Source organism: Cellvibrio sp., from assembly GCF_039207905.1.
Lineage (GTDB): Bacteria > Pseudomonadota > Gammaproteobacteria > Pseudomonadales > Cellvibrionaceae > Cellvibrio.
The window spans coordinates 1-57,671 of record NZ_JBCECX010000025.1; the positions used below are offsets into that span (position 1 = coordinate 1).

The 57,671-nt window shown below is 47.4% G+C and carries 54 protein-coding genes, 1 tRNA gene and 1 pseudogene (1 of these 56 running past the window's edge); 49 read left to right on the forward strand and 7 right to left on the reverse strand.

What is annotated here, in order from left to right; genetic code table 11:
- The 6 genes and pseudogenes from AAGC78_RS14970 to AAGC78_RS14995 all read left to right on the forward strand — a co-directional run.
- Nucleotides 1–469, forward strand: a pseudogene (locus AAGC78_RS14970) (hypothetical protein); the annotation flags it as partial.
- Entirely contained in the window at nucleotides 466–1,761 is a 1,296-nt protein-coding gene (locus AAGC78_RS14975; protein ID WP_435784903.1) for a glycoside hydrolase family 26 protein, read from the forward strand. The pseudogene AAGC78_RS14970 and the gene AAGC78_RS14975, both read left to right, overlap by 4 nt.
- A 97-nt stretch (nucleotides 1,762–1,858) precedes the next feature.
- On the forward strand, nucleotides 1,859–2,428 hold the full coding sequence (locus AAGC78_RS14980) for a helix-turn-helix domain-containing protein (protein ID WP_435784904.1): 570 nt from the start codon (nucleotides 1,859–1,861) through the stop codon (nucleotides 2,426–2,428).
- A gap of 109 nt (nucleotides 2,429–2,537) precedes the next feature.
- A complete protein-coding gene (locus AAGC78_RS14985; protein WP_435784905.1) occupies nucleotides 2,538–4,520 on the forward strand; it encodes a family 31 carbohydrate-binding protein in 1,983 nt (660 codons plus the stop codon).
- A 199-nt stretch (nucleotides 4,521–4,719) separates the two neighbouring features.
- Complete coding sequence (locus tag AAGC78_RS14990) at nucleotides 4,720–7,164, forward strand: di-heme oxidoredictase family protein (RefSeq protein WP_435784906.1); 2,445 nt, start codon at nucleotides 4,720–4,722, stop codon at nucleotides 7,162–7,164.
- Between the two features lie 219 nt (nucleotides 7,165–7,383).
- Nucleotides 7,384–8,562, forward strand: a complete 1,179-nt coding sequence (locus AAGC78_RS14995) for a glycoside hydrolase family 88/105 protein (protein ID WP_435784907.1) — start codon at nucleotides 7,384–7,386, stop codon at nucleotides 8,560–8,562.
- 106 nt (nucleotides 8,563–8,668) lie between these two features.
- Here the strand turns inward: AAGC78_RS14995 and AAGC78_RS15000 are convergent, their stop codons facing one another.
- Both AAGC78_RS15000 and AAGC78_RS15005 read right to left on the reverse strand, forming a co-directional pair.
- Nucleotides 8,669–9,163 carry a hypothetical protein gene (locus tag AAGC78_RS15000; protein ID WP_435784908.1) on the reverse strand — a complete coding sequence of 165 codons (495 nt, stop codon included), beginning with the start codon at nucleotides 9,161–9,163 and terminating at the stop codon, nucleotides 8,669–8,671.
- 51 nt (nucleotides 9,164–9,214) lie between these two features.
- The gene (locus AAGC78_RS15005) at nucleotides 9,215–9,796 is read right to left on the reverse strand and encodes a TetR/AcrR family transcriptional regulator (protein WP_435784909.1); all 582 of its coding nucleotides are present in this window, start codon (nucleotides 9,794–9,796) and stop codon (nucleotides 9,215–9,217) included.
- A gap of 214 nt (nucleotides 9,797–10,010) precedes the next feature.
- On the opposite strand from AAGC78_RS15005, the gene AAGC78_RS15010 reads away from it, so the two are divergent.
- The 7 genes from AAGC78_RS15010 (at nucleotide 10,011) to AAGC78_RS15040 (ending at nucleotide 15,370) form a co-directional block, all read left to right on the forward strand.
- Nucleotides 10,011–10,508: a GNAT family N-acetyltransferase gene (locus AAGC78_RS15010; RefSeq protein ID WP_435784910.1), complete on the forward strand. Its 498-nt coding sequence runs from the start codon at nucleotides 10,011–10,013 to the stop codon at nucleotides 10,506–10,508.
- A gap of 472 nt (nucleotides 10,509–10,980) precedes the next feature.
- On the forward strand, nucleotides 10,981–11,535 hold the full coding sequence (locus tag AAGC78_RS15015; protein ID WP_435784911.1) for a hypothetical protein: 555 nt from the start codon (nucleotides 10,981–10,983) through the stop codon (nucleotides 11,533–11,535).
- Nucleotides 11,536–11,655: 120 nt separating this feature from the next.
- The gene (locus AAGC78_RS15020) at nucleotides 11,656–13,242 is read left to right on the forward strand and encodes an IS1182 family transposase (protein ID WP_435784912.1); all 1,587 of its coding nucleotides are present in this window, start codon (nucleotides 11,656–11,658) and stop codon (nucleotides 13,240–13,242) included.
- Nucleotides 13,243–13,430: 188 nt separating this feature from the next.
- Nucleotides 13,431–13,763 carry a hypothetical protein gene (locus AAGC78_RS15025; protein ID WP_435784913.1) on the forward strand — a complete coding sequence of 111 codons (333 nt, stop codon included), beginning with the start codon at nucleotides 13,431–13,433 and terminating at the stop codon, nucleotides 13,761–13,763.
- A gap of 167 nt (nucleotides 13,764–13,930) precedes the next feature.
- A complete protein-coding gene (locus AAGC78_RS15030; protein WP_435784914.1) occupies nucleotides 13,931–14,248 on the forward strand; it encodes a ClpX C4-type zinc finger protein in 318 nt (105 codons plus the stop codon).
- A 139-nt stretch (nucleotides 14,249–14,387) separates the two neighbouring features.
- Nucleotides 14,388–14,870 (forward strand): ClpX C4-type zinc finger protein, encoded by a 483-nt coding sequence (locus AAGC78_RS15035; RefSeq protein WP_435784915.1) that lies wholly within the window; start codon nucleotides 14,388–14,390, stop codon nucleotides 14,868–14,870.
- A 122-nt stretch (nucleotides 14,871–14,992) separates the two neighbouring features.
- Entirely contained in the window at nucleotides 14,993–15,370 is a 378-nt protein-coding gene (locus AAGC78_RS15040) for a hypothetical protein (protein ID WP_435784916.1), read from the forward strand.
- Nucleotides 15,371–15,524: 154 nt separating this feature from the next.
- Here the strand turns inward: AAGC78_RS15040 and AAGC78_RS15045 are convergent, their stop codons facing one another.
- On the reverse strand, nucleotides 15,525–16,562 hold the full coding sequence (locus AAGC78_RS15045; RefSeq protein ID WP_435784917.1) for a LacI family DNA-binding transcriptional regulator: 1,038 nt from the start codon (nucleotides 16,560–16,562) through the stop codon (nucleotides 15,525–15,527).
- 136 nt (nucleotides 16,563–16,698) lie between these two features.
- On the opposite strand from AAGC78_RS15045, the gene nrdR reads away from it, so the two are divergent.
- From nrdR to greA, 15 genes are all read left to right on the forward strand, one after another.
- The gene (nrdR, locus tag AAGC78_RS15050; RefSeq protein ID WP_435784965.1) at nucleotides 16,699–17,166 is read left to right on the forward strand and encodes a transcriptional regulator NrdR; all 468 of its coding nucleotides are present in this window, start codon (nucleotides 16,699–16,701) and stop codon (nucleotides 17,164–17,166) included.
- Nucleotides 17,167–17,187: 21 nt separating this feature from the next.
- A complete protein-coding gene (ribD, locus tag AAGC78_RS15055) occupies nucleotides 17,188–18,312 on the forward strand; it encodes a bifunctional diaminohydroxyphosphoribosylaminopyrimidine deaminase/5-amino-6-(5-phosphoribosylamino)uracil reductase RibD (protein WP_435784918.1) in 1,125 nt (374 codons plus the stop codon).
- Nucleotides 18,313–18,326: 14 nt separating this feature from the next.
- Nucleotides 18,327–18,908, forward strand: a complete 582-nt coding sequence (locus tag AAGC78_RS15060) for an RDD family protein (protein WP_435784919.1) — start codon at nucleotides 18,327–18,329, stop codon at nucleotides 18,906–18,908.
- A 25-nt stretch (nucleotides 18,909–18,933) separates the two neighbouring features.
- A complete protein-coding gene (locus tag AAGC78_RS15065; protein WP_435784920.1) occupies nucleotides 18,934–19,590 on the forward strand; it encodes a riboflavin synthase in 657 nt (218 codons plus the stop codon).
- Between the two features lie 31 nt (nucleotides 19,591–19,621).
- A complete protein-coding gene (gene ribBA / locus AAGC78_RS15070; RefSeq protein WP_435784921.1) occupies nucleotides 19,622–20,734 on the forward strand; it encodes a bifunctional 3,4-dihydroxy-2-butanone-4-phosphate synthase/GTP cyclohydrolase II in 1,113 nt (370 codons plus the stop codon).
- Between the two features lie 150 nt (nucleotides 20,735–20,884).
- A complete protein-coding gene (gene ribH / locus AAGC78_RS15075) occupies nucleotides 20,885–21,355 on the forward strand; it encodes a 6,7-dimethyl-8-ribityllumazine synthase (RefSeq protein WP_435784922.1) in 471 nt (156 codons plus the stop codon).
- A 96-nt stretch (nucleotides 21,356–21,451) separates the two neighbouring features.
- Nucleotides 21,452–21,949 carry a transcription antitermination factor NusB gene (nusB, locus tag AAGC78_RS15080; RefSeq protein ID WP_435784923.1) on the forward strand — a complete coding sequence of 166 codons (498 nt, stop codon included), beginning with the start codon at nucleotides 21,452–21,454 and terminating at the stop codon, nucleotides 21,947–21,949.
- Between the two features lie 117 nt (nucleotides 21,950–22,066).
- Nucleotides 22,067–23,038 (forward strand): thiamine-phosphate kinase, encoded by a 972-nt coding sequence (thiL, locus tag AAGC78_RS15085; RefSeq protein WP_435784924.1) that lies wholly within the window; start codon nucleotides 22,067–22,069, stop codon nucleotides 23,036–23,038.
- On the forward strand, nucleotides 23,035–23,520 hold the full coding sequence (locus tag AAGC78_RS15090; RefSeq protein WP_435784925.1) for a phosphatidylglycerophosphatase A family protein: 486 nt from the start codon (nucleotides 23,035–23,037) through the stop codon (nucleotides 23,518–23,520). The genes thiL and AAGC78_RS15090 overlap by 4 nt, the downstream gene beginning before the upstream one ends.
- The gene (gene ribA / locus AAGC78_RS15095) at nucleotides 23,517–24,119 is read left to right on the forward strand and encodes a GTP cyclohydrolase II (protein ID WP_435784926.1); all 603 of its coding nucleotides are present in this window, start codon (nucleotides 23,517–23,519) and stop codon (nucleotides 24,117–24,119) included. Before AAGC78_RS15090 ends, ribA begins: the two co-directional genes overlap by 4 nt.
- A 28-nt stretch (nucleotides 24,120–24,147) precedes the next feature.
- Nucleotides 24,148–24,951, forward strand: coding sequence for a 4-hydroxy-tetrahydrodipicolinate reductase (dapB, locus tag AAGC78_RS15100; protein ID WP_435784927.1), 804 nt, complete (start codon nucleotides 24,148–24,150; stop codon nucleotides 24,949–24,951).
- Nucleotides 24,952–24,998: 47 nt separating this feature from the next.
- Nucleotides 24,999–25,913 carry a DUF808 domain-containing protein gene (locus AAGC78_RS15105; protein WP_435784928.1) on the forward strand — a complete coding sequence of 305 codons (915 nt, stop codon included), beginning with the start codon at nucleotides 24,999–25,001 and terminating at the stop codon, nucleotides 25,911–25,913.
- Nucleotides 25,914–26,308: 395 nt separating this feature from the next.
- Complete coding sequence (gene carA / locus AAGC78_RS15110) at nucleotides 26,309–27,463, forward strand: glutamine-hydrolyzing carbamoyl-phosphate synthase small subunit (protein WP_435784929.1); 1,155 nt, start codon at nucleotides 26,309–26,311, stop codon at nucleotides 27,461–27,463.
- 11 nt (nucleotides 27,464–27,474) lie between these two features.
- Nucleotides 27,475–30,696: a carbamoyl-phosphate synthase large subunit gene (gene carB, locus AAGC78_RS15115; protein WP_435784930.1), complete on the forward strand. Its 3,222-nt coding sequence runs from the start codon at nucleotides 27,475–27,477 to the stop codon at nucleotides 30,694–30,696.
- A 9-nt stretch (nucleotides 30,697–30,705) separates the two neighbouring features.
- Nucleotides 30,706–31,185, forward strand: coding sequence for a transcription elongation factor GreA (greA, locus tag AAGC78_RS15120; protein WP_435784931.1), 480 nt, complete (start codon nucleotides 30,706–30,708; stop codon nucleotides 31,183–31,185).
- Nucleotides 31,186–31,272: 87 nt separating this feature from the next.
- On the opposite strand, the gene AAGC78_RS15125 is transcribed toward greA, so the two are convergent.
- Nucleotides 31,273–31,575 (reverse strand): YhbY family RNA-binding protein, encoded by a 303-nt coding sequence (locus AAGC78_RS15125; protein WP_435784932.1) that lies wholly within the window; start codon nucleotides 31,573–31,575, stop codon nucleotides 31,273–31,275.
- A gap of 437 nt (nucleotides 31,576–32,012) precedes the next feature.
- Here AAGC78_RS15125 and ftsH point away from each other — a divergent pair, with 437 nt between their 5' ends.
- The 14 genes from ftsH (at nucleotide 32,013) to AAGC78_RS15195 (ending at nucleotide 48,670) form a co-directional block, all read left to right on the forward strand.
- On the forward strand, nucleotides 32,013–33,920 hold the full coding sequence (gene ftsH, locus AAGC78_RS15130; RefSeq protein WP_435784933.1) for an ATP-dependent zinc metalloprotease FtsH: 1,908 nt from the start codon (nucleotides 32,013–32,015) through the stop codon (nucleotides 33,918–33,920).
- A 95-nt stretch (nucleotides 33,921–34,015) separates the two neighbouring features.
- Nucleotides 34,016–34,876, forward strand: coding sequence for a dihydropteroate synthase (gene folP, locus AAGC78_RS15135; RefSeq protein ID WP_435784934.1), 861 nt, complete (start codon nucleotides 34,016–34,018; stop codon nucleotides 34,874–34,876).
- Between the two features lie 35 nt (nucleotides 34,877–34,911).
- Complete coding sequence (gene glmM, locus AAGC78_RS15140) at nucleotides 34,912–36,249, forward strand: phosphoglucosamine mutase (RefSeq protein WP_435784935.1); 1,338 nt, start codon at nucleotides 34,912–34,914, stop codon at nucleotides 36,247–36,249.
- Nucleotides 36,250–36,465: 216 nt separating this feature from the next.
- On the forward strand, nucleotides 36,466–37,227 hold the full coding sequence (tpiA, locus tag AAGC78_RS15145) for a triose-phosphate isomerase (RefSeq protein ID WP_435784936.1): 762 nt from the start codon (nucleotides 36,466–36,468) through the stop codon (nucleotides 37,225–37,227).
- A gap of 41 nt (nucleotides 37,228–37,268) precedes the next feature.
- Complete coding sequence (gene secG / locus AAGC78_RS15150; RefSeq protein ID WP_435784937.1) at nucleotides 37,269–37,664, forward strand: preprotein translocase subunit SecG; 396 nt, start codon at nucleotides 37,269–37,271, stop codon at nucleotides 37,662–37,664.
- 13 nt (nucleotides 37,665–37,677) lie between these two features.
- Nucleotides 37,678–37,762 (forward strand) — tRNA-Leu (locus tag AAGC78_RS15155).
- Between the two features lie 156 nt (nucleotides 37,763–37,918).
- A complete protein-coding gene (locus AAGC78_RS15160) occupies nucleotides 37,919–39,118 on the forward strand; it encodes a tyrosine-type recombinase/integrase (RefSeq protein ID WP_435784938.1) in 1,200 nt (399 codons plus the stop codon).
- Between the two features lie 46 nt (nucleotides 39,119–39,164).
- Nucleotides 39,165–44,117 carry a DEAD/DEAH box helicase gene (locus tag AAGC78_RS15165; protein WP_435784939.1) on the forward strand — a complete coding sequence of 1,651 codons (4,953 nt, stop codon included), beginning with the start codon at nucleotides 39,165–39,167 and terminating at the stop codon, nucleotides 44,115–44,117.
- An 11-nt stretch (nucleotides 44,118–44,128) separates the two neighbouring features.
- Complete coding sequence (locus tag AAGC78_RS15170; protein ID WP_435784940.1) at nucleotides 44,129–44,788, forward strand: RipA family octameric membrane protein; 660 nt, start codon at nucleotides 44,129–44,131, stop codon at nucleotides 44,786–44,788.
- Nucleotides 44,785–45,735, forward strand: a complete 951-nt coding sequence (locus AAGC78_RS15175) for a hypothetical protein (protein WP_435784941.1) — start codon at nucleotides 44,785–44,787, stop codon at nucleotides 45,733–45,735. Before AAGC78_RS15170 ends, AAGC78_RS15175 begins: the two co-directional genes overlap by 4 nt.
- Nucleotides 45,736–45,841: 106 nt before the next feature.
- Nucleotides 45,842–46,084, forward strand: a complete 243-nt coding sequence (locus AAGC78_RS15180) for a helix-turn-helix transcriptional regulator (RefSeq protein WP_435784942.1) — start codon at nucleotides 45,842–45,844, stop codon at nucleotides 46,082–46,084.
- Nucleotides 46,081–46,557 (forward strand): helix-turn-helix domain-containing protein, encoded by a 477-nt coding sequence (locus tag AAGC78_RS15185; protein ID WP_435784943.1) that lies wholly within the window; start codon nucleotides 46,081–46,083, stop codon nucleotides 46,555–46,557. The genes AAGC78_RS15180 and AAGC78_RS15185 overlap by 4 nt, the downstream gene beginning before the upstream one ends.
- 6 nt (nucleotides 46,558–46,563) lie before the next feature.
- The gene (locus tag AAGC78_RS15190) at nucleotides 46,564–47,664 is read left to right on the forward strand and encodes a tyrosine-type recombinase/integrase (protein ID WP_435784944.1); all 1,101 of its coding nucleotides are present in this window, start codon (nucleotides 46,564–46,566) and stop codon (nucleotides 47,662–47,664) included.
- Nucleotides 47,665–47,932: 268 nt separating this feature from the next.
- Nucleotides 47,933–48,670, forward strand: a complete 738-nt coding sequence (locus tag AAGC78_RS15195; protein ID WP_435784945.1) for a tRNA-uridine aminocarboxypropyltransferase — start codon at nucleotides 47,933–47,935, stop codon at nucleotides 48,668–48,670.
- Between the two features lie 327 nt (nucleotides 48,671–48,997).
- Here the strand turns inward: AAGC78_RS15195 and AAGC78_RS15200 are convergent, their stop codons facing one another.
- Nucleotides 48,998–50,098 (reverse strand): DUF3530 family protein, encoded by a 1,101-nt coding sequence (locus tag AAGC78_RS15200; protein ID WP_435784946.1) that lies wholly within the window; start codon nucleotides 50,096–50,098, stop codon nucleotides 48,998–49,000.
- 114 nt (nucleotides 50,099–50,212) lie between these two features.
- Between AAGC78_RS15200 and rpe the strand changes: the two genes are divergently transcribed.
- The 5 genes from rpe (at nucleotide 50,213) to trpC (ending at nucleotide 55,259) form a co-directional block, all read left to right on the forward strand.
- Nucleotides 50,213–50,893, forward strand: coding sequence for a ribulose-phosphate 3-epimerase (gene rpe / locus AAGC78_RS15205; RefSeq protein ID WP_435784947.1), 681 nt, complete (start codon nucleotides 50,213–50,215; stop codon nucleotides 50,891–50,893).
- Nucleotides 50,894–51,218: 325 nt separating this feature from the next.
- Nucleotides 51,219–52,730, forward strand: a complete 1,512-nt coding sequence (gene trpE / locus AAGC78_RS15210) for an anthranilate synthase component I (protein WP_435784948.1) — start codon at nucleotides 51,219–51,221, stop codon at nucleotides 52,728–52,730.
- Entirely contained in the window at nucleotides 52,727–53,308 is a 582-nt protein-coding gene (locus AAGC78_RS15215; protein WP_435784949.1) for an anthranilate synthase component II, read from the forward strand. Before trpE ends, AAGC78_RS15215 begins: the two co-directional genes overlap by 4 nt.
- Before the next feature lie 91 nt (nucleotides 53,309–53,399).
- Nucleotides 53,400–54,431: an anthranilate phosphoribosyltransferase gene (gene trpD, locus AAGC78_RS15220; RefSeq protein WP_435784950.1), complete on the forward strand. Its 1,032-nt coding sequence runs from the start codon at nucleotides 53,400–53,402 to the stop codon at nucleotides 54,429–54,431.
- 30 nt (nucleotides 54,432–54,461) lie between these two features.
- Nucleotides 54,462–55,259 (forward strand): indole-3-glycerol phosphate synthase TrpC, encoded by a 798-nt coding sequence (gene trpC / locus AAGC78_RS15225; protein WP_435784951.1) that lies wholly within the window; start codon nucleotides 54,462–54,464, stop codon nucleotides 55,257–55,259.
- A 74-nt stretch (nucleotides 55,260–55,333) separates the two neighbouring features.
- Here the strand turns inward: trpC and crp are convergent, their stop codons facing one another.
- Nucleotides 55,334–55,969 (reverse strand): cAMP-activated global transcriptional regulator CRP, encoded by a 636-nt coding sequence (crp, locus tag AAGC78_RS15230; RefSeq protein WP_435784952.1) that lies wholly within the window; start codon nucleotides 55,967–55,969, stop codon nucleotides 55,334–55,336.
- A 262-nt stretch (nucleotides 55,970–56,231) separates the two neighbouring features.
- On the opposite strand from crp, the gene AAGC78_RS15235 reads away from it, so the two are divergent.
- Nucleotides 56,232–56,651: an OsmC family protein gene (locus tag AAGC78_RS15235; RefSeq protein ID WP_435784953.1), complete on the forward strand. Its 420-nt coding sequence runs from the start codon at nucleotides 56,232–56,234 to the stop codon at nucleotides 56,649–56,651.
- Between the two features lie 78 nt (nucleotides 56,652–56,729).
- Here the strand turns inward: AAGC78_RS15235 and coq7 are convergent, their stop codons facing one another.
- Nucleotides 56,730–57,377 (reverse strand): 2-polyprenyl-3-methyl-6-methoxy-1,4-benzoquinone monooxygenase, encoded by a 648-nt coding sequence (gene coq7 / locus AAGC78_RS15240; protein ID WP_435784954.1) that lies wholly within the window; start codon nucleotides 57,375–57,377, stop codon nucleotides 56,730–56,732.
- Nucleotides 57,378–57,583: 206 nt separating this feature from the next.
- Here coq7 and AAGC78_RS15245 point away from each other — a divergent pair, with 206 nt between their 5' ends.
- Nucleotides 57,584–57,671: the 5' end (the start) of an AAA family ATPase gene (locus AAGC78_RS15245; RefSeq protein WP_435784955.1), read on the forward strand. 1,394 nt of this gene lie beyond the right edge of the window; the window shows 88 of its 1,482 coding nt (coding positions 1–88); its start codon is at nucleotides 57,584–57,586; its stop codon lies off the right edge, out of view.

The following is a 57,671-nucleotide window of genomic DNA, read 5'->3' on the forward strand; positions in this document are numbered from 1 at the left end:
GGTTTGTTACTACAACACCGCCCACTATTTGTATTTGTATATTTCCTTTGCAGAATCCACCGGGCAGCGCGAATTGCACTTGGTCAATTGCGATAATTACGTAGTTACCGAACCACTACAACAGCCGGTAGTGCTTGCTGCACAAGGCGAACTCTTATTGAAAGTCGAATGGCATGCTAGCCGAGTACAGTTTTTTTATACGGAAGCTGATCATCCTGATGGCTGGAAAAAAGTGGGGCCTGAATTGGATGGCAGCATTTTATCGGACGACCACGTGCGCGAAATGAGTGACCGCTATCGCCCGGCATTTACCGGCGCCTTTGTTGGTATTTGTTGCCAGGATTTAAGCGGTATGAAATTGCATGCCGATTTTGATTGGTTTAATTACCGCGAATTGGATAATAACAGTGATGCTGGTGCAGACAATAATAATCCAGCACGTAATTCAAGAGTGGAGCAGGGTGTATGAAAAAAAGTCGTAGTCCAAGATTGTCGTGGGAGTGGGTGTGCTTATTGGTCGCGAGTGTATCCGTTATTACCGCTTGCTCCAGCATTGCAAAACAAGATCTTGCAAGCGGCGCGGGAGCAGGTAAAGAGATAAGCGCGGCAGTTGCTTTTGAGCAAGCGCGTAACTTGCCGGTTAATAATAAAATTATGTTGTTGATGGGGCAGGACAGCGAAACATTAACTGAATATCGCGAAGATGCTTTGGAAAAGGACGCGAATTTGCCAAAGCCGGGCGGTATCACTCTGTACACCAAAATTTCCAATAGCGCCAAGCAGGGCAGTCTTGCAGGCATTACCACTGATACTGATTACGGCGCGGGTGTTATTAACTTTGCTAAATCTTTGCAAGAGTTTCCCGGTGCTGCGCTGGCAGTAGGTCTTGATATTACTGACGGTCACGCTGGCTGCAAACAAATTCCGACTCGTGCGATCGCTGGTATTGTCGGTGATGGTGTGAGCGAAAAAGATATTGCCGATTATCGCCAACAAATCGACAAACTTCTGGTGTTTCTGCAGAAATCAAATCGCCAGGTGTTTCTGCGTATTGGCTACGAATTTGATGGCCCCTGGAATTGTTACGAACCAGAGAGTTATAAAGCGGCCTATCGTTTTATTAAACAGCGTATCAATGCATTATCGGCCAATAACATCGCCACAGTATGGCAATCTGCCGCTTGGCCGCGCAATCAAGGCATTTATCAAGTGACCGCAGTGGATCATCTGGAAAAGTTTTATCCGGGCGATGATGTTGTGGACTGGGTTTCGCTTTCCACTTTTTATGGTGATACCTATCGCGATTACCAATGGACATGCGATGCATTAAATCCGGAATGGTTTACACCATTGGTTTCACCTCGCTCACAGCAAGATCGAATTTTAACTTTTGCCCGCAACCATAAAAAACCGGTAATGATCGCTGAAGCTGCACCGGTGGGTTTTAGCAATTCGCAATTATCTACTGGCTGCATATTTACTAACCGTGTAAAACCCGTAGCAGCAGAAGAGATTTGGAACAGTTGGTACGCTGATTGGTTTGATTATATCCAAGCCAATAAAGATGTTATTCGCGCAGTGGCTTATATCAATACCAACTGGCACAGTCAGGGAATGTGGTATTGCGCTCCGCAATCTACTGCTGGTGCCAAAGATTGTAATCAGGGTTACTGGGCTGACAGCCGGGTTCAGGCGAACCCTTATATTTTGAAAAAATTTAAAGAGGAAATCTCCAAACCTATTTATGTGAACGGAAAGTGAATAGTACCTAAACAAAATGTGATTTTAGTTTCATGGATGTCCAATATTGCTCTTAATAAAAATAACACCAAGAGCAATCACAGGTTGGATCAGTATCATGAGTTTTTTTGCCATTCTTACTGAGGCACGTTTTACTCCGTACGAAGTGATCCTGTTTTGGATTGCTTCGTACACGGTAATTTATATACATTTGGCAGGAATACTGCGATTTCCTACTATTTCTGTTGTCCCTCAATTTACCTGTTCGCTCCCTGCTGTGGATAAACCTGTATCTATTCACGAAAATAACAACTCTGCTAGTGATACTAATTTTGAATATCTGAAAATCAGCGTCGACGAAAAAATACGTTCAGAACAACTTTATGCCCGTCCACATTTAAACATTGAGCGTATGGCGCAATTACTGGAATTGCCCGCGAGGCAGTTATCCCTTCTCATTCGGCAGGAATTTCAACAAAACTATTTTGAGTTTATTAATCATTACCGGCTAATGGCGGCTAAAGAACGTTTGGTCAGTAAAGAGTGGGATGAGTCCAGTGTGCAGGATATTTATGAATCTGTTGGATTTTCCAGCCGCTCAACATTTTTCACCTTATTTAAAAAACGTGAAGGAATAACCCCGGCAGAATATAGATGTAAATATCGTTCCAATCAGCAATTGGAGTAGTTCTACTTTTTACTTGCAGTGAATTAGAACTGTATCTTGCGATAAAAAAGCGTTTTCCTGTATGGGTTACAAATCCCTGTGACATAAATCTAAATAACAGGAATCCAGCATGAAAAATCTACTACGGCTCTCCGGGCTGCTTTTCAGCGGCCTTTGTTTGAGCACATTAATCTCCTTACCTTCACAAGCAGCAATTGAAGCCAATGCTGTGAATCTGCCTGCAAACAACAAAGTATTATTTTTAATGGGGCAGGACACCACCACACTGCGCGCGTACAAAACTGATGTGCTCACTAATCCTGCACATTCAACGCTGCCAAAACCGGGCGGTGTGACTTTGTATGTGTCGGTATTACCCAAAGCGACCCATCCCAATTCTGCACCGGCTAATGCGACTATGTATGTGAGTGGCATTGAAGGCCCGCCAGTGGATAACAACAACGGTGAAGTCAATTTTACCGAGACACTGGGTGATTACGATTTGCTCGCCAACAACAAAGTTGCACTCGCGGTGGGTTTGTATTTATCCGACGAGTGGGCGAGCTGCGGCAATCAACCACTGCGTGCAATTGCCGGTACTGGTGATGTCGATGTGGGTAGTGCAACCAATCCTGCATCGCTGACTTATCAGTGGCGCTATGCCATGGATCGTATGATCAATTATTTCAAAGCCAGCGGTCGCCCTGTATACCTGCGTATTGGTTACGAATTCGATGGACCCTGGAATTGCTACAACCAAACATTTTATAAAAATGCCTATCGCTGGATTGCAACGCGCATTGACCAATTGGGTGCGACCAATGTCGCGACTGTGTGGCAAGCCGCGACTTATCCTGACGATGGTGATCCCGCTTACGGCTATCAAGTTTCGCCTAATCCTGCGGCACATTATGAAAGCTGGTATCCCGGCGATGCTTATGTAGATTGGATCGGCATTTCTTTTTTCGCTGGTAGTAATTATTTAACGCACCAATGGTCTTGTCAGGATGGTTCAAAGCCTTGGACTGTTCCGGACGTTGCACCGCGTGCTTTGCAAAATGCGTTGATGACTTTTGCGCGCAACCACGGCAAACCGGCAATGATTGCTGAATCGGCACCGCAAGCATTTGATTTGCGCAATTTAAATTACAGCTGTACTGCCGCACGCCAAAACACCCAAAATTTTGCGAGCGGACAAGCAGCCTGGAATGCGTTCTTCAGCGATTACTTCCAATGGATTAACGACAACCGCGATCACTTGCGTGCAGTGGCCTACATCAATACCGATTGGCAATCGCAATCGCGCTGGTATTGCGCACCGGGCGCTGCTTCTTGTGCGGCGGGTTATTGGGGAATCACCAGTATTCAAGCGAATACACAAGTGATGAGCAATTTCAAAACGGAAATGGCAAAAACATTTTATGCGCATGCCGGTAGTCCAATTGGTGGTGGAAATTCCAGCACCAGCAGTATTGCTTCATCTACCGCAACTTCTTCGGCTGCATCGTCTACTGCAGTTGCTCCTCCAAGTACTGCACCGCAACCCTCTGCGACTGCTGGTAATGCAAGTGTGAATTTAAGTTGGAGTGCAATTTCCAATGCAACCAGCTATCGCATCAATTATGGTTTTGCGACTGGCTCATTAAATTCAACGCAGCTGACCAATAGTACCAATGTCACCGTTAGCGGATTAACCAATGGCTACGCTTACGATTTCACTGTTGCTGCAATTAACAGCTCTGGTGAAAAAGTGAGTGGGCGCGTTACTGCAACTCCTGCAGGTAGTTCGTCCAGTCGCTCATCGGTTGCATCTTCTGCAGCAGCTTCATCCACAGCAGCGGCTTGCGGCGATTTTGGAATTGCTTACAGCAATAACAACACCATGGTGCTTTATCACAAAAATAATGGCTGGTCGGCAACCTGGAATTATTTGTGCCTGAATGGTGATTGCCGTGCGGGAACCTTAACCAATGGTTACTACCGTCGCAGTGTCAGTGGTGTGCTTGGTCAAAGTTATCCGATTGAATTTAAAGTTCAACAAGCTGCCGCTCCTGGTCAGTACATGACGGGAGTGCAAACCAAGACGTTCACGAATCAATGCGTTTTACCTTAATCGGAAAATTTCGATGATCTTGAAGATGAGTTGCGGTATTCCTTCATGGACCGTATGCAGCATGGATGCTGCGTTCGAGCCTACAGGGATGTATTCACGGCGAGTCCAGGAAGGGATGCCGCAGCTCATCTCGCACAATAATTTCAAACTCATTACTTACTTTAAAAAGATAGCAACCGAAAATTAGTGAGGCGAATAAATGAATAAGACACTAAAAAGACTATTCGCATATGGAAGTGTTATCAGCAGCTTTGCACTGCTGAACGTTGCGTTATTAAATCAGGCACAGGCGCAAACAACCGGAATTAGCGCGAGTAAAAATGCACAAAATAAAATTGTGCTGGACTATACGTTTAACGAACGCAAAACCGGTGGCATGTGGTTGACCGCCTATGAAAATGGTACTTACTCCTATACCACCATCACCGGAGCAACTGAAACCAGTTTGGCGAATGGTTACTGGCGTTATGTGTACACCACCAATTTGCAATGCGATGCGGGCGATCAATTTACGTTGCGTGTACAAGGTAACTACAGCACAGTCTCTTGGTTGCCCGGCCCAACCGATACCACCTTTTATAGCTACAACTGCGCAAGCAGTGGCTCATCTTCTGCTGCTTCTTCGTCTGTTGCATTGCCCGCGAATGCGCCTGTCGTAAATGCGACTGCTGGTAATGGTAGCGTTGCATTAAGTTGGGCTGCTGTAGCCAATGCTACCAGTTATCGCATTAATTACGGGTTCGCCACAGGTACATTAAATTCTGTGTTAACAACTGCAGGCATAAGTATTAACGTCGGTGGATTAAGTAATGGTTTTGCGTATGACTTTACCGTAACCGCCATCAACAGTGCGGGCGAAAAAACCAGCGCGCGCGTAACACGCACACCACAAGCACCTGCTTCATCTGCTGCACCATCATCCACACCCGTTGCAAGCTCATCCCGTTCAAGTTCCAGTGGCGCACCGGTTAGCTCAGCGGCTGTTTCCAGCTCGAACGGTTTGCCTGCTGCATCGACGCGCGTAGAAAATGGCGTACTCATTTCCAACTTTGCCGAGCGCTACCGCGTACGCCACGAACTAAGTGGTAATGATTTCAATAATTTTAATATTGAATATTGGGTCGGCCGTTTTGGTTATGTCGAGCTGCGCGATTACACCCGCGCAGAAGCAGCATCACAACGCCAAGCAGCATGTGGAACAACCGAAGCTTGTGTCGTTGTTACTTTGACTGGTGCAGTACCAGCGGCAATGACTGATTCATCGGGCGCAACAAAAAGCTGTAACCAGCAGGTGCCCAATTGGCGTTATCACAAATATTTTGGCGATGAAACCAATTTTGAATACGGTTATGTGATGGATATTGTGTTGCCAAATGGCACAGTCGTTCCTGCCTGTAATGCGACGCAAGCACAGCGTACAGCGGCAACCAAATGGCGTGCGGTGATGCAGCGCTGGCAACATATTAATCGCCCGTTTGAGCAAGGTGCGCAAATTGAATTTGAAACTACGATCAATTTTGATCGCGCGCAATTGACTGGCGATAACGTCAATTACTACGGCCAAACATTTAAATATGTATTGGGTGAAGGCTTTACTGTTAACAATCGCGACTCTGCAATTGGCCCACTCAATGTGAATGACAGTTTTGCCAAGCTTGGCGGTAATACGACTGTTCCGCAATTGTCGGCAACCGGTGGTGCACAACAACGTTTTGCTTACATGCAGCATGCTTACAATATTGGTGCAAACCATATTGCTGATTGGTTGATGGGGCGCCGTGTTTTGCACACCAATATGATTAACGGTAATCACGTTGAACAATTTATGCCGGGTCCACAAGCGCAAGGCGGTAATTTACCGATGCCGGAGCTTGCCAATTTGGCAACCAATCCTATTCAACCTTCCTGCACCGGATGTCATACATTAAATGGTTCGAGTGCTATGCAACCCGGCCAAAATGTTGTGCCGCCAAAAATGATTGGCATGGGTTTGTTGGGGGCAATTCCTGATGCAACGATTGAAGGTTGGGCTGCGCAAAATGGTGGCCGCGTAAATCGCGTAACGGTGAATGGCCAACAACAAATTGGTCGTTACGGTTGGCGCGCAGAGACTGTCAGCCTGCGTCATCAAGTTGCCAAAGCATTGAAAGAGGATATGGGTGTGGGCAGCAGTTTCCCCGGATTTGGCCCGCAAGAAATTTCAGATCAACGTCTGGATCAATTGGTTACTTATCTGAAATTGTTGTCGGTTCCTGTTCCGCGTACAAACCTTACAACTCATGCAGGCCATCAACAATTTACCAATATGGGCTGTGGTGGCTGCCATAAAATGACGGTGACTACCGGTGTTGATGCCAACTTCCCTGAGCTGAGCAACCAGACAATTCATCCCTACACCGATTTGTTATTGCACGATTTAGGTGAAGGTGAATTCCGCACTGCGCCGCTGTGGGGGATTGGTTTGAGTGGTTACGTCCGCACGGGAACTGCCAGCAGTTATTCGTTAATGCACGATGGCGCATCGACCACATTGGAAGCGGCCATTAGCCGTCACAATGGTGATGCAGCAACAGCGAAAGCAAATTACAACGCGGCCTCGGCAGCAAATCGCCAAGCGCTAATTAATTATCTACAAGCACTATAAGTGTTGGAAGGCAGTGGTCTCTTACTGGAAGAGGTCATTGTTTTTGCGTGTTAGGCAGCTTCGGCTGCCTTTTTTATATCTTATTTATTCACGCGCGGAAAAGGTAAAGCTCCGTAAAGCACTTCATTTTGCCAAAAAGCTATCCTAGGATGCTCTGCATAAGAAAAAATGACCTGACATAACAATAATACTAGTGTGCTTTGCATAGGAACTATCGACATGAATAGATTATTTTTGCTCCGCCGTTTTATGTTGGAACGAAATATTGGTCTGGTGTTATTCGCGTTATTGGTGTCGCTGACGGGCTGTGCTAATCAGCAGTCGTCAACATCAATAAAATCCTCGGCGGTAACTGATATCGCCAATCGCGCTGCCGGTTGGCAACTCGCGCACATGAACTCCTTTGATTACGTACGTACCTTTCGCGACCATACCGAAAATCCCCATGGTTGGATTCAAGGTGCATTTTATGTCGGTCTGGATCGCTGGGCGGTAAGCACAAATAATCCGCGTTATTTACAAGCCCTGGTTGCAAAGGGTGAAGCTAATAAATGGAAGCTCGGCGATAAAAGCTGGCATGCCGATGATCAAGTCATTGGTTTTAGTTATGCCGGAGTTGCCGCGCGCAAAAATGATCTCAGCCTGATAGTACCAACACAAAAAGTGTTTAAAGAGATTATGGCAAACCGCGCTACCCATAGCCTCGAATACGCATCCGACCCAACCCATCAAGGTGAAGCTACTTGCCAGCGTCGCTGGTGTTGGTGCGATGCTTTATTTATGGCTCCGCCTGTGTGGGCAGCCGTGGGCAAGCTAACCGGTGATCCTGCCTATTTGAATTATGTGGATGAAGAATATCAAGCAACGATTGATTACTTGTTTGATAAAAATGAACACCTGTTTTATCGCGATAGCCGCTTTTTTGAACGTCGCAGTAAAAACGACAAGAAAATTTTCTGGAGCCGTGGCAACGGCTGGGTGTTTGCAGGCTTGCCATTATTGATCGAACAAATTCCGGCAAATGATCCGCGTAAACAAAAATATGAGCAGCTGTTTAAAACCATGGCGGCGAGTTTAGTCAAACTACAACAACCCAACGGTTTCTGGCCTTCATCATTACTCGATAAAGACGAATTCAATGTCCCCGAAACCAGCGGCACCGGCTTTATGACCTTCGGTCTCGCATGGGGAATCAACAATGGTTTGTTATCAAAAGCAGAATATCTACAAGCAGTAAACTCCGGCTGGAATGGACTCGCCAGCGCAGTGGATAAAACGGGCAAACTCGGTTGGGTTCAACAGGTAGGTGCATCACCGGAAAAAATATTGCCGGAGGATACACAGCTCTATGGCGTAGGTGCGCTCTTGTTAGCGGCGTCTGAAGTAAGAAAGTTGTAAAAATGGAAAAAAGAAAGGCGGCAATAGCCGCCTTTTTTGATTTTTTATTCAACGTTGAATAAAAACTTAGAAAAAATTAATACACTTCCCTCGAAAATTCAGATTGTCAGGTTTGAGCTGATAAAGATCTTTTGGTTTTGCGTATACGGATGATTTGAAACGTAATGCCAAGGATAAGTGCAACAAATAAAACACCTTGTGTACCCAAAAGTATCGGTGAATTAAGATCTGCGGCAATGGGATCTCCATTGGGTACACGGCGCAACGTTTCAGAAACTGTTGGAACCACCAATAAAAATACTGTTAGCGTTAGGCATATCGTCTCGATATATACACTTGTATTTCTCAGCGTAGAAAGATACCCCACACTATAACCAATCAGAAGCAATACGATTGTTGTGATAGCTATTCCATAGCTGACGTTTTGCTGTGCGATAAAAAAGACAGTGATGCAGCCCAAAAGCATCGATATTAAATAGACAATTCCGGGCGTGGATCGGGGAGCAATTCGACCATAACGCGCAAGCATATATAGAGCCGCCGCAATAGCAGGGAGGCTGCCAAGTGTATGTAGCCAGCCGAGTGGTGAGATCCCAAACATAATGAATACCTTTCAGATGAAATTACTAAATACCTAATACATAACCACGGATTAATGGATTGCAATGCGCTCTAAAAGTGGATTGACAATAATTCCAAACATTTTGGGGTTGCCGTAGGCGCGAGCGGAGAGCATGGCGCCATGAATCATCGCCATAAACGATTCTGCTTCTACAGCCGGTTCGCTCAAGAGGCTAAAGGATTTTTGTTTCGCGCCATCTTCAAATACTGTGGTTAACCAAGTTGATAACGCTGTAAAGAACGCCTTGATTTCAATCTGTATTTCCTCCGGCAATGCGGGTAACTCGCTTGCCAAAAGTGCGCAGATACATAAAGGGGCACTTTGGTCCGAAATGCATTTTTCCCAATAGCTTGTGTATGTCCTAAGTTTGTCTAGAGGGTTAGTTACAACAAGATCAATTTTCGAAGTGCCCATTTCCATTTCTTGTCGATAAAGTCTGAGTAGCGTACGCACCAAATCCACTTTGCCTGGAAAATGGTGGTGGATGCTTGCTTTGCGTATGCCAATAGTTTCAGCGATGTCCGCATAGCTGAAGCCGTTGTAGCCCCCCGTAATAAGTAGGGCTCGTGCAGAAGCGAGAATTTTGTCTGATGTGGTTGATGTGTTGTTCATGGAAGCATCCTACCTACTGGTAGGTAGGTCGTCAAGTGTTAGATAAAACAGGGTTCGGCTGCTTGTTGTCGCGGTGCCATTCCTCTTTGCTACACTAGGCTACTTTTTAAATCGCAGTTTTAGACACATTGCTTCGCGATTTTTGCTGTGCAAAAAATATTTTGTAAAGTCTCAATTTGAAAACCACCGCTAACGGAGCGTTTTGGGAATCCAAATGTTGGAGCTGAGAAAGTTTGAACAAAAAGATGAGGCATTATTGGTTTCATATTTAAACGATGAAACTCAAACACATTTCCTCTCTGCAAGAATACCCCAGCCATATACAAATGAATCGGCGCATTGGTGGGTAACTGTGGGCAGTAATATTGGCGTTGTGTACGCTATTGTTAAGGACGGAGTCTTTGTCGGCTCAATTAGTGCTATCCCGGGTGAGTTTGAAAAGCAAAGAAATGCTGAGATTGGCTATTGGGTTGCCAAGCCTTATTGGGGGAAAGGTATTGCTTCTGAGGCGCTACAAAAGTTCACCCAATTGATATTTGAGAATACAGATATAGTTCGGCTTTACGCCTCGGTTTTTGAGGGTAATTTAGCCTCTGCCAAAACGTTACAAAAGTGTGGTTATAAATTAGAGGCGGTATTGGAAAAAGCCATTTATAAAAATGGTTCAATTTTTAATGAGCTACATTACAGTAGAGTTCGCGACACGGTTTGATTAACTGGATAACATTTAAGTGGCGAGCCGCGCAGGCCGTGCGCGGCTCTACACTACCATCTACTTCGACAACTGCCTTCTAAGGTGCCCGTCAATCCTGTCAATCACATGCGAAACGCAATTGATCGCCCGCTGCGGTAATTTAACCCGCTCTTTAATCTCATCAAGCAATATTACTGGTACGGTAATCAGTTGCAATTCATGCTGGTGCCAAATGTCGCTACGGTCTTTAGTTTATTTCCAGTTTGGCTATTCGAGATTTAACAAGTAATTATTTAAGATTATCTGTATCGTGTAATTCCATAATTAATTTAGAGGGGTGACCAAGTTGTTGATTAATGGAGAGTTAAAGTGGTTTCAGGTTTTTTTATTTTTAGAGTTATGCAGCGGAACACCAAATTAGTTGGAATAACTTTCCGTGGGTTATATAGTTGGTGCAATTTAATAGTCTGTTATGCAGTCAAGGGTAATTATGAACTTTGAAGAAGAAATGGAAAAAGCACCTTTGACGCAAGCAGAAGAAGACAGAATTTTCTCTGCTCAGGTTCCTCTATACGAAAAAGCAGTATTAGAAATGAGAAATACCTCCGGGCTAAAAGAGCGTCATTCTGCAATTCCTCAAGCAGCAAAGGCTGCGTATATGCTTGGTTTGTTTCCAGAAGCCAAAGAGTGGGCAGAAGAAATGTCGGAACTCATAAAAATTGTTCCAAAGAACTGGAACTATGGGAATGTAATTTACTATCAAAATTGGGTTTTCGGCATGCTCGCCTTTGATAGTGGAGATCTAGACAAGGCAAAATATTTTCTAAATCTGGCTGCAAGTACTGTTGGCTCACCCCAGCTAAATAGTTTTGGCCCTAATATGAAGCTCGCAAGAAACTTACTAGTGTCAGGCGAATCGGAAGCGTTTCTAGAATTTTTAAACCAAGTTGAAATATTTTGGCGCCATGGTAAACCTTGGCTTGAAGTATGGAGAAATAAGGTTGCTCAGGGGGCAATTCCAAACTGCACAATGCACATTTCGTAAATATGCATAACAAACGTAGAAACCCGCAAACTGCCGCTGAACTTGGCGTTGAAGCTGTAGAAAAATCCCGCAAATCGATTAAGTTTCATTACAATAGCGCAATCCCACAGGAGTGCGCTTATGCCAAAGTTTATTCCTTATAATCACGATCAAAATGCTATGGTCGTGATTAATTTTCGTGACCAATTGCAACCTGGCACTTTCGAACACGCCATTCATTTTCTGATTCACGAGAAGCTCGATCTTTCCATCTTTGATTACACCTATAACAATAAGGATGGTGGCAGGCCTGCTTACAATCCCGCTATTTTGTTGAGCATTGTGTTGTTCGCGTATTCAAAAGGTATTACCTCCAGCCGCGAAATTGAATGGTGCTGTACCAACAACATTATTTTCAAGGCGCTTTCCTGCGATACCGTTCCTCACTTCACCACTATTGCCAGTTTTATCAGTAGTCACCCGCAAGCCATTGAAGCACTGTTCGAACAAATCTTACTGGTATGTCATGAGCAAGGTTTACTAGGTCATGAATTATTTGCGATTGATGGCTGCAAAATCCCATCCAATGCATCAAAGGAATGGTCCGGCACGTTTAAAGAGCTGCAACAGAAACGGGCTAAATTAAAAAAACTGATTCGTCATCACATGCGCGAACATAAGCGTATTGATAAATCAGAATCTGCCGATGTAGAAAAGCAAAAGCGCACCGCGCAAGCAATTGAAACCCTGAGCAAAGCCCATGACAAGATTGATAAATTCCTAAAGACAGCAACCCCACGGATGGGGCAAGCGAAACGGCCGACCGAAGTTAAGAGCAATATCACCGATAATGAATCCGCCAAAATGCCAACCAGTAAAGGTGTGGTTCAAGGTTATAACGGCATTGCGGCAGTTGATAAAAAACACCAGATTATTATTGATGCGCAGGTGTTTGGTGCCGGACAGGAGCATCACACGTTACAACCTGTTATCGCGTCTATTAAAGAGCGATACAAAAAGCTAAAGATCGCCCGCAATATTTACCGCAAGCATGTTCTGGTTACAGCAGACACCGGCTTTGCCAACGAGGCGAATATGGAATACTTACATAACAATAAAATAAACGCTTATATTCCTGACAATAAATTCCGCAGTCGTGATCCGAAATTTGCAGAGCAGAAAACCAAATATGGAAAACGCAAGCCGATAGTGCAAATCAAAACGCGTTATAAGTCAGTGATACCGGCGAGTGAATTTAATTTTGATCCGGAAACGAAAACTTGCATCTGTCCTGCCGGTGAGGATATGTGGTTAAAGCGTGAGGGGACGGATCGTTACGGCAAGCATCAAAAGCTGTACTTTGAAGGTCGGCTCAGCAAGTGTCGGGTATGTCCATTGAAGGAAGCATGCATGCAAAACCCGGAATCAGCCAATGATCGAACAGGGCATGGACGGCAGGTATCATTTATTGTTGATAAAGAATCCAAAAACAAATATACCGAGTGGATGAAAGCACGAGTTGACAGCGATTTTGGAAAAACGGTTTATAGTCATCGGATGTCTACGGTTGAACCGGTGTTTGCTAATATAGGTACTAACAAAGGCCTAAAGCGATTCAGTTTGCGTGGCACAACCAAAGTACAAGGCCAGTGGCAGTTGTTTTGTATAATCCATAATATTGAAAAGCTGGCCAATTATGGGGATTTGGTTAGGGTCAGGAAAAAGTAACAATAAACAGAGTGCGAATGACCGCGTTTTTATAATATCGATGAGTTTGTAACTGAAAGACCTTGAAAAATAATTTTTGATCGAGCAAAGTTGGTCAATCAATTATAAATTAATTGGCAGTGGGGGAATTCAATACAGAATGGCTTTTTCTACAGCCTCGTTAGCACCGTGTTAAATGGATAATGTGCATGCTTTTAAGTAAAGATAAAAAAATGAATAAATTTTGCTTCTTTATGGCAGGTTTGCACTTGCTTATTATCTTTGTGACATTGCCTTTGGGTAGCTTTAATGAAGGCTGGAATTTTATATTTGTCTGGGGGTTTTGGTTCTTAATTGATCTTCCAGTTTCAATTCTTAATTTTGTGCTATTTGATTCGTTGCATACTTTAGAAAAGAAACACTCATCATTAAAGTGGCTTCTTTATCCACCATATTTTATTCATGGGGTTTTAGGTACTATTTGGTGGTTCTATCTACCTCGCATCTACTACGGAATAAAGGATAGGAAAAGAGCTTCTTAATTCTTATACTAGCAAAACGTACCAACTCGTGCACTTCGTGCGATGGACAGTTTGTAAGTTGACATTTTAGCTGGGCGACCTCTAGGCTTTGCTTCGCAAAATGTGTCCATAAAACGTCAACTTACAAACTGCGGATGAGCTTAGCGTTATACAAAAGGAGCAAGTAGTTGAGTTACGACAATGAAATTGAAAATGAATTGCATGTGGCTGCAACTGCCCTTGATCATGCGTTGCTACCATTGTCACCCCATCAGCTCAATGAAGATCATTTATTGAGATCGAGTATTAAAGAAGCTATTGGGCATTTAGTAGTTGGCCTAATGCACTTTGAGCAATCTAGGAAAAAATTTAAAGAGCCTTACGTAATTACATGTTGCTTTTGTCGAAAGGCAGAGCCCGCTGTAAAAATAGTAAAAGGACCAGGAGTAACTATTTGTAATGAGTGCGTGGTTATCTGTGAAAACAAACTTCGCACTCAGTCATAATGTATAGCAAGCGTAGCGACGAGCGGACTGCGTGCGCTGCATAGTTAGCGCGTCTACTTTTTAGGGTAAGATCATAAGTATATGAACCAATTTAAAAGTAAATTTTTATCGCAGCGTTAAGCAAAATAGGGAATGAGCAATGAATTATCCTCCACCAATTATCGACTCAGCAAAACTACTCTATTTTGCCATGAATGATTCAAGTGTAGCATTTACTGGAAAAATTAGACTGTATGTTGGTAGTGAGCGTTTGGGCGAAGTTCCGCTCATTGCTATTTGTAAACCCTATAATGAGGTTTCCGGTTTTTTTATATTTTTCTGCAATGAAAACTGGGAATCCTTAGGGTGTATTGGTTGTGCTTCAATTGAAGAAGCCAAGAAAAAAGTTGAGGTGGGTTATAACGGCATATCTAAAAAATGGCAGGAAGCAAATTTCTCACAATCCCAAGTAAACAAATATCTGGTTGAAATCTACGGCGTTGATCCTGAATCAAAATGGTGGGAAACAAGGTGCTCATTTTGTAATAAGGAAAGTGCCGAGGTTGAAAATATGTTTTCATCTGAAAATGCTGTTATTTGCAATGAATGCGTTATTTATCTTCACTCACAATTATATGCTTAGCTGGAGACTGTGGTGAAAGGTGCTCTAATCTGATGTCGTAACCTCCAATCTCTCTTTGTGTTCGTCGCCAATTTCTGCTAATGATCGATTAATGCCTTAAAAATTCACAATATAGCAAACCTATGAAACCTCTATTTTTCATCGTATTTTTAACAATCGTTTCCGGTTGCGCTGCAAATAATAAAGCACCGCTTGAAGTTGCCTTAGAGAAAGAGCGAGCAGTCGCGTTAGCAAAAATTGATTCTGATGCCTGCAAAAAAATAGGAGGTAAAGTTGAGCCTATTGGCCTGTACGAACTTCCTAAATGTGTTATTTACTACCCTGATGGAGGTACTAGTTGCATATCCGATGCTGATTGTCTTGGCATGTGCGTAACTAGAGAAATGCTGGATGCAAAAACACCTGCTCGCGGAATATGTGAGCGCAGTGAGCATGATCATTTTGGTTGCTATAGTGCTATTGAGGATGGCAAGGTGCTTTTTTCTATTTGTGCGGATTGAAATTAAGAGTAAACAAAATGTCGGCTCCTAATCGAAAAACGGCCTGGTTATTCTAAAATAACTATCATCGAAGCCGATCATCAAGATCAATCATCTTCTTTCATTATGAGTAAGCGTAATTGGCTATAGATATAGCAAACCTCCGTTTTTGAACTCAAACCGATTCCCGCTCAATAATCGTGTAATCCAGCGTACGATTATTCTTCACTTTAATATCAAGCAATGTTTCTGCTTTGATTTTCTCTATTAATAAATCCACAGCCGCAATCGCCATGTTTTTAATGGGTTGTTGCACGGTAGTGAGTTGCGGCCAGATGGTGGTGGCGATGTTGGTATCGTCGAAGCCGACTACCGCGAGTTGTTGTGGGATTTCTATGTGTTTGCGATGGGCGACGGCGACTACGGCGGCGGCCATGTCGTCGTTACTGGCGAAGATGGCTGTAAGTTCTGAGTGCTGCAATAATTTTTCGGCGGCAATCATGCCGGATGCGAAGCTGAAATTGCCTTCGGTGATGAAGTTTTCATTTAATTCGAGGCGATGTTTTTTAATTGCATCGCAATAACCTTTGAAGCGAACTTCGCTCACACCTTGATGCGCATCGCCTTTAATAAAGCCGATATGTTTATGGCCGCGCTGGATTAATAGTTCGGTCATTTCAAAGGTCGCGCGGTAGTCGTCAATGGTGACGTATGATGAACGATCCAATTCCAAGCCAGGGCCTACACGCACGTAGCGCAATCCGGCTTTGTCGAGTGCGTTTAATAATGGCAAGTCATCGCACAAGGGCGGCGGGATAATAATGCCGTCCAGATCGTAGCGGCTGGCGAGGTGTTTGATGTGTTCTTCGAGATTGGCTTCTTGATAGGGGCATTGCTCGATGACTAATTGATAGCCTAATTCATTGCAGCGCTTGAGCGTGCCGATCAAATATTCGCTGATAAAACTACCGACTGAGTTATCGTAAAAAAATCCCATCAAATAGGATTGTGTGCCTGAGAGGCTGCGTGCCGAAACATTCACGCGATAGTTTAATTTTTCAACGGCGGCCATCACGCGATTGCGCGTTTCTTCTGTCACTTTTGGATCTTTATTGAGCACGCGTGACACAGTCATGAGCGAGACATCGGCCAGTGCGGCGACTTCTTTCATGGTGGTATTTTTGGCTTTGCTGGCGGACGGCGGTTTGCTCATAACTCTCGTGAATCGGACAGGGATAGTATTTGGCTTTTTATCATACTCACGCCTCGCGAGCTATGGAGGATGGGGCGAAAACCCTGCATTTTGTGCTAGTATGCGCCCACTTTATCAATCGCTGGGGCCGATGATCATGCATTGTCCGTTTTGTAGTGCGGAAGATACCAAAGTTATAGATTCACGTTTGGTGGCTGAAGGCGACCAGGTGCGCCGCCGCCGCGAGTGTTTATCCTGCCATGAACGCTTCACTACGTTTGAAGTGGCCGAATTGGTGATGCCGCGCATCATCAAACAAAACGGTACCCGCGAACCCTTCGATGAAAACAAACTGCGCGCTGGTTTATTGCGTGCGCTGGAAAAGCGCCCGGTGAGCATCGAGGCGATTGAATCCTCCATCAACCATATCAAACACTTTTTACAAGCGACGGGTGAGCGCGAAGTTAAAGCCTTGCTGGTTGGTGAAAAGGTAATGGAACAGCTGAAAAAACTCGATGAAGTTGCCTACGTGCGCTTCGCATCTGTGTATCGCCGCTTTAAGGATTTGAACGAGTTCCGTCAGGAAATCGACCGCCTTGAGCAGCAGCCCGAGAACGACCAGTAATCTGAAACGACTAACACCCCCATGACTATCTCTGCGGTTGATTTTGAATTTATGGCCCACGCTTTTCGTTTGGCGGAGCGTGGCCTTTACACGACTATGCCCAATCCGCGTGTGGGTTGCGTGTTGGTGAAAGATGGGCAAGTGATCGGCGAGGGCTGGCATGTCCGCACTGGCGAAGCTCATGCCGAGATCAATGCATTGCGCGCGGCGGGCGATAATGCTCGCGGTGCGACGGCTTATGTGAGTCTCGAGCCCTGTAGCCACACCGGCAAGACCGGCCCCTGTTCGCAGGCGCTGGTGGATGCGGGTATCGCCCGTTTGGTGTTCGGGATGGAAGACCCGAATCCTCTGGTATCCGGCAATGGCATCGCTATGGTGCGCGCTGCTGGTATTGAGGTGGATGGCCCGGTGCTGGAAGACGATGCGCGCGCGCTCAATCCCGGTTTTATCCGTCGCATGGAGCGCAAGTTGCCTTATGTTCGCTGCAAAATGGCGATGAGTATTGATGGCCGCACAGCGATGGAATCTGGCGAAAGCAAATGGATTACCGGCCCGAAGGCCCGCGCAGATGTGCAGCGTTTGCGCGCCCGATCCTGCGCGATTATCGCTGGTGTTGATTCCATCCTGCAGGACAATGCCTCACTTACCGTGCGCGTAGATGAGTTGGGTTTACCCAATGCAGAGGCGGCGGCAGAGAAGCAGCCGCTGCGGGTAATCCTCGATTCCAAGCTGCGAATGCCGCGCAAGGCCTTGATGTTTAAACAGGCGACCCCGATATTGCTGGTACATAACGGCGCGGTTGAGCCGGAGCAATTGCAAGATTGGCCGGATTTTGTCGAGCTGCTGGCATTGCCGGGCAAAGACGAACGTATCGACTTAAGCGCGCTTTTGCGTGAACTCGCCCAGCGCCAATGCAATGAAGTGCTGGTGGAAGCAGGTGCGACCCTCTCGGGTAGTTTTTTACGGCGCGGTTTGCTGGATGAAATTATCATGTACGTTGCGCCCAAACTGCTCGGGAGTAATGCGCGCCCACTGTTTGAGTTGCCGCTCGATACCATGTCCGCCTCGCTCTCGCTCAAGATTAAAGACATTCGCGCGGTAGGGCGGGATTGGCGTATCACCGCCGCTCCCGACACTGAATACTAGTTATAGGTAAGCCTTTGAACGATCAAAACCAAGCTCCCGAATTCCAGCCGGGGCCATCTGGCCCGCAAGTAGATAACACTGCATCGCTCGGCAAACGCTTTTTGGCGTTTATCCTCGATGGTTTTTTTATGGTTGTAGCACTGTTGATGGTGATGCAAGCCATGGGGTTGCTTGACCCGGCTACCAGTCAGGATGTGCAGGCAGCACAAGCGGAGATGCAAAAGCGCTTGCTGGCATTGTCCGATACCCAAAAGTTCATGCTGTCCTTATCGCCATTCCCGATTTTCTTTCTGCTGCACGGTTTTCTGTTGCATCAATACGGGCAGACGCTGGGCAAGCGGATTGTGGGTATTGCGATTGTCACTATGGATAATCAGAAACCTGCGTTCGGTCAGCTGATTGTGTGGCGCTACCTGTCCCAGTGGGCTGCTGGCCAAATACCGGTGATCGGGGTGTTGCTGCGTTTTATTGATATCCTGGCGATCTTCCGCCCCGGCTACCGCTGTATCCACGATCATCTGGCCAAAACCAAAGTGATCGACCTGAAGATTCCTGTCGCTGCGGTTGAAGGCAAGCCGACCAGCATTATTATCTAAGCCGCTACTGTCCCGAGGTAAGTCTATGTTTACCGGTATTATCGAAGCCATCGGCGAAGTGGTGGCATTGCAACCTAAAAACGGCGACCTGCGCCTGCGTATCAAAACTAACAATCTGAACTTGGATGATGTTCATCTGGGCGACTCCATCGCGACCAACGGCGTGTGCCTGACAGTGGTGGATTTACCGGGCGATGGTTATTGGGCGGATGTATCTCGCGAAACCCTCGACAACACTACCTTGCCTGGCTGGAAAGTCGGCCAGCGCGTGAATCTGGAAAAAGCCCTGACGCCGCAAACCCGCTTGGGCGGCCATATCGTCAGCGGCCATGTGGATGGTGTGGGCGAAGTGGTGAGCCGTCATCCCGATGCACGCTCCGAGCGTTTCCGCATCCGCGCACCAAAATCACTGGCAAAATATATCGCCCATAAAGGGTCAATTACCGTGGATGGTACTAGTCTTACGGTTAACAAAGTGGACGGTGCCGAGTTTGAACTCAATATAGTCCCGCACACCCTGCAAATGACGGTAATGGATAGCTACAAAACTGGCAGCCAGCTCAATCTTGAGGTGGACGTGCTTGCCCGTTATCTGGAGCGCTTGATGCTCGGCGACAAAGCCGCCGAAGGCGAAGGGCAGGGTATTACCCTGGAGTTTTTGGCGAAGAATGGTTTTGCTTAACCGGAATTACTTCCTTACATAGAGATTGTCTATGCAACTCAACACAATTGAAGAACTGATTGAAGACCTGCGCCACGGCAAGATGGTCATCCTGATGGATGACGAAGACCGTGAAAACGAAGGTGATTTGATTATGGTCGCCGAGCAAGTGCGCCCGGAAGACATCAACTTTATGGCGACCTACGCGCGCGGCCTGATTTGTTTGACGCTCTCGCCCGAGCGCTGCAAGCAGCTGGATTTGCCCTTGATGGTGACTGACAACAAGTCCCAGCACACCACTAATTTCACCCTATCGATTGAAGCGGCCGAAGGCGTGAGCACTGGTATTTCGGCGGCAGATCGCGCGCTGACTGTGCGTGCGGCGGTGAAGGCCAATGCCAAGCCAGCGGATATCGTACAGCCCGGTCACATCTTCCCATTGATGGCACAACCGGGTGGTGTAATGAGTCGCGCCGGCCATACCGAAGCGGGTTGCGACTTGGCGCGCTTGGCCGGGTTTGAGCCAGCGGCAGTGATTGTCGAGGTGATGAACCCTGATGGCACTATGGCGCGCCGTGCGGATCTTGAGCAATTTGGCGAGCAACATGGGCTGAAAATCGGTACCATTGCCGACCTGATTCACTATCGCGCCACCAAAGAAAAAACCGTTGCCTGCATCAATACCCGCAAAGTGGAGACGCTTTACGGCGAATTTGAGTTGCGTACCTATCGCGACCTTGCGCGGGGTGACCTGCATTTTGTGATGGTTAAAGGTGAGATAGACGCGGAACCAACACTGGTACGCGTGCATGTAATGGACATCGCCCGCGATGTGCTCAGCCTCAAACGCTCCTCGGTTGCTGGTGGCAAAAGCTGGACTTATCAGGATGCGCTGCGCAAGGTGAGCGAAGAGGGCAAGGGTGTTGTGCTACTGATTTGCCACGACGAATCGACCGAAGAGGTTGAGGACAGCATTGATTGGCTGATCACCGGCAAACAAATGCGCCGCAGCTCGGAAGTGCTCTACAAACAAGTGGGCACCGGCTCGCAAATCCTGCGCGATTTGGGTGTGCGAAAAATGCGCGTGATGTCTGCGCCAATGCGTTACTCGGCGCTCTCGGGTTTTGATTTGGAAGTGGTTGATTACGTTTGCCCTGATGAATAGAACTCCTCCCCAGCCCTCCGGCTGCGCGCCCCGCCTAAAATGGGAGGGGGCAGAACGCGCTCCCGAATTCAGCAGGGAGTAGGCTCCTCCCCTTTTTGAAGGGGGAGGCTGGGAGGGGGTAATAAACTTGAAATTTAAAGAGAAAAAAGTATGAGCAATATCAAAGTCGTTGAAGGTGATTTTTCCGCATCAGCAGGCAAGTATGCGTTGATCGTTAGTCGCTGGAACAGTTTTGTGGTTGAGAGTTTGAAAGACGGCGCGCTTGACACTCTGCGTCGCCACGGCATCAAAGACGAAAACATCACCATCTATTACGCACCTGGCGCATTTGAATTCCCGCTGACTGCGCAAAAAATTGCAGCGAAAAAAGAATTCGACGCGATCATCGCGTTGGGTGCGGTAATTCGCGGTGGTACTCCGCACTTTGATTATGTCGCGGGCGAGTGCGTTAAAGGTTTGGCTCAGGTTTCTCTGCAATACGGCGTGCCAGTAACCTTTGGTGTGCTGACCGTTGATTCAATCGAACAAGCGATTGAGCGCTCAGGCACCAAAGCGGGCAACAAAGGTGTGGAAGCGGCATCGACTGCGCTGGAAATGGTTTCGCTGTTCGGAAAAGTTTAACGCTCGGAATCCGGTGTCCGGCAAGATTAAATGTTAGTTATTTTTATTTCATGCCCGAGCACGCGGGCATTCAAGTTCTTTATCAGGTAATTGTTCATGACTACTCCTTCAGGTCAAGCCGGAAATGGCAATTCATCCGCGCAAAAAGGCCACACCGCTGCAACCCGTCGTATGGCTCGTCATTACGCGATGCAGGCACTTTATCAGTGGCATATGACCGGCAATTCGCTCAACTCAATCGAAGCGGAATTCCGCACCGACAATGATATGAGCAAAGTGGATGTGGAATATTTCCACGATATTCTCCACGGCGTGCCTGAAAATTTAAGTGATATCGATGCGGTCTATCAGCCCTTTTTAGTGGATCGCTCACTGGAAGAGCTGGATGCAATTACGCGCGCGTTGCTGCGCCTTGCCACTTATGAATTTAAATTCCGTATCGATGTCCCATACAAAGTAGTCATTAACGAAGCTGTCGCCTTGGCGAAAAAATTTGGTGCAGAAGACAGCCACAAATTTATTAACGGTGTGCTGGATAAAACCGCTGCAGTATTGCGTGCATTGGAAGTTAACGCTGAACGCAAAAGCCGTTAATTTCTCAGGGCGATCATTGATCGCCCATAACTTCAACCACTGCTCGACTTTTACTTAGCTCTTTTAAAGTTAACTAACTCTTCTGAAGCGGCTTAACCTTTTTAAAATGATTTAAAAGTGCCCAGCGAATTTCAACTGATCCAACAATTTTTCCAACGCGAGCAAGCCGAGCAGCCTGCCGCTGGTGTGTTGCTGGGCATTGGTGACGACTGCGCACTTTTGCAAATCCCTACCGGTAAACAATTGGCAGTGACCGTGGACACACTGGTTGCCGGTGTGCATTTTCCGCTAGACGCTGATCCCCAATTAATCGCTGAGCGAGCACTGCGCACGAATTTAAGTGACCTTGCGGCTATGGGCGCTGATCCTTTGTGGTTTACGCTCGCGCTTACATTGCCCGATTCCAATGAAGATTGGTTGCGCAGTTTCAGTCGCGGTTTATTTGCCTGTGCACGCGAATACGGAATTGCTTTAGTTGGGGGTGATACCACCTCTGGGCCTTTGACGATTACGATTCAAGCAATGGGCGCGATTGCGCCGCAACAAACTATGCGTCGTGATGGCGCCAATGCCGGTGATTTTATTTTGGTCACCAATACCCTTGGTGATGGTGCCGCTGCACTGGCATCAATCCAAAACTCGCGTGTTTTTAATGATGAACACGCTGAATATTTATTGCAGCGTTTTTATCGCCCGATACCGCGTTTATCTGAATCAACATTGATCCGCGAATTTGCGAGCAGCGCGCTGGATATTTCCGATGGCTTGGTTGCCGACTTGCAACATATTTGTGATGCGAGTGATTTGGGTGCGGTGATTTATGTTGAGGATCTTCCGCTCTCTGCCGCCATCCAATCGCTAGCTGATCCGACGCAAGCTCAGCGCTGGGCACTCGCTGGTGGCGATGATTACGAACTGTGTTTTACTGTTCCGCCGGAAAATATGGCCGATATCGCCATGCTAATTGCGCAGGGGAAATTGCAGGCAACGGTGATCGGTGAAATGATTCCCGGCCATAAAGTGATTTGCGAATTAGATGGCGAACCTTTTGCGTTGACCACAACCGGATACCAACATTTTTCACCATGAAAACGCCCAGCTTCAAAGAAATGCTCGCGAACCCAAACCATTTATTTGCGTTTGGATTTGGCAGCGGGCTTGCGAAACGCGCCCCCGGCACTTTCGGCACGCTGGCCGCGATTCCCTTTTTCCTGCTGCTGCAACATTTAACCTGGCCAGTTTATTTAAGCTGGTTGTTGGTGACTTTTGCACTGGGCGTGTTCTGGTGTGATCGCTCGTCAAAAGCCTTGGGTGTGCATGACCACGGCGGTATTGTGTGGGACGAATTTGTCGGCTTTTGGATCACCATGTTTATGGCGCCCACCGGTGTTTGGTGGATTGTGCTCGGGTTTTTCCTGTTCCGCTTTTTTGACATCCTTAAACCTTGGCCTATCAGTTGGCTGGATAAAAAAGTGCACGGCGGTTTTGGCATTATGATCGATGATGCGCTCGCCGGAGTATACGCACTGATTGTGTTGCAACTAATTGCTTTTTCTGTGAGGTCCCTGTGACTGTTCGCTTTGTTGAATCATCCAAATTGCCTACGCCCTGGGGCATTTTTGTCATGCATGGTTTTTGCGATGAAGAAAATTTAAAAGAGCATGTTGTGCTCACCATGGGCGATATTAGCGGTGACGAGCCTCTGCTTGCGCGTATCCACTCCGAATGTTTAACCGGTGATGCGCTCTTCAGTATGCGCTGTGATTGCGGCCCGCAATTGCAAGCGGCGATGCATAAAATTGCGTTGGCTGGGCGCGGCGTGATTTTTTATTTGCGTCAGGAAGGTCGCGGCATCGGGCTGTTGAATAAAATCAAAGCCTATCATTTGCAAGATCAAGGCGCAGATACCGTTGAAGCAAATGAGCAATTGGGGTTTGGTGCAGATATGCGCGATTACTCTATTCTCAAGCCCATGCTGGAACATTTGAATATCAAAGCGTTGAAGTTGCTTACCAATAATCCGCGCAAAGTAAAAGCCCTGCAGGATATGGGCATTAACGTAATTGAGCGGATGCCACACCAAACCGGACGCAACCCGCACAACGCCAAATATCTGGAAACAAAAAAAGGCAAGCTTGGCCATTTGTTTAACAGCGAAGACGACGAATAATTTTTAGAACTTTCTTGAGACAACGACCATGACACGAATTGCAATCGCTGGCGCAGCAGGCCGTATGGGTAAGGCGCTGATTGAAGCCACACAAAAAAATCCACAAACTTCTTTAGGTGCAGCCAGTCTTCGTCCCGGCAGCTCATTGATTGGTGCTGATGCAGGTGAGTTGGGCAATGTAGGAAAGCTCGGCGTGTTTTTGGTGGGTGATATTGCTGATGTAGTTGATCAGTTTGATGTGTTGATTGATTTCAGCTCGCCAACCGCGACTCTGCAAAATGTGAAAATTTGCGCAGCGCACAATAAGCCTATCGTTATTGGTACTACAGGATTTAGCGCAGCGGAAAAAGCGGAGCTGCTGGCCTATCAAACACAAATTCCACTGTTGCTCTCCGCTAACTTTTCTACTGGCGTAAACCTGTGCTTTAAATTGCTCGATCTCGCTGCACGCGTGTTGGGCGATGAATATGATGTGGAAGTTTACGAAGCGCATCATCGCCATAAAGTGGATTCTCCATCCGGCACCGCAGTGCGTATGGGTGAAGTACTGGCGAATGCATTGGAGCGTGATTTGGATAAGGTTGCAGTCTATGGCCGCGAAGGGCAAATTGGCGCGCGTCCGCGCGACACTATCGGTTTCGCTACTGTGCGCGGCGGTGACGTAGTAGGTGATCACACCGTCATGTTTATGGCCGATGGTGAGCGCGTAGAAATTACCCACAAAGCATCAAGTCGTCTGGCATTTGCCAATGGTGCAGTGCGGGCAGCTGTATGGTTGCAGCAGCAAAAAACGGGTTTGTTCGATATGCAAGATGTGCTGGGCTTGCGTTAATTAGAACGGTTAGTTTTCATTCATAACGAGTCGTAAAGGAAATTATTATGGCGGGTGCCAGCTTACTGACATTGCTCGACGATATTGCAACAGTGCTTGATGATGTGGCGGTAATGACCAAAGTTGCCGCCAAAAAAACCGCTGGCGTTTTGGGTGATGATCTGGCGCTGAATGCGCAACAGGTTCATGGTGTCAGGGCTGAGCGCGAGCTGCCAGTGGTGTGGGCAGTAGCGAAAGGTTCCGCGTTGAACAAGGCGATCCTGGTTCCCGCTGCTTTATTAATCAGCGCATTTGTTCCCTGGTTAATTCTGCCGCTACTGATGATTGGTGGTGCCTATCTTTGCTTTGAAGGTTTTGAAAAGCTCGCGCACAAATTTCTGCATGCCAAGCATGAAGTAGAGCAGCAGCATCAGGAATTAATCGAAGCGGTAGCCAACCCGGAAGTGGATATGGTCGCTTTCGAAAAAGAAAAAATCAAAGGCGCGGTGCGCACCGATTTTATTCTCTCTGCGGAAATTATTGTTATCGCACTTGGCACTGTTGCCGCCGCTACCTTCGCAAAACAAGCCGCGGTGGTGGTGAGTATTGCGATATTAATGACCGTTGGTGTTTATGGTTTCGTAGCACTGATTGTGAAGTTGGATGATATGGGCGCGCATCTGTGCAAAAAGCCGGGCGCGGTAGCGAAGTTTTTCGGCAATGTCTTGCTCGCCGCAGCCCCTAAGCTGATGAAGTTTTTGTCCGTACTGGGTACTGCCGCCATGTTTATGGTGGGAGGCGGGATAGTGACTCACAGTATTCCGGTGATCCATCATTGGATCGAGCATGCTGCGGCTGCGACCGAGCCGGTAGGCTGGTTGACCTCATCAATCCTGAACGGTCTTGCTGGTGTAGTGATTGGTGCGCTGGTGCTGGCGGTTGTTAGTTTGGTCGGCAAGTTGTTCCGCAAACAGGCAATCTGACCTTAATCAGGGCAGATTCCCGTGGACATCATGGCATCACTCCCGTAGAATTCGCAGCCAGATTGCGGCCGCCTCCAACGGCTCTGCACAAAGAATACAAAACGGTTCGCACAAGAACATAAAAAAGGCGAGATGAGATTTGAGTTTCATCTCGCTTTTTTACAACCAGACGTTTTATAGCCGGATCAATTTTGCCTTTTAACTCAACGACTTATCGCGATGTTCACTTCACAAGTGTCAATGCGACTGACTTTTTGAGCCCGAAAAAACTGAACGTCTGTGCGATTTGGATGACGAACCTACAACGATTTATTAGCTTGCTTTAAGGGTATCCCGCAGGGTTAGTGACTGCTGGTGTTCTCCAAGCCAAAACCCAACCAGCTCAGGAGGTTGTTTTGACTACTCAGGAATCCCTTCCTGCCCCGACCAAGGCCATATTGGTTCTTGCTGACGGTAGTGTGTTCCGTGGTACTGCAATTGGTGCCGAAGGCTTATCCGTTGGTGAAGTGGTATTCAATACCGCAATCACCGGTTATCAGGAAATCCTTACCGATCCCTCTTACGCCCAGCAAATCGTCACCCTCACTTATCCCCATATCGGCAATACCGGCACTAATAGCGAAGACGAAGAATGTCAGCGCATTTGGGCAACTGGCCTGGTTATCCGCGATCTTCCTTTGTTAGCCAGCAATTTCCGCAATCAGGAAAGCCTCTCCGATTACCTCAAAGCGCGCAACGTAATCGGCATCGCCGATATCGATACCCGCCGCTTGACCCGTATCCTGCGTGACAAAGGTGCGCAAAACGGTTGCTTGATGGCAGGTTCTGATCTGGATGAAGCCAAAGCACTTGCAGCTGCCAAAGCCTTCGGTGGCTTGAAAGGTCTCGATCTGGCGAAAGAAGTGACCGTGAGCGAGCCCTACACCTGGAATGAAACCAGTTGGGAATTGGGTGAAGGCCACAGCACTGGCGCTGCGAAGAAATTCAAAGTAGTCGCCTACGACTACGGCGTGAAACGCAATATTTTGCGCATGCTGGTGGATCGCGGTTGCGACCTGACTGTAGTTCCGGCTAAAACGACTGCCGCCGAAGTGCTGGCGTTGAATCCGGACGGCGTATTCCTCTCCAATGGCCCTGGCGACCCTGAGCCATGCACTTACGCCATTGAAGCGATCAAAGATATTTTGGAAACCGATGTACCGGTATTCGGTATTTGCCTCGGTCACCAATTGTTGGCGCTGGCATCCGGTGCCAAAACCATCAAGATGAAATTTGGCCATCACGGCGGCAACCATCCAGTACAAAACCTCGACAACAAGCGTGTATTGATCACCGCGCAAAACCACGGTTTTGCAGTGGAAGAGAGCAGCTTGCCTGCGAATCTGCGCGCAACCCACAAGTCGCTGTTCGACGGTTCTTTGCAAGGTATCCATCGCACTGATAAGCCAGCCTTCAGCTTCCAGGGTCACCCTGAAGCGAGCCCGGGCCCGCACGAAGCCGATACCCTGTTTGACCACTTTATTGAATTGATGCAAGCCCGCAAGTCTTAATCGGAGCCGACATGCCAAAACGTACCGACATAAACAGTATTTTGATTCTCGGCGCTGGCCCGATTGTTATCGGCCAGGCCTGTGAGTTCGACTACTCTGGCGCCCAAGCCTGTAAAGCACTGCGTGAAGAGGGTTACCGCGTAATTCTGGTTAACTCCAACCCTGCAACTATCATGACTGACCCCGCGATGGCGGATGCAACCTATATCGAGCCAATCGAGTGGCAGACAGTTGCGAAGATCATTGAGAAAGAGCGCCCCGATGTAATCCTGCCCACCATGGGTGGCCAGACTGCATTGAACTGCGCGCTCGCACTTGCCAAAAATGGCGTGCTGGAAAAATACAATGTTGAATTGATCGGCGCGAAAGAAGAAGCCATCAACATGGCGGAAGACCGCAACTTGTTTGACCAAGCGATGAAACGTATTGGTCTTTCTTGTGCGCGCGCGAAAATCGTTCACAGCTTGGAAGAAGCGAAAGAAGCACCGAAAGAATTCGGCTTCCCGTGCATTATTCGTCCGTCGTTCACTATGGGTGGTTCTGGTGGCGGTATCGCTTACAACTGGGACGAGTTTGAAGAAATTTGTACCCGCGGTTTGGATCTTTCTCCAACCAACGAATTGTTGATCGACGAATCGCTACTCGGCTGGAAAGAGTACGAGATGGAAGTGGTGCGCGATAAAAACGATAACTGCATTATCGTGTGCTCCATCGAAAACTTTGATCCGATGGGCGTTCACACCGGCGACTCGATTACCGTTGCACCAGCGCAAACCCTTACCGATAAGGAATACCAAATCATGCGTAATGCATCGATTGCGGTATTGCGTGAAATCGGCGTGGAAACTGGTGGTTCCAACGTGCAATTCGCCGTTAATCCGGTTGATGGCCGTATGGTAGTAATTGAGATGAACCCGCGTGTATCGCGTTCATCCGCACTCGCATCTAAAGCGACTGGTTTCCCGATTGCAAAAATCGCGGCGAAACTCGCAGTAGGTTATACCCTCGACGAATTGAAAAATGACATCACAGGCGGTGCAACTCCAGCATCGTTTGAACCGTCAATCGATTACGTGGTTACCAAAGTGCCGCGCTTCACCTTTGAAAAATTTGGTGATGCAGATGCGCGCTTGACTACGCAAATGAAATCCGTTGGTGAAGTTATGGCGATTGGCCGTACTTTCCAGGAATCCTTGCAAAAAGCATTGCGCGGTTTGGAAGTTGGCTCAGCCGGTTTTGAATCAAAAGTGGATTACACCACTGAAGAAGGCGCGGCAAAAGTGCGTCGCGAATTGACTACCGCTGGCGCTGAGCGCATCTGGTATGTCGGTGATGCATTCCGCATGGGTTTGAGTGTTAACGATGCATTCAACCTCTCCAAAATCGATCCATGGTTTTTGGTGCAAGTAAAAGAGTTGATCGATATCGAACAATCACTGCGTGGCAAGTCATTGAATGATTTGAATGCAGAGAAAATTTTCCAACTGAAACGCAAAGGCTTCTCTGACAAGCGCTTGGCGTTGTTGTTGGGCGAAACTGAAAAAGCTGTGCGTCACTATCGCCAGGGTTTGAATATTCGCCCGGCGTACAAGCGTGTTGATACTTGCGCGGCTGAATTTTCTACTTCGACTGCTTACATGTATTCCACTTACGAAGAAGAGTGCGAAGCTAATCCAAGCGATAACAAAAAGATTCTGGTAATCGGTGGTGGTCCTAACCGTATCGGTCAAGGTATCGAATTCGATTACTGCTGTGTACACGCTGCTTTGGCTATGCGTGAAGACGGTTATGAAACCATTATGGTTAACTGTAACCCGGAAACTGTTTCTACCGATTACGATACATCTGATCGCTTGTTCTTCGAACCAGTGACTTTGGAAGATGTATTGGAAATCGTCCACAAAGAAAAACCGGTTGGTGTAATTGTGCAGTTCGGTGGACAAACTCCGCTGAAATTAGCACGCGCACTTGAAGCGGAAGGCGTACCTATTATCGGCACCAGCCCTGATGCAATCGATAAAGCAGAAGACCGCGAACGCTTCCAACAAATGATCAACAAGCTTGGTCTGTTGCAGCCGCCAAATGCGATTGTGCGCTCGCTCGAAGAAGCATTGCTTGCCGCTGATAAAGTTGGCTATCCATTAGTGGTTCGTCCGTCTTATGTTCTGGGCGGCCGCGCGATGGAAATCGTGTACAAAGAAGATGAGCTGCGCACTTACATGCGTACTGCGGTACAAGTTTCTGAAGATGCACCTGTATTGCTCGATCACTTCCTGAATAACGCGATTGAAGTGGATATAGATTCTGTATCCGACGGTCAGCAAGTGGTGATCGGCGGAATCATGCAACACATCGAACAATGTGGTGTCCACTCGGGTGACTCTGCTTGTTCGCTGCCACCTTACTCGTTGCCTGCTGATGTTCAAGATGCAATGCGCGAGCAAGTAAAACAAATGGCGATTGAATTGGGCGTGATCGGGTTGATGAACACCCAGCTCGCTTACCAGGACGGCAAGATTTACGTTATCGAAGTAAATCCACGTGCATCGCGTACCGTACCGTTCGTGTCCAAATGTATTGGTGTGTCGCTGGCTAAAGTGGCTGCACGTTGCCAGGCGGGTACATCGCTGGCCGACCAAGGTTTTACCAAAGAAATTATCCCGACCTATTTCAGCGTGAAAGAAGCGGTATTCCCGTTCAACAAATTCCCGGCCGTTGACCCGATCCTCGGGCCAGAAATGAAGTCAACCGGTGAAGTAATGGGCGTTGGTGACACTTTCGGTGAGGCTTACGGTAAATCGCAATTAGGTGCGAGCAACCGTATCCCTGCAACTGGTACTGCGTTCCTTAGTGTTCGCGATATGGATAAAGATGGTATTGTCGGCGTCGGTATTGATTTGGCCGGTCTCGGTTTCAAACTGGTGGCAACACGTGGCACTGCTGAAGTGCTGAAAGCCGCAGGCTTGGAAGTGCAGATCGTTAACAAAGTGCAGGAAGGTCGTCCGCACATTGTGGATATGATCAAGAACGACGAGATCGATTTGATCCTCAATACTGTGGAAGGTCGTCAGGCAACGCGCGATTCATCATCGATTCGTCGTAGCGCTGAAAACCATCGTGTGTATTACAACACCACTCTCGCTGCGAGCCAGGCAGTTTGCATGGCATTGAAGCAAGGCCAACATATTGAAGTTCGCCGCTTGCAAGATTTGCATGTGCGCTTAAACAAATAAGGATTGTCCATGAGTACTAAATTTCCTATGACTAATCAGGGCGCCGAGAAGCTTGCACTTGAGCTGGAAGACCTGAAAAAAGTACAGCGTCCGCGTATTGTGAACGCAATTGCGGAAGCGCGTGCGCATGGTGATCTGAAAGAAAACGCAGAGTATTCTGCGGCGCGCGAACAACAAAGTTTTTGCGAAGGACGCATTCAGGAAATTGAAGGCAAACTGAGCAATGCGCAAATTATTGATGTGACCAAAATCCCGCACAGCGGAAAAGTTATTTTTGGTACTACCGTAACCATCATCAATCTCGACACCGACCAGTCTATGACATACCAAATTGTGGGCGATGACGAGGCCGATGTTAAATCCAACAAGATCTCGGTAAATTCTCCTATCGCACGCGCGCTAGTAGGAAAAGAAGAGGGCGATGTTGTGGTTGTGCGCGCACCGGGTGGTGATGTGGATTACGAAATTGATACGGTGGAGCATATCTAAGTATAAAGCTTGGGTTTGAACCAATCTGCCCCATAAAAAAACCGCCATTTTGATGGCGGTTTTTTTATGGGCAACACTAATTGGGAGTTAGCGTTGTAGGTTTGAAAGTTTGGGATTGGCTCTTTTATTGTGGCGATAGAGTAAAACTACTTTGCCAATCTCCTGGATCAGTTCAACATTGGGCAGGGCTACCAGCTCAGCTACGACTTCTTTGCGATCCTCGCGCTCGGCGATAGCCAGTTTTACCTTAATTAATTCGTGGTCATCCAGCGCGCGGTTGAGTTCGGTGAGAACACCATCGCTCAAACCATTGCCCGCTATGGTCACAATGGGATTAAGCTTGTGGCCGATAGTACGAAATTGTTTTTTGCGCTCTGGGCTAATGGGCATAAACTTACCTTAATAGGGATGAAAGAATAATGGTGCGCATTCTACTCCATTCTTCTTTCCCGGGGTTCTGCTTCGGTTGAATTCAGGTGGGGATATTTCATCTACCACTCTGATGAAACCCTTATGGGGTGTGTAGGTCATAGGATCTTGGTGTTGGGGCTTGCAATTCGTCTATATGCCCCCAAATGTGTCCTATCGATGTTTGCGGCCGATTGGAACTGACTATATTTATGATTTCTTACGGTTGAGTCTGTGCTGTAAGTGTTTGAAAAGTCTGGATATAGGTGCCAAAAAAGACGTTAAGCTGTGAAAAATTCGACGATTTCAGCGGGTAAATATGCCAGTATCTATCGTTTACTGTGACGGTATGAATAGTTTGCCCTTAGCTGATAATACATTTGATGTAATTATTTTGATGTAACTATGAGGAATCTTCCTTGAACGATATAACCAAGAATCTTGTGCTCTGGCTGGTCATTGCCGTAGTCCTCTTCAGTGTATTTGAGGGCTTCAATAAGCAATCTGGCAGTAACACACTCAATTACTCCGAATTTATCGCCAGTGTGCGCGATGATCGGGTGCAAGAGGTCACAATTGATGGCTTGGTAATTGAGGGGTTGTATAAAGACAACTCCACGTTCAAGACCATCCGCCCGCAAGTGGCTGATCCCAAATTGATCGACGACCTTTATAACCACAATGTGACTATTAAAGGCCGTGAGGTTGAGCAACCGAGTTTGCTCAACCAGCTGCTCGTTGCAAGCTTTCCAATCCTGATTATTATCGCCGTTTTCTGGTTTTTCATGCGCCAGATGCAAGGTGGTGCTGGCGGAAAGGGCGGGCCAATGAGTTTTGGCAAGAGCAAAGCGCGCCTGCTCGGTGAAGACCAGATTAAAACTACCTTTGCCGATGTGGCCGGTGTTGATGAAGCTAAAGAAGAAGTGCAAGAGCTGGTTCAGTATCTGCGCGATCCTTCAAAGTTCCAGCGTTTGGGTGGCCAAATTCCGCGCGGCGTATTGATGGTAGGCCCACCAGGTACCGGTAAAACCCTGTTGGCGAAAGCCATCGCTGGCGAAGCCAAAGTGCCGTTCTTCTCAATTTCAGGTTCTGACTTCGTAGAGATGTTTGTTGGTGTCGGTGCGAGCCGTGTACGCGACATGTTTGAGCAAGCCAAGAAGCAGGCTCCGTGCATTATTTTTATCGACGAAATCGATGCTGTAGGTCGTCACCGTGGTGGTGGTCATGGCGGTGGTCACGATGAGCGCGAACAAACCCTTAACCAATTGTTGGTAGAGATGGATGGTTTCGAAGGTAACGACGGTGTAATTATTATCGCCGCAACCAACCGTGCCGATGTGCTCGATAAAGCTTTATTGCGCCCAGGTCGTTTTGACCGTCAGGTGTATGTCGGTTTGCCAGATATCCGTGGTCGCGAGCAGATTTTGAAAGTTCATATGCGCAAAGTGCCGCTCGAAGAGCGCGTAAGTGCGTCAGTTATTGCTCGTGGTACTCCAGGTTTCTCCGGTGCTGAGTTGGCGAACCTTGTTAACGAAGCTGCACTGATGGCCGCGCGTGGTAATAAGCGCTTGGTCACTATGGAAGATTTTGAAAAAGCTCGCGACAAAATCATGATGGGCGCTGAGCGCAAATCTATGGTGATGAACGAGAAGGAAAAAGAAAATACTGCTTATCATGAAGCTGGCCACGCCATTATTGGTTGTCTCGTTCCAGAGCATGATCCAGTACATAAAGTATCGATTATTCCTCGTGGCAGAGCTTTGGGTGTAACCCATTATTTGCCCGAAGAAGATAAATACAGCTATAGCAAGCGCGCTCTGGAATCCAGTTTGTGCAGCCTTTTTGGTGGCCGTATCGCTGAAGAAATGACGTTAGGCTTTGATGGTGTGACTACTGGTGCATCGAATGACATCGAGCGTGCAACGAATTTGGCGCGCAACATGGTGACCAAGTGGGGCTTGTCGGCCAAATTAGGTCCGCTGCACTACGGTGAAGATGAGGGTGCATATCCAGGTATGGCAACCCAGCAATATTCTGATGACACATCAAAAAATATTGATGGAGAAGTTCGTCGTATCATTGATGACTGTTACGCCCGTGCTACCAAGATCCTTGAAGATAACCGCGATATTCTTGAGGCAATGAAAGATGCGTTGATGGAATATGAAACCATCGATTCTGAACAGGTTGCCGATTTAATGGCGCGCCGTAAAGTGCGTCCACCACGTGAGTGGAATGACGATGATTTTAATGGTCATTTGCGCGATAAAGATGCATCAGGTGAAAGCCCGACTGGTCCAATTGGTGGTCCTGCAAATACCCACTAATTCGGTGTGTTGAGCACAAAAAGAACCCCGAGCTTGCTCGGGGTTCTTGTTTTATCCGTAAGTACTTTTAGCACGTTTGATTGTCAGGCCCTCAAATGCAGATTTCCTCTCGCAGTTCCCAGCTCACATGTGGCAAACATGTATTGGACCTTTCGACTCCAGTGGTGATGGGTATTCTCAATACTACTCCTGACTCGTTTTCAGACGGTGGCAGCTACTATTCAGGCAATACTTTTTCACTGGATTTGGCGCTGCGCCGCGCGGAGCAAATGTTGGCTGAGGGTGCAAAAATTATTGATGTTGGTGGTGAGTCAACCCGCCCGGGCTCAGCGACTGTGTCTGAGCAAGAGGAATTGGATAGAGTCATTCCGGTAGTGGAAGCATTGGTTAGCAAATTGGATGCACTTGTCTCGGTCGATACCAGCACTGCTTCGGTTATCACTGAGTCGGCAAAAAAAGGTGCGGGCTTAATTAATGATGTAAGGGCATTGCAGCGCGAGGGCGCTTTGGTTGCTGCCGCTGAAACTAACTTACCTATCTGTTTGATGCACATGCAAGGGCAGCCGGACACCATGCAGCAGAGTCCTGAGTATTCCGATGTGGTTGCTGAAGTGGTGGGCTTTTTACGCGCTCGTATTGATGCTTGCCTTGCGCACAATATGGCGCCCGCACGGATTGTCCTTGATCCTGGATTTGGCTTTGGTAAAACACTCGCGCATAATCTCGCGCTTTTACAGCGATTACCGGAGTTGGGCGACCTCGGTTATCCACTATTGGTGGGTATGTCGCGCAAATCCATGGTGGCGCAATTACTGAATCGCCCGGTAAACGAGCGTTTGCCCGGTAGTCTAGCGCTGGCCCTGCTTGCAGCGCAGCGCGGTGCTGCAATCATCCGGGTGCATGATGTGGCTGCCACCTCTGATGTCTTAAAAGTTCTTTCCGCTGTGACTGAATAAACACAGCGTAATTATTGTTAGCGGAGTAAGGAATTATGTCTCGCAAGTATTTTGGTACTGATGGTATTCGCGGTTTGGTTGGCGAATTCCCGATCACCCCTGACTTTATGCTTAAGTTGGGCTGGGCTGCGGGCTGTGTGCTCAAGGATCGCTTTGATGGTCAGAACATGATTTTGATCGGCAAAGACACGCGCATTTCGGGCTATATGTTTGAATCTGCCTTGCAGGCCGGATTGATTAACGCAGGTGTGGATGTTGGTTTACTTGGCCCTATGCCTACTCCAGGAGTTGCGTATCTATCGCGCACTTTTAAAGCACAGGCGGGAATTGTCATTAGTGCTTCACACAATAGCTACGTCGATAACGGGATTAAGTTCTTTGGTGGTAATGGCAGCAAACTGCCTGATGAGCTGGAAAATCTGATCGAAGCTCAGCTTGAAAAACCAATGTCGACCGGTGAGAAATTGGGTAAGGCGCGCCGCATTGCCGATGCATCAGGCCGCTACATTGAATTCTGTAAAGGCACTATGCCTTGGGGATTCAATCTCAAAGGTATGCACATAGTTCTGGATTGCGCGAATGGTGCGACTTATAACATCGCGCCAGATGTATTTACCGAGTTAGGCGCTCATGTAACCTCACTATTTGTTGAGCCCAACGGCACCAATATCAATCGCAGTTGCGGCTCTACCAAGCCAGAAGCTTTGCAGGAAAAAGTAATCGAGCTCGGTGCGGATCTGGGTATTGCGTTTGACGGCGACGGCGATCGCGTAGTGTTTGTTGATCACAAAGGCGAGTTGGTCGATGGCGATGAATTGCTTTACATCATTGCGGCTTATCAGCAGGAATACACTGGTGGTTGCGATGGTGTTGTAGGCACTTTGATGAGTAATTTTGGTTTTGAGCTAGGGCTTAAAAAACTCAATATTCCCTTCGCGCGTGCCAAAGTCGGTGACCGTTATGTGATCGAAATGATGCGCAATAATGGTTGGCGTTTGGGTGGCGAAAACTCTGGTCATATTGTTTGCAGTAATGTCACCACTACAGGCGATGGAATCATTGCTGCGTTACAAGTATTGCTGGCAATAACGACCATTGGCGACTCCCTGCATCGTATTAAAAAGGGAATGAACAAGTTGCCGCAGGTCATGATTAATGTGCATATCTCAAAGCGCGTTGACCTGGCGAGTAATGAGGCAGTTCAGTCTGCAGTGAAATTGACGGAAGAAAAACTGGCAGGAACCGGACGTGTTCTGTTGCGTCCATCCGGCACCGAACCTGTAGTGCGGGTGATGGTCGAAGGTGAGGACAAAAAGGTGGTTAAAGAGCTGGCGCAGGAATTGGCTGCAACAGTAGAGGCTGCCCTCAGCTAGAGGCAATTGCTGCATCCCGCTAAATGCTAGTTGAAAATCTGCGCCTAAAAATCGGTCAGGGCGCAGATTTTGTATCCACCTTGTCCAGTGACTATCGATATATTGCTGGCCAAAGCACAAAAAAACAGAGAAAAATCAGGGCCTAAGCTAATATTTGGTTGTATGTTCAAACCTTCTTAGCTAACATTGGCGCCCGCTTTGGGGGAGGTATTGCTGTTGAGCAAAGCAAGTAACGCCAAGCGTCGCCAACTGGTGGTTGGCAATTGGAAAATGAATGGAAATCTGCGGGAAAACGCGTCCCTGTTAGCCGAAGTTGTTGCTGGCTGGCAGGGTGAGCACAAATCAGATGTTGTGATTTGTCCTCCTTATCCTTATCTAATGCACACGCACAGTTTGTTAGCCGGTTCAGCAATTATGCTGGGGGCGCAAACGGTTAATCAGTATGATAAGGGTGCATATACCGGTGAAGTTTCAGCGTCAATGCTTGCAGATTTGGATTGCAAATTTGTAATAATTGGTCACAATGAGCGCCGCCGGATGCAGGGCGAAACGGATGAGCAAGTTGCTCACCAATTTGTCGCCGTGCAGCAAGCAGGTTTAACACCGATCCTTTGTGTAGGTGAGTCTCTTCAAGATCGCGAACAAGGCTGTCATTTGGAGACAATCGGTAGGCAGTTAAATGCAGTTTTTGCGCACACAGGCAAAGATGTATTTAAAAACGCTGTCCTCGCCTATGAGCCAGTTTGGGCAGTAGGCACAGGTAAAACCGCTACGCCAGAACAGGCAGAAGAAGTGCATCGCTTCATGCGCGCACAACTTCCAGATTTGGCAGATGAAATAAGAATTTTGTACGGTGGTAGCGTCAAGGCGCACAATGCACAGCAGTTATTTGCATTGCCTGATATAGACGGTGCCTTACTCGGCGGTGCATCTTTAGACGCTGACGAGTTTTTAGCAATCTGTAGTGCTGCAGATTAATTTTTTGTAGCTAAATATTGAACGCTCAAGAGAGCTTTGCAATGGAAAAATTGGTACTTATTATTCATTCGCTTGCAGCATTGGCCATTATTGGTTTGATTCTGTTGCAGCAAGGTAAAGGCGCAGCTGCTGGTGCATCATTCGGTGGTGGAGCTTCACAAACTGTTTTCGGTAGTGAGGGTAGTGGTAATTTCTTCACTCGCGCTACTTGGACTATCGCAACAATATTCTTTTGCACCAGCTTTGGTTTGGCTGTAATTGCAAAAAATCATTCTAAAGTAGCTACACAAGGTTTGGTTGTTCCTGCTGCACAGCAACAAGAAGTTCCCTCAGCTTCTACTGTTCCTGCCAGCGACGTTCCAGCTGCTGCTTCTGAAGTTCCCGCTGCACAAAGCGAAGCTGCTCCAGCTGCACAACCAGAAGAAAAGAAAGAGTAGTAAAAAGTTTAATGCCCCGGTGGTGAAATTGGTAGACACGCTATGTTGAGGTCGTAGTGGCGAATGCTGTGCCGGTTCGAGTCCGGCCCAGGGCACCAAAAGAAAGTTTGATGACTTTTCAAAACATCCTAAAAGCCCCGCCAGTCGGGGCTTTTTGCTATCTGGCGTTCCTATTCTGTCCTATGAGATTCTATTGCAGCCAACCCCATGTGGGGGCACAATAAGGGGCATATTTAAGAATCGCTGGGGGCACAATGGCAGGTGGCAATAAACTCACGGAAGCCGCTGTAAAACAGGCAAAGCCATTGGATAAACCCTATAAGCTGGCTGATGGCGCTGGCTTGTATCTTGAAGTCTCCCCAACAGGTTCGAAATACTGGCGACTCAAATACCGCTACGCCGGTAAAGAGAAGCGCCTAGCCTTGGGGGTGTATCCTACCGTCACACTTACCAAAGCCCGCGAAAAGATGCGCGAAGCCAAAGCACAACTGGCCGAAGGCGATGATCCGGGCGCTATCAAAAAGCAAACCAAACTGGCTAAACAATTTGCCCAAGCCAATACCTTTGAAGGTGTTGGGCGCGAATTCTTGGATAAGCGCAAGCAAGAAGGTGCCGCCGAAGTCACCCTTCGCAAAATCCAATGGATACTCGACCAAAAATTATGCCCCTTTATTGGGGGCATACCGGTTTCTGACATTACCCCTATCCAGCTACTTGCCGCCTTGCGCCAGATTGAAGGCGAAGGTCTGCACGAAACGGCAAACCGCGCCAAGCGAGTGGCCAGCCAAGTGATGCGTTATGCGGTATCGACCGGCAGGGCAGAGCGGGATATTGCACAGGATTTAAAAGGCGCGTTAGTAACCACCAAAGCAAAACACCGGGCGGCCATTATCACCCCGGCTGAACTAAGGCCATTTTTGATTGCTGTGGATGGCTATACAGGCACCTCCGAAGTAAAAGCAGCGGTGCAGCTCACCCCCATGCTATTTCAGCGCCCCGGCGAAATACGCCATATGGAATGGGCAGAAATAAACTGGGAGCAAGAACACTGGGAAATACCCGCCGAAAAAATGAAAATGCGCCAACCCCACATAGTGCCATTGCCTTGGCAGGCATTGGCGATACTGCGCCAGCTACAACCCCTTACCGGTTATGGGCAATATGTATTCCCGAGTGCAAGGCGTGGTGGTCGCCCACTATCTGAAAACGGCGTATTGGCGGCCATTCGCACCATGGGGTATACGAATGATCAAGTAACACCCCACGGCTTTAGAGCAACCGCCCGCACCTTGTTAGATGAAGTGCTAGGGTTTCGTGTGGACTATATAGAGCAGCAACTAGCCCACGCAGTAAAAGATGCTAATGGCCGCGCTTACAACCGCACAAAATACTTACCCGAGCGCAAGCAAATGATGCAAGCTTGGGCTGATTATCTGGATACGCTGAAGGCGTAAACCAAGCTTTCTTGCGAATTACACAATTAAAAAATGGATAAAGTTTATGTCTGCTTTGAAGTCTTTATTAGATAGCTACCGCCAAACCTCGCAAACCGAACGCGAAAAAGGCACCTACTTTGAAGAGTTGATTCGCACCTATTTCCGCTATGAAGCCACCTATGCAGATTTGTATAGCGATGTGTGGCTCTATAGCGATTGGGCAAAAGAGCAGGGCTTGGATGGCCGTGATACCGGCATAGACCTTGTAGCCAAAACCCAAGGCACCAACGAATACCATGCGATTCAATGCAAATGCTATGCGGAAGATTACCGCGTTAAAAAGTCAGATATAGATAGCTTCTTTACCGCGTCCGGCAAAAAGCCATTCACCCGCCGCATTATTGTGACCACTACCAATAATTGGAGCGAACACGCCGAAGATGCGCTTCAAGGCCAGCAACCACCAGTCAATAAAATTGACCTTACCGACCTTGAAAATAGCCAAATTGATTGGAGTAAATACCAGCCCGCAAAAGCCCCGGTATTAAAAGAAAAGAAAAAGCTAAGGGATCACCAAATCAACGCCCTTAATTCAGTTGAGCAAGGTTTGGCAACAGCTGAACGCGGCAAACTGATTATGGCTTGTGGTACGGGTAAAACCTTTACCAGTTTAAAAATTGCCGAAAAGCTGGCCGGTAAAAATAAGCGCGTACTTTTCTTGGTGCCCAGCTTATCGCTGCTTTCCCAAACCCTTACCGAATGGACGCAAGAAAGCCAAACCCCATTACACAGCTTCGCCGTTTGTTCAGATAGCGATGTAGGCAAAAAGCGCAATAAAGATGATGACGCGGTAAATACCTTCGCCCATGAATTGCGTTACCCCGCCACTACCGAACCCAAGCGCCTAGCCGATGAAATGACCAAACGCCATGATAGTGAACACATGAGCGTGGTGTTTTCTACCTACCATTCCATTGATGTAATCAGCAAAGCGCAAAAAGAATTCAACCTAGCCAATTTTGATTTAATTATTTGCGATGAAGCCCACCGCACCACCGGTGCCACCTTTGAAAACGACAGTGAAAGCAATTTTGTAAAAGTTCACGAAGCCGATTTTATAAAAGCTGCCAAGCGCCTTTATATGACGGCTACCCCGCGCATCTATGGTGACAGCGCCAAAGCCAAAGAAGAGCAGGGCGGCGTTAAGTTGTGCTCTATGGATGATGAAAGCCTTTATGGTAAAGAGCTATTCGTTATCAATTTCTCTGAAGCGGTAAGCCGTGGCCTGTTGTGTGATTACAAAGTGGTAGTGCTAACCGTAGATGAAGCCCACATTAGCAGCCGCTTACAAACCTTATTGGCCGATGAAAACAACCAACTCAAAGTAGATGACGCCGCAAAAATTGTGGGCTGTTGGAAGGCGTTAAGCAAACAAAGCCTTAAAGAAAATCAGGGTGATGATGGCTTTGGGGGTGATGCAGACCCCATGCGCCGCGCCGTGGCCTTTTGCCAAGTCATTGAACCCAACAGCAGTAAAACCGCTAAAACTCATAAGGTAAGCTCTAAAAACATCGCCTCTATGTTTCAAGCGGTAGTGGAGGCTTATCAGGAGCAAGAGCCGGAACACAACAGCCTAGTGTGTGAAGCCGCCCACGTAGATGGCAGCATGAATGCCAGCCAAAAAGAAGAAAAACTCAATTGGTTAAAGGCAGAAACACAAAACAATATTTGCCGCATATTAAGCAACGTGCGCTGTTTATCCGAAGGGGTAGACGTACCCGCGCTGGATGCCGTTTTGTTTTTAACCCCGCGCAATTCCCAAGTAGATGTAGTGCAATCTGTGGGGCGTGTTATGCGCAACGCACCCAATAAAAAATTGGGCTACGTGATTTTGCCGGTGGTAATCCCCTCGGGCATGTCACCGGATGAAGCGTTAAACGATAACAAAACCTACAAAGTGGTGTGGGAAGTTCTACAGGCATTGCGCTCACACGATGACCGCTTTGATGCCATGATTAACAAGCTGGATTTGATCGGCAAAACCAACGGCAAAATGGAAGTTATTTCTATTACCGACAAAATCCAACCCAAACAAGACAAGGGCAATAGCAAGAAGGACACCGGCAAAGGCCAATACGGTATTGGTGAAAAGCCAAAAAATTACGATGTTGAAGGTCAGCTAACCAACCAAGCCGGTTTAGAGTTTGAAGTAGGCGAAATAGAGCGCGCACTCTATGCCAAAGTGGTAAAAAAATGCGGCAACCGCAACCACTGGGGCGACTGGGCAAACGATATAGCCAAAATCGCCAATACCCATATCACCCGCATTACCACCATTGTGCAAAACCCTGCCAATACCAAAGAGCAGCAAGCCTTTAACGAATTCGCCAAAGAATTACGCGATGACCTTAACGACAGCATTACCGATGCCGAAGTGATAGAAATGCTCGCCCAGCATTTAATCACCAAACCGGTATTTGATGCGCTCTTTAGCACCTACAACTTTACCGACCACAACCCCATGAGCAAAGCCATGCAAGGGGTGCTGGATGTATTGCAAGAGCACAGGTTGGATAAAGAGGCAGACACACTAGAAAAATTCTATGCCAGCGTAAAATTGCGCGCCGAAGGTATAGACAACGCCCAAGGCAAACAAAAAATTGTGGTGGAGCTTTACGATAAGTTTTTCCGCAATGCATTCCCCAAAATGACGGAACGCCTAGGCATTGTTTACACCCCAGTGGAAGTGGTGGATTTTATTATCCACAGCGTTAATGACATTCTAAAACAGGAATTTAACCAAACCCTCGCCAGCGAAGGCGTGCATATTATTGACCCCTTCACTGGTACAGGCACCTTCATCACTCGCTTACTACAAAGCGGCTTAATTCCCATTGATAAACTAAAAGCCAAATACAAATCCGAAATTCACGCCAATGAAATTGTATTGCTGGCTTACTACATAGCCGCAATCAATATAGAGGCGGTTTATCACAGCTTAGTGGGCGGCGACTATGTGCCCTTTGAAGGTATTTGTTTAACCGATACCTTCCAGCTATGGGAAAAGGAAGATTTGGTAGATGAAATATTGGTACAAAACAGTGCACGCCGTAAAAAGCAAAAGAAGTTGGATATTAAGGTCATTATTGGCAACCCACCCTACTCGATTGGCCAGAAAAGTGAAAATGACAACAATGACAATGTTCCATACCCATACTTGGATGAACGTATTCGCAGTACTTATGCTGCGAAAACCAATGCAACACTAGCTAAAGGTTTGTATGACAGCTATGTCCGAGCAATACGTTGGGCAAGTGATCGTATTGGTAATAGCGGCGTAATCGGTTTTGTGACAAATGCAGGCTTTCTGGAAGCCAACACCGCAGATGGTTTGCGTAAATGCTTAGCGGATGAGTTTTCTAGCATTTATGTGTTTCATTTGCGAGGCAATCAAAGAACATCTGGCGAAACCTCTCGCAAAGAGGGAGGGAAGATATTTGGTAGCGGTAGCCGTTCACCGATTGCAATTTCACTACTGGTAAAAAATCCCAATGCAGAGCAGTTCGGAAAAATTTATTTCCACGATATTGGTGATTATTTAAGTCGTGAAGAAAAGCTGGAAATAATCAGTAAATTTTCAAGCATAGCAGGCATCGCTGAGCATAATGCGTGGTGGAGCATTACACCGGATGAGCACGGTGACTGGCTAAATCAACGAGACGATAATTTTAATAATTTCATAGTTATGGGTGACAAAAAAGGAGATGAGGAAAAGTTATTTGATAATTTTTCTCAAGGTGTTTTAACTGCTCGAGATGCTTGGTGCTATAACTCATCAAGAGAGCGAGTTAGCGGTAATATGCAAAGCATGATTGAATTCTACAATAGAGAATTACAACGTTTTGATGATGCCCACAATGGACTGAACAAAAAGGATCGTGAGAAGTTGGTGGATAGTTTTATCAATATTGATACTAAAAAGATCAGTTGGACTCACAACACAAAGCAGGAACTTATAAAAGATCGCAATTTGGATTTTTCAGAGCAGAGCATAATTTTAAGCCACTATCGCCCATTCACTAAGCAATGGCTGTATTACAATCGGAAGCTCAATGAAAGGGTTTACCAAATGCCGCGAGTTTTTCCGAATGCCGAAGTGGAAAATCGGGTGATTTGCATAGTTGGAAAAGGAGAAAATCAACCCTTTTCGGTGCTGATGTCAAATTTAATTACAGAGCTTAAGACCCTTTATAACAGTCAATGTTTCCCTCTGTATTTATATGATAGCCCCGAGAGTGATGATGCCGCCGATCTTGATGATAAAGGGCAGGATGATCTTTTTGATGCCCCTACCGGTGAGATGGCGAATGGTGCTAAAAACTACACCCGTCGCGATGCCATCACCGATGAAGGCTTGGTGCATTTCACAGCGGCTTACCCCAACGAAAAAATCAGCAAAGAAGATGTGTTCTATTACGTCTATGGACTGCTACATTCATCCGATTACCGCGAACGTTATGCCGACAACCTAAGCAAAGAGTTGCCACGTATTCCCTGTGTAAAAACCGCCAAAGACTTTTGGCACTTCTCACAGGCAGGGCGCGATTTAGCCGAATTGCACCTTAACTACGAAACCGTGGATTGCTACCCCGTCACCCTAGACACCGGCAAGAAAAAGCTGGCCGAATTGGATGATAAAGATTTTTACGTCACCAAAATGAAGTTCGCCAAAAAAGGCGAAAAGCACACGGTGATCTACAACCACCAAATCACCATCCGCGATATACCCGAAGAAGCGTTTGATTATGTGGTCAACGGCAAAGCCGCACTCGATTGGGTAATGGAACGCCAATGTGTTAAAACAGATCCCGCAAGTGGCATAGTCAACGACGCTAACGACTGGGCGATAGAAACCATGGGCAACGCCAAATACCCGCTAGAGCTATTCCAGCGGGTAATTACGGTAAGCCTAGAGACTATGAAAATAGTGAATGCGTTGCCGAAGTTGGATATTTAATTGGAGGGTGTATGACTAAGCCAGTCGAAACTGCTGAACAATATGGCGAATTATTTAAGGACAAATCATCAGAAGCGCTTAAGTGTGCTTTGGATATACGAAAGTTTGAAATTGATTTGTATTGGAAAAGAGCAAGTTATTTTTGGGTGTTGATCGGTGCTGCATTGGTTGCATTTATTGCCGTTGCGGTAGCCAAAGATGCTAGCCATAGAGAAGAGCTAAGAGTAGTCATTTCATCTTTAGGGTTGGTGTTTTCATGCGCATGGCTGGCGGTAAATAAAGGTAGTAAATTTTGGCAAGAAAATTGGGAAAAGCACGTTGATATGCTTGAAGATGGGCATATGGGGCCGCTCTATAAAACTGTATTCAACAATGATAAAGGCTTTTTTAGTTTAGGTGGCAGCGTTTTCTCTGTCTCAAGAGTTAATTTAATGATTAGCTTTTATGTTGTTTTTCTGTGGTTCGGATTATTTGTCGCTTCCTTGGTTTCCGTCTGGCACCACAGCTTATTAACTAACTACAGCGACATTTTAGTAACAGTGGGTGCTATTTTTTCGTTATTTTGTTGTTGCCTGCTACTGTTTTTCAAGGTATGCAAGACCAAAATCAATTTTGAAGGGGAAGAAAGTGAGAAGATAAAGGCCGTGCTTCGGGGAAAACCGCTTCCATGAGCAAGTTGTTCAAACTTAAAGAATGGTTAACCATTGAAGAGGCCGCCAGGCATTTATCCACGGTGCTTGGTGAGGATGTAGCTCTTGCCGATATTTATAGGTTAGCGTTGGACGGGCATTTGGTTTTATCAATGAGCTTTCCCAATCATGCCTATGGCAATCTTGGTGAAATAGTTGGAATTAATAAGGCTAAGCGATTTAAGCCCTCAGAAGGCTTAATTGCAGAATTGTATAAAGAAAATCCGGAGGATGCGCCTAAGGAAATGATTGCTGCTGACTATATTGGCGATGGTCAATTTATCAATTGGAACGAAGCGGTTACTTCTATTGATGGTGTTTGGGATTTAGCCATGCTCGCTAGTGAGCGCATAGATGTTGAGCATGTATATCAACATCTAACTGGTGGGCCGGAAATTGAGCTAACTAACCTAAATGGAACTTTTTTGCGTAAGGGGGAGGCTTTTTGTCGTTTGGTTGAAAGTTGGGATGATAATGAATATCAGAAGGGATCACTGGCGGCTAAAAGGCAATTAGAGGAGCTGATTGAACAAGGGGAGATCCCTGAAGAAAATATAAAAGCAATGTGGGATAAGTTTAAAGCTGATCGTAAGGAATACTTAGCCAAGAGGGATTCACGTCCAAGGCACGATGATTATTACCCTGCTGGTTGCTTACCCCGAGACGGGGTCTATGTAGTGCGAACGGCTGCGATTGTCGATTTTCTTAGCCAAATAAACGAAACGCCTAAGCAAGAAAAACCGCTGTCAGCCAAAGAGCGCAATTCAATGCTGACTGTGATTGCTGCTTTGTGCGATGAAGCCAAGTTTGATTACCGGCAAAGAGGTATTGCTGGTGCGTTGGCGGCAAGCACAGAAAAGTTAGGTAAGCCGCTATCAGACGATACGATTCGCGGAATCATTAAGCAGGTTAAAGACTTACTCCAATAGTGCTGGTAAAGCCGAATTCGGAATCCTGTAAACCGAATTCGGCTATTTCACTGGCTACATTTCTAACAATGGTTGCATGTTCAACAACGCCCATGGGGGTGCCAACATGCTTAACGCCATTCTACGTTTACCCAATGTAATTGCCCAAAGCGGCCTGTCTCGCTCCACTATTTATTTGCGCATAGCCCAAGGCTTATGGACAAAACCTATCTCATTAGGTGGCCGTTCTGTGGGCTGGCCTGAGAGTGAAATCATTGCGTTAAACACTGCGCGTATTGCTGGTAAAACTGATGCTGAAATTCGCGCGCTGGTGCAAACCTTAGAAACTGATCGCAAGAAGGCGCTGTGATTAAGCGCCGTCCCAATTACCGGCTGGTAAAAATTCACAGGAACTACACAGTGGAAGAGGTTGCCGATTTATTTGGTATCCATAAAAACACCGTGCGCCAGTGGATTAAAAAGGGCTTGCCGTTGTGTGATCAAAAGCGGCCTGCATTAATTCTTGGACGGATACTTGCGGAATTTTTACAAACGCAACACACCAAAAATAAACGCACTTGCCAAGCTGGGGAAATGTATTGCTTGCGTTGCCGGGAGCCGCGCAAGCCGGTGCCTGATTTATTGGATTATCAACCCATAACCGACAAGGTAGGCAATCTAACGGCAGTTTGTTCGCATTGTGATGCGCTGATGAATAAGCGGGTTAGCTATGCAAAATTACCGGCCATTCAAGCACAAATGGGCGTCACTTTTCCGCAGGCTCAAAAGCATATAAGGGATAGCAACCAACCCAGCCTAAACAGTGACTTGAAAGGGGAGTGATAAAACATGAAAGCACACAATGCAGAAAACGAACGAATCAAACGCCGCTACTTGGCTTATTTAAAAGAGGCAATGCGGCACAGTGAGCCAACCTTGGATGTGGTCACCAAGTCACTGGCGCGGTTTGAAGCCTATACAAAATACAAAGATTTTAAGGCGTTTCACTATCAACAGGCGGTCGCGTTTAAAAACTATTTGGCCGAACAAAAAGGGGAGGGCACAGGCAAGAAATTAAGCAAAGCCACCTTAAATGCAACCTTGGCTAATTTAAAACGGTTTTTCCATTGGTTGGCAGGGCAGCCCGGCTACAAGTCGCGCATCCAGTATTGCGATGCCGATTATTTCAACCTATCAGAAAAGGATGTGCGGGTAGCAACCGCCAAGCGCGAAAAAAAGGCGCCCACGCTGGAGCAAGTAAAACATGTGATCACCAATATGCCGCTGGGGGATGAAATCGCCCGCCGGAATAGGGCGCTAGTCGCTTTCACCTTGTTAACCGGTGCCCGCGATAGTGCTATCGCCTCTATGAAGCTAAAGCATGTTGATGTGGTTGAAGGTAGTATTTTTCAGGATGCGCGGGAGGTCAGCACCAAGTTCAGCAAAACATTTACTACTTACTTTTTTCCGGTGGGCGAAGAGATAAAAACCATCCTAGTGGATTGGGTGGCCTATTTGCGCGATGAAAAGCTATGGGGCAATAATGATCCACTTTTCCCGTCAACCCTGATGCAGCGCAGCGCATCCCGTCAATTTGAGGTGGCCGGGTTAAAGCGTGAGCATTGGAGCAACGCATCCCCCATACGCAAGATATTCCGTGAAGCCTTTGAGCGGGCAGGGCTGCCATATTACAACCCCCATAGCTTCAGGCACATGCTGGTGCGCTATGGGCAACAAGTCTGCAAAACCCCTGAAGATTACAAAGCGTGGAGCCAAAACCTTGGGCATGAAAAAGTGCTAACAACTTTCCTAAGCTATGGGGATGTGGAGTGCAGGCGGCAGGGTGAAATTATTGGGGGCTTGGGTAAGGCGAGCGTGGGCATACAAAACGTTGATATTGATAGTTTGGCCGAAGCACTGGCGCATAAGTTAAAGGCCAGCAGTGGCTAATACTTTGGCTAGGTGCTCTTTTGGCAATGGTGTATCATTCACCCAACTGAAGTGCCATTTAAGCAATTGCAGCGGGTAGTGGCGGTATTTGGGGGCACTTTTGGGGGCACTATTAAGATTATGTCTTTATCCCCTGTTGAATTTAGGGCGTTTGGCTTTGCTTTTCGAGTGAGGCCCAGGCACCAAATTAAAAAGCGCTCACTAGAGCGCTTTTTTTTCGTCTGTAATTTGCTGGTTTTTGGCAACATATTTTCCGTACGGGTGATTGATGGGCGGCGAATTTTCCAACCAATATCTACGATTGCGCGCACAGCGGTTGGCGGAGTCAACACGCGAATTTTTAGCGCGCGGCAAATCTGTGATTCGCTGTGAGCATTGTCAGCTTGCGGTGTTTGCTTGTATTTGTCCTTGGCGGCCGGAACTGAAATCGCGCTGCGAGTTTGTGTTGGTAATGCATCGTAATGAGGTGTTTAAGCCAACAAATACCGGACGCTTGATTGCTGATGTACTGCCACAACAAACCCATGTTTTTTGTTGGAGCAGGACTGAGCCTGCGCAAGAGTTGATTGATTTATTGGCAGACGCCAATCGTCGTTGTGTAATTGTATTTCCGGCAGATGCTACCGATGCGGGTTCTACTCCACGCACATTGGTTAGGGAATTTCCGGATGATGGCAAGATAATTACCTTCATTTTATTGGATGGGACCTGGAAACAAAGTGGCAGAATGTTTCATCTAAGCCGCTGGCTGGATGCTGTTCCCTGTGTTGTTTTACCGGAAGCCTTGGTGCGCGGTTATGCGGTGCGCAAGTCACATCAAGAGCGCTATTTGTCGACGGCTGAGGCGGCTGGTTTGTGTTTGGAAATGGCAGGCGAGCAGCGCGCAGCAAATGCTTTGCAGGATTATTTTCAGCTCTTCAATGTGCATTATCTGGCGACGCGCGGTGTATATGCTCCGGAGGTGGGGGAATTGCACAGGCAGATGCTTGGTTATCAGAATGATTGATTCAAATCAGGTTCTGGATTACAGCGGCCGTGTATATTCCTACTGACCAATACGTCGAATGCCTCGGTTGGTTGTAGTCGATTTCCTACAAGATTCAGTGAATTTTGCGACTATCCTGGAATACTGCTTTCCTTGAAAATGGCTTCTAACAAGGAGGTCGTCAGGGAGGGTAGGTTGGCCAAGCAGGGTCAAGGGAAGCGCCTAATTTGCACACCAATTTCGCTCAATCAAGTCATGCAGGCGAGAGGGAGATCGCCGGACTAACGCAGGACGCGTTATTCCGGCAAGCCAACTAAAAACGGGATCGGCCAAAAGCCGATCCCGTTTTTAGTTTTTGGTGTTAGCTTCGTTGTTCTTACCGCTAGCAGACGAATTTGTTTCTGAGCCATCTGCTTTTTGTTGCATGAATCCACGCACTCGTCCTAACAGGAAACTTTGGTGATCCTGCTCAATCAGCTTTGGCTGGCTATCCAATAGTAGTTGCTGATAGCTATCCAGTTTTTTGCGCATCGCAACTGCGCGATGCAGATCGCGTGCCTCCGTTTGCTCTGGATTATCCGGTGTAAAAAAGATATCCAGAACGGGTAATTTTTCTGCGCCGAAGATCGCTTCCAATTCCGATTTGCTGATTGGCTCCTGCTGCTGGAGGTTGGTGATGACCAATGCCTGCAGAGGGCCATCCAGGGTGTCCTTGTCGCGCTTATTTTCTTGCACCTGCGGGATTAACTTCTCAAGCACCTGAAATACGGAGCTATTATCCGTGAGGATAACGCGATTGAGCTGACCTTTCTCCTCCAGAAATGTAAACGCCGCATTGATATAAGTCTCTATCAACACATCGCGCGGAACGCTGGAAGACGCGGCAGATGATGCGCTGGCGGACTCGGCAGACGAGGCGGCGCTATCATCTGCTGTGGCTGGATCTGTAGCAGCTGGCTCTGTAGTTTCCGGTGCAGTTGCGTCTGCACTGGCAGATGAGGCGCTGGCTGAGGATGAACTTGGCCGGGCAGGAATTGCCGCCGGGTATTTTTGCGGCAGGCTAAGCGCCAGGGTTTCCCAGCCATAGCGAGGTAGATTGGCTCGCAGGTTTTCGAGCATTGGTGGCCAGAGTTGCGGGTTTTCTGCTGCATGAAAAAGAATCAACACGCCGCGCGTCACTTTCGCCTCGGTAGGCCGGTAGAGCGCCAGAACTTTGCCGTGTTCGGTTTCCAGCCATTGGGCTTCATCATCTAACACCTTAGCTAACAGGGTTTTGTCGCGAATATCGCGTGATGGATAAAGTGGCGCTTCCGATGACTTGCTGCTGGAGCTTGTTTCGCTGCTCGGCGCAGATGCTTCGGTATTTGCATCAGGCTCCTGTGCACAAAGGTTGGGCGAAAGTAGCCAAACGAGAAGCATTGCACCGGTAAATCTGCTACGTAAATTCATTGATATGAGTGGCCGCAAGTAGGCGATTGATCGCATGGTTCAGCTCAGAGTGGTTTTGATGGCAAACCTTATCACGTAGAATGCGGGCAGCCACTTACTAATATCGGGACATTTATGCAGAACTTTAAGCGGGATTACAAAATCGCCCCCTCAATTCTTTCCGCCGACTTCGCTCGCTTGGGTGAAGAGGTTGACGCAGTGCTGGCCGCCGGCGCCGATATTGTCCACTTTGATGTGATGGATAATCACTATGTCCCCAATCTGACCATCGGCCCTATGGTCTGCAAAGCCTTGCGCAAATACGGTATTACCGCGCCAATTGATGTGCATTTGATGGTCGAACCGGTAGATGATTTGATTGTCCAGTTTGCCGATGCTGGTGCTACTTATATCACCTTCCACCCCGAGGCATCCCGTCATGTGGATCGCTCATTACAGTTGATCAAGGATAAAGGTTGCAAAGCCGGTCTGGTGCTTACACCTGCCAGCTCGTTGGATAACATCAAATATGTGATGGGCAAGCTGGATATGCTGCTGTTGATGTCGGTTAACCCGGGCTTTGGCGGCCAGACTTTTATCCCTTATGTGCTCGATAAGCTGCGCGAGGCGCGCGCGCTAATCGATGCCAGTGGCCTACCGATTCGCCTTGAAATCGATGGCGGTGTTGGTTTGGCGAATATCCGCGAAGTAGCCGAAGCCGGTGCGGACACTTTTGTTGCCGGTTCAGCGATTTTTAATGCCCCGGATTACGCCGCAGTGATAGCCGGTATGCGCGAACAATTAGCGCTGGTCTAAATTACTGGTTATTTGCAATCGTCTGGAGTGGGTTGAGGGTAGGCATAGGCAGATTATTTGAGTACACTTGCCCTCAGCTGCAACAGGAACCATCCTCGTGAAACACGCAACCTTTAATACAGAGCGCGCTCCCTTCCTCGCCGCCCGATGGCGTCGCTAGTTCATTTCGCTTTGCCTGAACCTTTTTCGGTTCTGCGCTGAGCCGCCTTTCTCTGTTTGCGCATTGATTTTCTGTTAATTGTTTCCCGTTAATAGCCTCGCGCAAATACAATGTTGATAAAGATAAAAGCTTGCCTCCTTGCATGGCGAGCATAAAGGTAATGTCATGAATTCCGACCCGTTTATTGATCAAGCAAAATTTGCCCAATTAGCCGCTCAAGGCTACAACCGTATTCCTGTCATGCGCGAAGTGCTGGCGGATCTGGATACGCCTCTGTCCTCCTATTTGAAATTGGCATCGGGCCCATACTCTTATTTATTCGAGTCAGTGCAGGGCGGCGAAAAATGGGGTCGTTACTCCATGATTGGTTTGCCGGCACGCACAGTGCTGAAAGCTTTTGGTGAAACCATTCATATCGAGCGCGATGGTGCAGTTGTAGAAACCCATACCTGCGCGGATGCATTGGCATTTGTGGAGGAGTTCAAGCTGCGTTATCGCGCACCGGAATTGCCTGGCTTGCCGCGCTTTACCGGTGGTTTGGTTGGCTATTTCGCTTACGATTGCGTGCGCTATGTGGAGCCGCATCTAAAAGAAAGTGCGCCTGCGGATGTCATCGGTACACCGGATATTTTGCTCAGCGTTTCGGATGAAGTGCTGGTGTTCGATAATCTCGCCGGTAAGTTGATTCTGGTTATCCATGCGAATCCGGAGGTAGACAATGCGTTTGTGAAAGCCAATGCGCGCCTGGATGAATTGGAGCAAAAACTGCGTGGTGAAATGCCTGCAACACCGAGTTTATCGCTGGGCAATAATGGTCACAGCGAGCCGAGTTTTGTGTCGAATGTCGGCGAGCAATATTTCCATGAGATGGTTGGCAAAATCAAAGAGTACATTTTTGCTGGCGATATTATGCAAGCGGTTATCTCGCAGCGTTTGTCGATTGATTTCACTCAGGAGCCAATCAACCTTTATCGCGCGCTGCGCAATTTAAATCCATCGCCTTACATGTATTTTATGAATTTGGGCGATCATCATGTTGTTGGATCGAGCCCTGAAATTCTTGCACGTCTTGAAGATGGCGAAGTGACTGTGCGCCCCATCGCCGGTACTCGCCGTCGCGGCTACACGCCGGAAGAAGATAAGGCGTTGGAAGTTGAGTTGGTTAACGATCCAAAAGAAATCGCCGAGCATTTAATGCTGATCGATTTAGGGCGCAACGATGTTGGTCGCGTTGCTGAAATTGGCAGCGTGAAACTCACCGATAAAATGGTGGTAGAGCGCTACTCCCACGTGATGCATATTACCTCCAATGTCACCGGTAAATTAAAACCTGACCTGCGGGCGATGGATGTATTGCGTGCTGCACTACCAGCAGGAACCTTAAGTGGTGCACCTAAGATTCGCGCGATGGAAATTATCGACGAATTGGAAACCGAAAAACGCGGCATCTATGGTGGTGCTGTGGGTTACATCTCCTGGAACGGCAATATGGATACCGCTATCGCGATTCGTACTGCGGTTATTAAAAATAACAAGCTGTATGTGCAAGCCGGTGCTGGTGTAGTGGCTGATTCCATTCCCGCTCTGGAATGGAAAGAAACCATGAACAAAGCGCGCGCGATTTTTAAAGCCGTTGATATGGTGGGTGCTGCAGCAGTGAAAGGGGATGCAAAATGATTTTAATGATTGATAACTACGATTCGTTCACCTACAACCTGGTGCAATATTTCGGTGAGTTGGGTGCGGACATAAAAGTCGTGCGCAACGATGAAATTACCATCGAAGAAATTGCGGCACTGGCGCCAGAAAAAATTGTTATCTCTCCTGGCCCTTGTACACCAACCGAGGCAGGCGTGTCAGTTGAAACGATTAAAACCTTTGCCGGAAAAATCCCGCTGTTAGGTGTTTGTCTCGGGCATCAAAGCATTGGTCAGGCTTTGGGGGGCAAAGTGATTCGCGCTCCTTTTGTGATGCACGGTAAAACATCACCGGTGTATCACAACAACAAAGGTGTATTTGCCGGATTGAATAATCCATTTCAAGCAACGCGTTATCACTCGCTGGTAATTGAAAAAGAGTCGATACCCGATGGTCTTGAAATCACTGCCTGGACACAAAACGACGATGGCAGCATGGCAGAGATTATGGGTGTGAAGCACAAGACTCTCGCACTGGAAGGTGTGCAGTTTCATCCAGAATCAATTTTGACCGAACACGGTCACGACATGCTGCGCAATTTTTTAACGGCTTATTAATTTCTTGCTGTGATAAATATTTTTAGCTTACTTACAACAAAAAAATGCACTGGTAATTGCCAGTGCATTTATTCATAAAAGGTAAATGGCAATGGATATCAAACAAGCGTTAACGAAATTAGTCGCGCAGATTGATTTAAGTACAGAAGAGATGATTTCTGTCATGCGCTCGGTGATGACCGGCGGCGCAACACCGGCGCAAATTGGTGGTTTCCTGGTCGCATTGCGTATGAAAAGCGAAACCCTGGATGAGATTACCGGCGCTGCAATGGTGATGCGCGAATTAGCAACGCCAGTAGATATTGATGTGAATTATTTGGTGGATACTTGTGGCACAGGCGGCGATGGCGCCAACTTGTTCAACATTTCCACCGCAAGTGCGTTTGTGGTTGCAGCCGCAGGCGGTCGCGTTGCCAAACACGGCAATCGCTCAGTTTCAAGTTCAACCGGCAGTGCTGATGTGTTGGAAGCTGCCGGGATTAAATTGGATATCACCGCAGAGCAAGTTGCTCGTTGTGTGCGCGAGATTGGAGTTGGCTTTATGTTTGCTCCGGCTCATCACAGTGCCATGCGCCATGCCATTGGCCCGCGTAAAGAATTGGGCATGCGTACCATTTTTAATATGCTCGGCCCAATGACCAATCCTGCAAATGTTAAACGGCAGGTGATTGGTGTATTTAATGGTGAGCTGTGTAAGCCTATGGCTGAAGTGCTTGCACGTCTTGGTAGTGAGCATGTGATGGTTGTTCACGCTAAAGACGGCCTCGATGAAATCAGTTTGGCTACAGAGACCCAGGTTGCTGAATTAAAGAACGGTGAAATTCGCGAATACATTATCAAGCCGGAAGATTTTGGTATGCAATCCAAAAGCTTGATTGGTTTAAGTGTTACCAACGCTGAAGATTCGCTGTTATTGATTCGCGATGCCTTGGGTAATCGCCGTGGACAATATGCAGAAAAAGCCGCCGATATTATCGCGCTGAATGCTGGTGCCGCGATTTATGTGAGCGGTGTTGCCAGCACTTTGTCCGATGGTGTGGAAATGGCGCGCGATGCAATCGGCAGCAGCCTTGCGGGCGAAAAAATTCGCGAGTTGGCGGCCTTCACCCAATATTTGGAATAAATGTTTGTAAATCGATTTTTGGAAAACTCCATGTCAGATACACCAACAGTACTGCGTAAAATCATTGCGCGAAAGTGGGAAGAAATTGCCGAGCGCAAGCAGCAGGTTTCCCTTGATCAACTAAAGCAGCGTGCTGCAGAACAAGCAAAAGCGCGCGGTTTTGTACAGGCGATTGAAACTAAAATCGCACAAGGTAAATCCGGTGTGATTGCCGAAATCAAAAAGGCGTCGCCTAGCAAAGGAGTTATCCGCGAGCATTTTGTGCCGGCAGAACTTGCGCAGTCTTATGAGCAGGGCGGTGCAGCTTGCTTGTCGGTATTAACCGATGTGGATTTCTTCCAGGGCGCTGATGCCTATTTGCAGCAAGCGCGCGCTGCGGTGAATTTGCCGGTAATCCGCAAGGATTTTCTGGTCGACGAATACCAAATCTACGAAGCGCGCGCGATGGGCGCTGACTGTGTGTTGCTGATTGTTGCAGCGTTGTCAGCTGAGAAACTGAAAGAGCTTAATACGCTCGCTCACTCCATCGGGCTGGATGTGCTGGTTGAAGTGCATGATGAGGCTGAGTTGGATATTGCGCTGGAGTTGCCGAATAAATTGATCGGCATTAATAACCGCAATCTGCATACATTTGATGTCACCTTGGAAACGACCTACAAGTTGCTCAGCAAGATTGACAGTGATCGTATCGTAGTCACCGAGAGTGGAATTCTCGCTCCAGCAGATGTACAAGCGATGCGCGCCAAGAATGTACACGCCTTTTTGGTTGGCGAAGCATTTATGCGTGCAGATGAGCCGGGTGTGGCACTGGCGGAGTTCTTCGCGTAGAGCTAAGGATTGGTTTGGCAGTACAAAAAATAAAGCCCGCAATTGCGGGCTTTATTTTTATATGGCGGTGACTATTAACGCGTGCCGTATACGACCATGGTTTTACCTTTCACCATGACCAAACCTTGCTCTTCCAAGGTTTTGAGTACACGGCCAACCATTTCGCGTGAGCAGCCAACAATGCGGCCAATTTCCTGACGGGTAATTTTGATTTGCATACCGTCGGGATGAGTCATTGCATCCGGCTCTTTGCAGAGTTCCAGCAGGGTACGTGCAACACGGCCAGTTACGTCAAGGAAGGCGAGATCGCCCACTTTGCGAGTAGTGGCGCGCAAGCGACGAGCCATTTGGCTGCCGAGTGCAAATAAAAATTCGGGATGAGTTTCGGAAATTTCCTGAAATTTAGCATAACTAATTTCAGCAACTTCACATTCAGTTTTCGCGCGCACCCAAGCACTACGCGAATCCTTTTCGTCAAATAAACCCATTTCACCAAAGAAATCGCCATCATTGAGATAAGCGACGATCATTTCGTGACCTTCATCGTCTTCGATCAACACTGTGACCGAACCTTTCACGATGTAATACAAGGAGTCACTTTTGTCGCCCGCGTAAATGATGGTGCTTTTGGCGGGATAACGGCGACGGTGACAATGAATTAAAAACTCTTCCACATTCTTAATGTGCGGTGTAAGCGAGACAGCGACCAAGGTGTGGCTCCTGTTGATGGTTTTTTATATTACTAATTTAAATATGAAATTTATTATGACGACAAGGCCACCACACTGCTATAGATATGCCATGACAACCTGAGAATTTGTGATGCAGTTATAAGCCTAGACAATTGAATTGTCTACAAAAAGTCACCATTTACATCACGGATGTTGATTTTTGCGACATTTTCGATTTTTTAACGCCTTGTGTTACGCTAGCGGTCTATTTTAGGGCGAAAATATTACAACAGGTATATCTATGCAAGCAGTAGTGAAATGGGTTGACGGGGCGCAGTTTCTCGGTGAATCGGGAAGTGGTCATGCGGTGTTGATGGATGGTCCGCCCGATCATGGTGGCCGCAATACTGGTGTGCGCCCGATGGAAATGCTGTTGCTTGGCTTGGGTGGTTGTTCTGCGTTCGATGTGATGAGCATTTTGACTAAGTCGCGTCAGCAGGTAACAGATTGCCGCTGTGAATTGGATGCTGAACGCGCAGAGGGCGTGCCTTCCCCATTTACCAAGATTCACATGAAGTTTTTGGTTACTGGTAAAGAATTGAAAGAGGCGCAGGTAAAACGCGCGGTTGAATTATCGGCGACTAAATACTGCTCAGCATCGATTATGCTGGAAGCGGGTGGAGTTGAAATTACCCACTCTTACGAAATTCGTGAAGCCTGAGTGAATAAATTGCTTTGATTAAGAAAATGCCCGCGTAATGCGGGCATTTTTATTTGGCGGGTGCTTGAGTCTACTGAGTTAGATGCGATAACTGGTTGTTGTCATCACTTTGGATACCAGTGTCATAAGCCCTTTGACCGGTGCGGGAAAATTGTATCCACCCGCATTCAACGCCATATCGGCATGGCGCGCTTCGTCTTCCAGCATTTGTTCTACGACTGCGCGACTGCGGAAGTCTTGCGCTGGCAGCTCCTGCAGATGTTCTTCAAGGTGTTTGCACACTTGATGCTCTGTCGCGGCAACAAAACCCAGACTCACCTTATCGCTCACCAAACCTGCTCCGGCTCCAATGGCGAACGAGAGCCCGTACCACACCGGATTTAGATAGCTGGTATGACTGCCCAATGAGTCGATGCGCTCCTGGCACCACACCAGATGATCAATCTCTTCTTCCGCAGCATGTTCCATTTCCGCTCGCACATCGGGCAATTTGGCAGTTAATGCCTGACCTTGGTAGAGCGCTTGCGCGCAGACTTCGCCGGTGTGATTTACACGCATCAACGCCGCCGATTTTTTACGCTCGGCTTCGCTGAGATCCACTTCATCCAATGGGCGCGCCGGCGATGGCCGCTCGCTGGTCATGTCATTGCCCGCCGCCAGTGTGCGTAAGGCGCGATCAGCATTGATAATGAAGTTGTCGATTAGGCTCAAATGTGTGCTGGACATGCTGGCTTCCTCTTAAATCGATGCTCTATTTAAACAGAAAATAACGGTGAGGGCACGGGTAAAACGCGAGGTGTTTTTCGCGAGACTGGCTCATTGCCGACTACTCCGTCCCGTTAATTCCATAAACCCGTTGCAAGCTTGTTTCACCCATTGCATGCTGGTGGCCTTGACTGGCCAAACGACTCGCCCGGCTAAAGGAGACAAGCGTGCAAGATGTTGATGAAATAAAACTGTTACTGGATTCCCGTATTCCGCTGCTGGTAATTGAAACCTTCGAAGAAAAAAAAGCCTTGG

What these genes read in the sequence shown, in the direction of transcription:
- trpE (WP_435784948.1), top strand. Translation starts at nt 51,219, where the DNA reads ATGAATTCCGACCCGTTTATTGATCAAGCAAAATTTGCCCAATTAGCC.
- AAGC78_RS14980 (WP_435784904.1), top strand. Translation starts at nt 1,859, where the DNA reads ATGAGTTTTTTTGCCATTCTTACTGAGGCACGTTTTACTCCGTACGAA.
- glmM (WP_435784935.1), top strand. Translation starts at nt 34,912, where the DNA reads ATGTCTCGCAAGTATTTTGGTACTGATGGTATTCGCGGTTTGGTTGGC.
- AAGC78_RS15035 (WP_435784915.1), top strand. Translation starts at nt 14,388, where the DNA reads ATGAATTATCCTCCACCAATTATCGACTCAGCAAAACTACTCTATTTT.
- trpD (WP_435784950.1), top strand. Translation starts at nt 53,400, where the DNA reads ATGGATATCAAACAAGCGTTAACGAAATTAGTCGCGCAGATTGATTTA.
- rpe (WP_435784947.1), top strand. Translation starts at nt 50,213, where the DNA reads ATGCAGAACTTTAAGCGGGATTACAAAATCGCCCCCTCAATTCTTTCC.
- carB (WP_435784930.1), top strand. Translation starts at nt 27,475, where the DNA reads ATGCCAAAACGTACCGACATAAACAGTATTTTGATTCTCGGCGCTGGC.
- nrdR (WP_435784965.1), top strand. Translation starts at nt 16,699, where the DNA reads ATGCATTGTCCGTTTTGTAGTGCGGAAGATACCAAAGTTATAGATTCA.
- AAGC78_RS15180 (WP_435784942.1), top strand. Translation starts at nt 45,842, where the DNA reads ATGCTTAACGCCATTCTACGTTTACCCAATGTAATTGCCCAAAGCGGC.
- AAGC78_RS15020 (WP_435784912.1), top strand. Translation starts at nt 11,656, where the DNA reads ATGCCAAAGTTTATTCCTTATAATCACGATCAAAATGCTATGGTCGTG.
- AAGC78_RS15215 (WP_435784949.1), top strand. Translation starts at nt 52,727, where the DNA reads ATGATTTTAATGATTGATAACTACGATTCGTTCACCTACAACCTGGTG.
- AAGC78_RS15125 (WP_435784932.1), bottom strand. Translation starts at nt 31,575, where the DNA reads ATGCCCATTAGCCCAGAGCGCAAAAAACAATTTCGTACTATCGGCCAC.
- folP (WP_435784934.1), top strand. Translation starts at nt 34,016, where the DNA reads ATGCAGATTTCCTCTCGCAGTTCCCAGCTCACATGTGGCAAACATGTA.
- AAGC78_RS15190 (WP_435784944.1), top strand. Translation starts at nt 46,564, where the DNA reads ATGAAAGCACACAATGCAGAAAACGAACGAATCAAACGCCGCTACTTG.
- ribH (WP_435784922.1), top strand. Translation starts at nt 20,885, where the DNA reads ATGAGCAATATCAAAGTCGTTGAAGGTGATTTTTCCGCATCAGCAGGC.
- AAGC78_RS15170 (WP_435784940.1), top strand. Translation starts at nt 44,129, where the DNA reads ATGACTAAGCCAGTCGAAACTGCTGAACAATATGGCGAATTATTTAAG.
- AAGC78_RS15175 (WP_435784941.1), top strand. Translation starts at nt 44,785, where the DNA reads ATGAGCAAGTTGTTCAAACTTAAAGAATGGTTAACCATTGAAGAGGCC.
- greA (WP_435784931.1), top strand. Translation starts at nt 30,706, where the DNA reads ATGAGTACTAAATTTCCTATGACTAATCAGGGCGCCGAGAAGCTTGCA.
- ribBA (WP_435784921.1), top strand. Translation starts at nt 19,622, where the DNA reads ATGCAACTCAACACAATTGAAGAACTGATTGAAGACCTGCGCCACGGC.
- AAGC78_RS15200 (WP_435784946.1), bottom strand. Translation starts at nt 50,098, where the DNA reads ATGAATTTACGTAGCAGATTTACCGGTGCAATGCTTCTCGTTTGGCTA.
- trpC (WP_435784951.1), top strand. Translation starts at nt 54,462, where the DNA reads ATGTCAGATACACCAACAGTACTGCGTAAAATCATTGCGCGAAAGTGG.
- nusB (WP_435784923.1), top strand. Translation starts at nt 21,452, where the DNA reads ATGACTACTCCTTCAGGTCAAGCCGGAAATGGCAATTCATCCGCGCAA.
- secG (WP_435784937.1), top strand. Translation starts at nt 37,269, where the DNA reads ATGGAAAAATTGGTACTTATTATTCATTCGCTTGCAGCATTGGCCATT.
- AAGC78_RS15015 (WP_435784911.1), top strand. Translation starts at nt 10,981, where the DNA reads ATGAACTTTGAAGAAGAAATGGAAAAAGCACCTTTGACGCAAGCAGAA.
- AAGC78_RS14995 (WP_435784907.1), top strand. Translation starts at nt 7,384, where the DNA reads ATGAATAGATTATTTTTGCTCCGCCGTTTTATGTTGGAACGAAATATT.
- AAGC78_RS14975 (WP_435784903.1), top strand. Translation starts at nt 466, where the DNA reads ATGAAAAAAAGTCGTAGTCCAAGATTGTCGTGGGAGTGGGTGTGCTTA.
- AAGC78_RS14990 (WP_435784906.1), top strand. Translation starts at nt 4,720, where the DNA reads ATGAATAAGACACTAAAAAGACTATTCGCATATGGAAGTGTTATCAGC.
- coq7 (WP_435784954.1), bottom strand. Translation starts at nt 57,377, where the DNA reads ATGTCCAGCACACATTTGAGCCTAATCGACAACTTCATTATCAATGCT.
- AAGC78_RS15195 (WP_435784945.1), top strand. Translation starts at nt 47,933, where the DNA reads ATGGGCGGCGAATTTTCCAACCAATATCTACGATTGCGCGCACAGCGG.
- AAGC78_RS15165 (WP_435784939.1), top strand. Translation starts at nt 39,165, where the DNA reads ATGTCTGCTTTGAAGTCTTTATTAGATAGCTACCGCCAAACCTCGCAA.
- AAGC78_RS15105 (WP_435784928.1), top strand. Translation starts at nt 24,999, where the DNA reads ATGGCGGGTGCCAGCTTACTGACATTGCTCGACGATATTGCAACAGTG.
- AAGC78_RS15005 (WP_435784909.1), bottom strand. Translation starts at nt 9,796, where the DNA reads ATGAACAACACATCAACCACATCAGACAAAATTCTCGCTTCTGCACGA.
- AAGC78_RS15040 (WP_435784916.1), top strand. Translation starts at nt 14,993, where the DNA reads ATGAAACCTCTATTTTTCATCGTATTTTTAACAATCGTTTCCGGTTGC.
- AAGC78_RS15090 (WP_435784925.1), top strand. Translation starts at nt 23,035, where the DNA reads ATGAAAACGCCCAGCTTCAAAGAAATGCTCGCGAACCCAAACCATTTA.
- AAGC78_RS15065 (WP_435784920.1), top strand. Translation starts at nt 18,934, where the DNA reads ATGTTTACCGGTATTATCGAAGCCATCGGCGAAGTGGTGGCATTGCAA.
- AAGC78_RS15235 (WP_435784953.1), top strand. Translation starts at nt 56,232, where the DNA reads ATGCAAGCAGTAGTGAAATGGGTTGACGGGGCGCAGTTTCTCGGTGAA.
- ribD (WP_435784918.1), top strand. Translation starts at nt 17,188, where the DNA reads ATGACTATCTCTGCGGTTGATTTTGAATTTATGGCCCACGCTTTTCGT.
- AAGC78_RS15160 (WP_435784938.1), top strand. Translation starts at nt 37,919, where the DNA reads ATGGCAGGTGGCAATAAACTCACGGAAGCCGCTGTAAAACAGGCAAAG.
- AAGC78_RS15025 (WP_435784913.1), top strand. Translation starts at nt 13,431, where the DNA reads ATGCTTTTAAGTAAAGATAAAAAAATGAATAAATTTTGCTTCTTTATG.
- AAGC78_RS15010 (WP_435784910.1), top strand. Translation starts at nt 10,011, where the DNA reads ATGTTGGAGCTGAGAAAGTTTGAACAAAAAGATGAGGCATTATTGGTT.
- dapB (WP_435784927.1), top strand. Translation starts at nt 24,148, where the DNA reads ATGACACGAATTGCAATCGCTGGCGCAGCAGGCCGTATGGGTAAGGCG.
- AAGC78_RS15045 (WP_435784917.1), bottom strand. Translation starts at nt 16,562, where the DNA reads ATGAGCAAACCGCCGTCCGCCAGCAAAGCCAAAAATACCACCATGAAA.
- AAGC78_RS14985 (WP_435784905.1), top strand. Translation starts at nt 2,538, where the DNA reads ATGAAAAATCTACTACGGCTCTCCGGGCTGCTTTTCAGCGGCCTTTGT.
- AAGC78_RS15000 (WP_435784908.1), bottom strand. Translation starts at nt 9,163, where the DNA reads ATGTTTGGGATCTCACCACTCGGCTGGCTACATACACTTGGCAGCCTC.